At 66.5% G+C, this 57,671-nt stretch carries 40 protein-coding genes, 3 pseudogenes and 1 riboswitch (1 of these 44 running past the window's edge); of the genes and pseudogenes, 19 read left to right on the top strand and 24 right to left on the bottom strand.

Annotated features, from left to right (window positions below):
• Positions 1–424, bottom strand: partial view of a rod shape-determining protein RodA gene (gene rodA / locus F3J10_RS10215; RefSeq protein WP_013699736.1) — the start only. The gene continues 725 nt to the left of window position 1, outside the view; only the first 424 of its 1,149 coding nucleotides appear in the window; it begins with the start codon at positions 422–424; the stop codon falls past the left edge of the window.
• A gap of 11 nt (positions 425–435) precedes the next feature.
• Positions 436–2,271 (bottom strand): annotated as a pseudogene (mrdA, locus tag F3J10_RS10210) (penicillin-binding protein 2); the annotation flags it as partial.
• A 240-nt stretch (positions 2,272–2,511) separates the two neighbouring features.
• Here mrdA and F3J10_RS10205 point away from each other — a divergent pair.
• Positions 2,512–3,378 (top strand): annotated as a pseudogene (locus F3J10_RS10205) (ATP-binding domain-containing protein); the annotation flags it as partial.
• Positions 3,375–3,776 carry an alternative ribosome rescue aminoacyl-tRNA hydrolase ArfB gene (arfB, locus tag F3J10_RS10200; RefSeq protein WP_013697209.1) on the top strand — a complete coding sequence of 134 codons (402 nt, stop codon included), beginning with the start codon at positions 3,375–3,377 and terminating at the stop codon, positions 3,774–3,776. The pseudogene F3J10_RS10205 and the gene arfB, both read left to right, overlap by 4 nt.
• Positions 3,777–3,831: 55 nt before the next feature.
• Here arfB and F3J10_RS10195 read toward each other — a convergent pair whose 3' ends face one another.
• The 6 genes from F3J10_RS10195 to F3J10_RS10170 form a co-directional block, all read right to left on the bottom strand.
• Entirely contained in the window at positions 3,832–5,145 is a 1,314-nt protein-coding gene (locus F3J10_RS10195; RefSeq protein WP_167241995.1) for an EAL domain-containing protein, read from the bottom strand.
• A 407-nt stretch (positions 5,146–5,552) separates the two neighbouring features.
• Positions 5,553–6,488 (bottom strand): DMT family transporter, encoded by a 936-nt coding sequence (locus F3J10_RS10190; RefSeq protein ID WP_025101411.1) that lies wholly within the window; start codon positions 6,486–6,488, stop codon positions 5,553–5,555.
• Between the two features lie 334 nt (positions 6,489–6,822).
• Positions 6,823–7,158 carry a hypothetical protein gene (locus F3J10_RS10185; protein ID WP_025101412.1) on the bottom strand — a complete coding sequence of 112 codons (336 nt, stop codon included), beginning with the start codon at positions 7,156–7,158 and terminating at the stop codon, positions 6,823–6,825.
• A 222-nt stretch (positions 7,159–7,380) separates the two neighbouring features.
• Positions 7,381–7,593 (bottom strand): glycine zipper 2TM domain-containing protein, encoded by a 213-nt coding sequence (locus F3J10_RS10180; RefSeq protein WP_025101413.1) that lies wholly within the window; start codon positions 7,591–7,593, stop codon positions 7,381–7,383.
• A gap of 262 nt (positions 7,594–7,855) precedes the next feature.
• The gene (gene thiC / locus F3J10_RS10175; RefSeq protein WP_166912633.1) at positions 7,856–9,787 is read right to left on the bottom strand and encodes a phosphomethylpyrimidine synthase ThiC; all 1,932 of its coding nucleotides are present in this window, start codon (positions 9,785–9,787) and stop codon (positions 7,856–7,858) included.
• Positions 9,788–9,860: 73 nt separating this feature from the next.
• Positions 9,861–9,977: riboswitch (TPP riboswitch) on the bottom strand.
• A gap of 31 nt (positions 9,978–10,008) precedes the next feature.
• Positions 10,009–10,386: a hypothetical protein gene (locus tag F3J10_RS10170; RefSeq protein WP_167241994.1), complete on the bottom strand. Its 378-nt coding sequence runs from the start codon at positions 10,384–10,386 to the stop codon at positions 10,009–10,011.
• A 129-nt stretch (positions 10,387–10,515) separates the two neighbouring features.
• Between F3J10_RS10170 and F3J10_RS10165 the strand changes: the two genes are divergently transcribed.
• Positions 10,516–11,451 carry an EamA family transporter gene (locus F3J10_RS10165; RefSeq protein ID WP_025101415.1) on the top strand — a complete coding sequence of 312 codons (936 nt, stop codon included), beginning with the start codon at positions 10,516–10,518 and terminating at the stop codon, positions 11,449–11,451.
• 216 nt (positions 11,452–11,667) lie between these two features.
• Here F3J10_RS10165 and F3J10_RS10160 read toward each other — a convergent pair whose 3' ends face one another.
• The 8 genes from F3J10_RS10160 to F3J10_RS10125 all read right to left on the bottom strand — a co-directional run bounded on the left by F3J10_RS10160 (position 11,668) and on the right by F3J10_RS10125 (position 21,438).
• Complete coding sequence (locus F3J10_RS10160; protein ID WP_166912636.1) at positions 11,668–12,873, bottom strand: MFS transporter; 1,206 nt, start codon at positions 12,871–12,873, stop codon at positions 11,668–11,670.
• 220 nt (positions 12,874–13,093) lie between these two features.
• On the bottom strand, positions 13,094–13,918 hold the full coding sequence (locus tag F3J10_RS10155) for a phosphodiesterase (protein ID WP_025101417.1): 825 nt from the start codon (positions 13,916–13,918) through the stop codon (positions 13,094–13,096).
• A gap of 30 nt (positions 13,919–13,948) precedes the next feature.
• The gene (locus F3J10_RS10150; RefSeq protein ID WP_025101418.1) at positions 13,949–14,977 is read right to left on the bottom strand and encodes an ABC transporter ATP-binding protein; all 1,029 of its coding nucleotides are present in this window, start codon (positions 14,975–14,977) and stop codon (positions 13,949–13,951) included.
• A 24-nt stretch (positions 14,978–15,001) separates the two neighbouring features.
• The gene (locus F3J10_RS10145; RefSeq protein WP_167241993.1) at positions 15,002–15,973 is read right to left on the bottom strand and encodes an ABC transporter permease subunit; all 972 of its coding nucleotides are present in this window, start codon (positions 15,971–15,973) and stop codon (positions 15,002–15,004) included.
• Between the two features lie 25 nt (positions 15,974–15,998).
• Positions 15,999–16,820 carry an ABC transporter permease gene (locus tag F3J10_RS10140; RefSeq protein ID WP_167241992.1) on the bottom strand — a complete coding sequence of 274 codons (822 nt, stop codon included), beginning with the start codon at positions 16,818–16,820 and terminating at the stop codon, positions 15,999–16,001.
• 14 nt (positions 16,821–16,834) lie between these two features.
• The gene (locus F3J10_RS10135; protein WP_167241998.1) at positions 16,835–17,848 is read right to left on the bottom strand and encodes an ABC transporter substrate-binding protein; all 1,014 of its coding nucleotides are present in this window, start codon (positions 17,846–17,848) and stop codon (positions 16,835–16,837) included.
• Between the two features lie 223 nt (positions 17,849–18,071).
• Positions 18,072–19,142, bottom strand: coding sequence for a LacI family DNA-binding transcriptional regulator (locus F3J10_RS10130; protein WP_167241991.1), 1,071 nt, complete (start codon positions 19,140–19,142; stop codon positions 18,072–18,074).
• Between the two features lie 664 nt (positions 19,143–19,806).
• The gene (locus F3J10_RS10125) at positions 19,807–21,438 is read right to left on the bottom strand and encodes an AAA family ATPase (RefSeq protein ID WP_167232022.1); all 1,632 of its coding nucleotides are present in this window, start codon (positions 21,436–21,438) and stop codon (positions 19,807–19,809) included.
• 1,114 nt (positions 21,439–22,552) lie between these two features.
• On the opposite strand from F3J10_RS10125, the pseudogene F3J10_RS10115 reads away from it, so the two are divergent.
• From F3J10_RS10115 to F3J10_RS10085, 7 genes and pseudogenes are all read left to right on the top strand, one after another.
• Positions 22,553–31,098, top strand: a pseudogene (locus F3J10_RS10115) (hemagglutinin repeat-containing protein).
• Positions 31,082–31,345: a hypothetical protein gene (locus tag F3J10_RS10110; RefSeq protein WP_167232010.1), complete on the top strand. Its 264-nt coding sequence runs from the start codon at positions 31,082–31,084 to the stop codon at positions 31,343–31,345. The pseudogene F3J10_RS10115 and the gene F3J10_RS10110 overlap by 17 nt, the downstream one beginning before the upstream one ends.
• A 59-nt stretch (positions 31,346–31,404) precedes the next feature.
• A complete protein-coding gene (locus F3J10_RS10105; protein ID WP_167232007.1) occupies positions 31,405–32,127 on the top strand; it encodes a hypothetical protein in 723 nt (240 codons plus the stop codon).
• Positions 32,128–32,814: 687 nt separating this feature from the next.
• Positions 32,815–32,967, top strand: coding sequence for a CDI system lipoprotein BcpO (gene bcpO / locus F3J10_RS10100; RefSeq protein WP_345791198.1), 153 nt, complete (start codon positions 32,815–32,817; stop codon positions 32,965–32,967).
• 25 nt (positions 32,968–32,992) lie between these two features.
• On the top strand, positions 32,993–34,753 hold the full coding sequence (locus F3J10_RS10095; protein ID WP_167232001.1) for a ShlB/FhaC/HecB family hemolysin secretion/activation protein: 1,761 nt from the start codon (positions 32,993–32,995) through the stop codon (positions 34,751–34,753).
• Positions 34,754–34,905: 152 nt separating this feature from the next.
• Complete coding sequence (locus tag F3J10_RS35970) at positions 34,906–35,496, top strand: hypothetical protein (protein ID WP_205200236.1); 591 nt, start codon at positions 34,906–34,908, stop codon at positions 35,494–35,496.
• A gap of 144 nt (positions 35,497–35,640) precedes the next feature.
• Complete coding sequence (locus F3J10_RS10085; protein ID WP_025101424.1) at positions 35,641–36,252, top strand: 3'-5' exonuclease; 612 nt, start codon at positions 35,641–35,643, stop codon at positions 36,250–36,252.
• A 13-nt stretch (positions 36,253–36,265) separates the two neighbouring features.
• Here the strand turns inward: F3J10_RS10085 and F3J10_RS10080 are convergent, their stop codons facing one another.
• On the bottom strand, positions 36,266–37,984 hold the full coding sequence (locus F3J10_RS10080; RefSeq protein WP_167241990.1) for a tannase/feruloyl esterase family alpha/beta hydrolase: 1,719 nt from the start codon (positions 37,982–37,984) through the stop codon (positions 36,266–36,268).
• 225 nt (positions 37,985–38,209) lie between these two features.
• Positions 38,210–39,142, bottom strand: coding sequence for a LysR substrate-binding domain-containing protein (locus F3J10_RS10075; protein ID WP_017919134.1), 933 nt, complete (start codon positions 39,140–39,142; stop codon positions 38,210–38,212).
• 91 nt (positions 39,143–39,233) lie between these two features.
• On the opposite strand from F3J10_RS10075, the gene F3J10_RS10070 reads away from it, so the two are divergent.
• From F3J10_RS10070 to F3J10_RS10055, 4 genes are all read left to right on the top strand, one after another.
• Complete coding sequence (locus F3J10_RS10070; protein ID WP_025101426.1) at positions 39,234–40,130, top strand: EamA family transporter; 897 nt, start codon at positions 39,234–39,236, stop codon at positions 40,128–40,130.
• A gap of 172 nt (positions 40,131–40,302) precedes the next feature.
• Positions 40,303–40,998, top strand: a complete 696-nt coding sequence (locus F3J10_RS10065) for a hypothetical protein (RefSeq protein WP_013697234.1) — start codon at positions 40,303–40,305, stop codon at positions 40,996–40,998.
• 10 nt (positions 40,999–41,008) lie between these two features.
• Entirely contained in the window at positions 41,009–42,247 is a 1,239-nt protein-coding gene (locus F3J10_RS10060; protein ID WP_167241989.1) for an ATP-grasp domain-containing protein, read from the top strand.
• A gap of 13 nt (positions 42,248–42,260) precedes the next feature.
• A complete protein-coding gene (locus F3J10_RS10055; RefSeq protein ID WP_167241988.1) occupies positions 42,261–43,580 on the top strand; it encodes an ATP-grasp domain-containing protein in 1,320 nt (439 codons plus the stop codon).
• Positions 43,581–43,771: 191 nt separating this feature from the next.
• Here the strand turns inward: F3J10_RS10055 and F3J10_RS10050 are convergent, their stop codons facing one another.
• The 3 genes from F3J10_RS10050 to F3J10_RS10040 all read right to left on the bottom strand — a co-directional run bounded on the left by F3J10_RS10050 (position 43,772) and on the right by F3J10_RS10040 (position 48,283).
• Complete coding sequence (locus tag F3J10_RS10050; RefSeq protein WP_167241987.1) at positions 43,772–45,778, bottom strand: S53 family peptidase; 2,007 nt, start codon at positions 45,776–45,778, stop codon at positions 43,772–43,774.
• 717 nt (positions 45,779–46,495) lie between these two features.
• Complete coding sequence (locus F3J10_RS10045) at positions 46,496–47,314, bottom strand: helix-turn-helix transcriptional regulator (protein ID WP_167241986.1); 819 nt, start codon at positions 47,312–47,314, stop codon at positions 46,496–46,498.
• A 3-nt stretch (positions 47,315–47,317) separates the two neighbouring features.
• Complete coding sequence (locus F3J10_RS10040) at positions 47,318–48,283, bottom strand: LysR family transcriptional regulator (RefSeq protein WP_025099660.1); 966 nt, start codon at positions 48,281–48,283, stop codon at positions 47,318–47,320.
• 170 nt (positions 48,284–48,453) lie between these two features.
• Between F3J10_RS10040 and F3J10_RS10035 the strand changes: the two genes are divergently transcribed.
• Positions 48,454–49,086, top strand: coding sequence for an HD domain-containing protein (locus tag F3J10_RS10035; RefSeq protein WP_166915633.1), 633 nt, complete (start codon positions 48,454–48,456; stop codon positions 49,084–49,086).
• 143 nt (positions 49,087–49,229) lie between these two features.
• The gene (locus F3J10_RS10030) at positions 49,230–50,558 is read left to right on the top strand and encodes a tetratricopeptide repeat-containing glycosyltransferase family protein (protein ID WP_167241985.1); all 1,329 of its coding nucleotides are present in this window, start codon (positions 49,230–49,232) and stop codon (positions 50,556–50,558) included.
• A gap of 78 nt (positions 50,559–50,636) precedes the next feature.
• Here the strand turns inward: F3J10_RS10030 and F3J10_RS10025 are convergent, their stop codons facing one another.
• From F3J10_RS10025 to F3J10_RS10015, 3 genes are all read right to left on the bottom strand, one after another.
• Positions 50,637–51,545, bottom strand: coding sequence for a LysR family transcriptional regulator (locus F3J10_RS10025; RefSeq protein ID WP_167241984.1), 909 nt, complete (start codon positions 51,543–51,545; stop codon positions 50,637–50,639).
• A 102-nt stretch (positions 51,546–51,647) separates the two neighbouring features.
• Positions 51,648–53,717 (bottom strand): pyridoxamine 5'-phosphate oxidase family protein, encoded by a 2,070-nt coding sequence (locus F3J10_RS10020; RefSeq protein ID WP_167241983.1) that lies wholly within the window; start codon positions 53,715–53,717, stop codon positions 51,648–51,650.
• Positions 53,718–53,745: 28 nt separating this feature from the next.
• Positions 53,746–54,357 (bottom strand): glutathione S-transferase, encoded by a 612-nt coding sequence (locus F3J10_RS10015; protein ID WP_025099665.1) that lies wholly within the window; start codon positions 54,355–54,357, stop codon positions 53,746–53,748.
• A gap of 487 nt (positions 54,358–54,844) precedes the next feature.
• Here F3J10_RS10015 and tssI point away from each other — a divergent pair, with 487 nt between their 5' ends.
• The 3 genes from tssI to F3J10_RS10000 all read left to right on the top strand — a co-directional run.
• Positions 54,845–56,965 (top strand): type VI secretion system tip protein TssI/VgrG, encoded by a 2,121-nt coding sequence (gene tssI, locus F3J10_RS10010; RefSeq protein WP_167241982.1) that lies wholly within the window; start codon positions 54,845–54,847, stop codon positions 56,963–56,965.
• 40 nt (positions 56,966–57,005) lie between these two features.
• Positions 57,006–57,428, top strand: a complete 423-nt coding sequence (locus F3J10_RS10005) for a DcrB-related protein (RefSeq protein ID WP_013697245.1) — start codon at positions 57,006–57,008, stop codon at positions 57,426–57,428.
• Positions 57,429–57,442: 14 nt separating this feature from the next.
• The coding region (locus F3J10_RS10000; RefSeq protein ID WP_167241981.1) for a hypothetical protein at positions 57,443–57,671 on the top strand (229 nt) is incomplete at its 3' end.

Raw genomic sequence — 57,671 nt, 5'->3', positions numbered from 1 at the left:
AGTCGTACCAGCGGATATTGCCCTCGCGCCGCTGGTAGTACCAGGCCAGCATCAGCGGGGTGGCGATCTTGAGGATCTCCGAGGGCTGGATCACCACGCCGACGTTGAGCCAGCGCTTGGCCCCCTTCTTGGTCATCCCGAACAGCGCCACCGCCACCAGCAGCGCGACGCCGAAGGTATAGAGCGGCACCGCGAAGCGCATCAGCGTCTGCGGCGGGATGTTCGCGATGATCCACATCAGCACGAAGGTCAGCATGATGTTGCGCAGCTGGTCCTCGACCCGGCCCGGCATGTCGATGGTCGCGCTGTAGAGCGTGACGATCCCGACGCAGAGCAGCAGGAACACGATCAGCGCGAGCGGGCGGTCGAAGCCCGCGAACATCTGCTTTGCCTTGTCGAGCCAGGCGCGCTTGTCGAATTGCATGCCTATCTCCGTCATTCGTCGGTGCCGGCCGCGGCGGGCCGGCGGGTGCCGCGCTGCCCGTCGCGCGCGGCCGCCGGGGCGGGCGGCGCGGCCGGGTGGTTGGCGGGGGCGCGATGCGGCTTGCGCGGCAGGCGCCGCATCTGGGCCGCGCTCGCGGCGCTGGCGGGTTCGGGCGAGGCGCCGCCGGCGGCCTCGCCGGTGCTGGAGGCGCCGGGGCTGCCCGCCGCGCCGGAGCCGACGGGGGCCGAGGCGCCCGAGGCGGCCTCCGCGCCGCTGGCCGCGGCGGGCGGCACCGGCTGCGGCAGCGCCGTGAAGCCCGTGGCGATCTCCACCGGCCGCGTGGTGTCGCCCACCACCGGCGCGCTGACCGGCTCGGTCGCCGAGGCGGCGGCGGCCACCGCGGCGGCCTCGTTGGTCGGGTTCTGGCGCTCGACCAGGTAGAAGTCCAGCACCTTGCGCGCGATCGGGCCGGCCGACTGCGCGCCCCAGCCGCCGTTCTCGACGATCAGCGCGAGCGCGATCCGCGGGTGGTCGGCCGGCGCGTAGGCGGTAAACAGCGCGTGGTCGCGCAGGTGCTCGGCCAGCAGGTGGCCGTGGTAGTTGGCGCCCTGCAGCGAGAACACCTGGGCCGTGCCGGTCTTGCCGGCCGCCGTGTAGGCTGCGCCGCGGAAGATCTTGTAGGCGGTGCCGGACGGATTCTCGATCACGTTCTCCAGGCCGCGCTTGACCACGTCGATGTCGGCCTGCTTGAGCGGGATCACCTCGCTTTCCTTGGGCACCGTCAGGTGCCGCTCGCGGGTGATCGGGTTCTCGACTTCCTTGACCAGGTGGGGCTTCATCACCACGCCGTTGTCGGCCAGCGTGGCCATCGCGTGCGCCAGCTGCAGGATCGTGAAGGAGTTGTAGCCCTGGCCGATCCCCAGGCTGATGGTCTCGCCGTCGTACCACTTCTGCAGCGCGGGCTTGCGGAAGGTCTTCTTCTTCCATTCCGGCGAGGGCAGCACGCCGCGCGCCTCGCCCTGGATGTCGATGCCGGTGATCTGGCCGAAGCCGAACGGCTTCATGAAGTTGGCGATGTTGGTGACGCCCAGGTCGCGCGCCAGCATGTAGAAATAGGTGTCGTTCGACACCATGATGGCGCGGTTCATGTCCACCCAGCCCTGGCCCGAGCGCACGTCGTTGCGGAAGGTGTGGCCGCCGAAGGTGAAGTAGCCGGGATCCTGGAAGCCCCAGCCCGGCGTGCGCTTGCCCAGCTCCAGGCCGGCCAGCGCCATGAAGGGCTTGTAGGTCGAGCCGGGCGGGTAGGTGCCGTGCAGCGGGCGGTTCAGCAGCGGCTTGTCGGGCGAGTTGTTGAGCTCGTCCCAGGTCTGCTGGTCGATGCCGTCCACGAAGGAGTTGGGATCGAAGCTCGGCGAGGACACGAAGGCCAGCACGTCGCCGGTGGCCGGCTCGATCGCCACCAGCGCGCCGCGCTTGCCGGCGAAGGCCTGCTCGGCCACCTGCTGCAGGCCGATGTCGAGCGACAGCACCAGGTTGTTGCCGGGCGTGGCCTGGGTGCGCGAGAGCGTGCGCACCGGGCGCCCGCCGGCGGTCACCTCGACCTCCTCGAAGCCGGTGATGCCGTGCAGGTCGGTCTCGTAGCTCTGCTCGACGCCGATCTTGCCGATGTAGTCGGTGCCCTTGTAGTTGTTGGCGTCGCGACGCGGATCGTAATGCTCGGGATCGCTGTCGTTCTCGTCGCTCATCGCGTCGATTTTGTCCTGGTCGCGCTTCGAGATCCGGCCGATGTAGCCGATCACGTGCGCGGCGGTGGGCCCCAGCGGGTACTGGCGGAACAGCCGCGCGCGCAGGCCTCCCTGTTCGATTTCGACGAGGCGCCGATCGTCGAGCCGGTCGCGCTGCCCGCGGTATCGATCGACAGCTTCGCGGGCGCGCCGCTCGATGCCTGGATCGAGCCCGAGGAACTGGGCTGGCTCGATGCCTGGCGGATCGACGAGCAGGATGTCGCGGGCGCCGCGATGAATCGGGAGGCGCGAACTTGGGTGCCGGGGACCGGACTCGAACCGGCACCTCCCGTCGGTGCCATCTCCCCCCTGGCCGACTGCGTCGTCTGGCTCGAACGCAACTACCGCTTCGGCCTCGATTCGCCGATCGGCCGGCTGTCGCTGGCGATCCGCCGCGGCGCGGCGCAAGACGCGCTCGATGCCTTGTCGACTGAAGCCGGCGCGGCCGCGCGCTACTACGACGACAGCGGCGACGCCTTGTCCGTGGCCACCATCGAGCGCCTCGCGCACGGTTTCGACGCCTATGGCGAGGCCTTGCGCGCCGCGCTCGCCACGGCCGAGCCCGATCCGCTGCCGCTGTTCGACGCGCTGAACCGCTTCCGCATCCTGTGCGCCACCCGCAGCGGCGCGCGCGGCGCCGACGAGGTCAACCAGCGCGTCGCCGCCCAGGTGCGTCGCGCGGTGCGCGTGCCGCTCGCGGTCGGCGCGCACTGGTTCGCGGGCCGGCCCGTGATGGTCACGCGCAACGACTACGCGCTCGGCCTGTTCAACGGCGATATCGGCATCGCGCTGCCCGATGCGCGCGGCGCGCTGCGGGTCTGGTTCCGCGGCGCCGACGGGCAGGCGCGCGCGGTCTCGCCGGCCGCGCTGCCGCCGCACGATACGGCCTTCGCGCTGACGGTCCACAAGTCGCAGGGTTCGGAGTTCGACGAGGCGGCGCTGGTCCTGCCGGCCGCGTTCGGGCGCGTGCTGTCGCGCGAGCTGGTCTATACCGCGATCACGCGCGCGCGTTCGCGGGTGCAGGTGATCGGGCCGCGCACGGTGCTGGCGCAGGCAATCGCCACGCGCACCCAGCGCGACTCGGGCCTCGCCGCGCGGATCGCCGAGGCCGCCGCGCGGCACGCGAGCGCCGGCGCCGGCAAGACAGTCGATCAGGAGAACGGAACATGATCCGCTACACGCTCGATCCCGCCGAGGTCGAACTCTCGGCGATGCGCGCGCAGGGCGCCGGCGGCCAGAACGTCAACAAGGTGTCGAGCGCGATCCACCTGCGCTTCGACATCCGCGCCTCCTCCCTGCCCGAGCTGTTGAAGGAGCGCCTGCTCGCGCTGTCCGACCAGCGCATCACGCGCGACGGCGTGGTGGTGCTGAAGTCGCAGGAATATCGCACCCAGGAGCAGAACCGCGTGGCCGCGCTGGCGCGGCTCGACGCGCTGATCGCGAGTGTCGCCGTGGTGCGCCGCGCGCGGGTGGCGACGCGGCCGACGCGCGCCTCGAAGGAGCGCCGGCTCGATGCGAAGAACCGGCGCGGGACCGTCAAGGCCGGGCGGGGCAAGGTCGTGGATTGAGGCATCGAGCCGGTTGCGGCTCGAATCGCGAGGAAACGGCGCGCATGAACGCGGCTCAGGCTTCGTCGGCCGCCTCGAATGCGTCGCCGTCGTCGTGCGGGTCCGACACGAACTCCACGCAGAGCACCACCTTCACCTCGCTGCCTTGCGGTGCGCTCGCCGCGAGCGCCGCCGCCCAGGCGTTGCGCCCCTCGGTCAGCGAATGCTGCGGGCCGGCCATGATCACGCGACCCGGCGTCTGCATCGCGCGCTGCCAGACCGGCAGGCGCGACCAGTTGCTGTCGGTGTCGGGAAACAGCGGCGCGAGGCGCGCCGCCTGGGTCGGCGAGACCGCGTCGGGGCGCGCGATCGAGGGGGCCGGCTGGCGGCCCTGCGGGTCGGTCACGAACACGCGCCGGATCTCGGGCAGCTCGAACAGCGGCGCGGCCGCGGCGGCCAGCTCGCCATTCGCGAGCCAGGCCTGCGCGGCCGCCAGCAGCCGCCGCTCGAGCTCGCCGAAACAGGGGCCGTTGCGCAGCGCCCGCGCCTCGCGGCGCGCGGCGTGCCGCGCCCATGCCTCGTCGATATGGCGCGTGCTGCCTGCGCCGGCCCGTGCCAGCGAGGCATCGGGCTGCCCGAACAGGAAACCCTGCACGAAGTCGACGTCGGCATCCATCAGCACCTGCAGCGCGTGGGTGGTTTCTATGCCCTCGGCCAGCACCAGCGCGCCGGCCTGATGCAGCATGGTCACCAGGTGGCGGATGTTGCGGCGCGCGTCGCCGGGCTGCTGCGCGCGCTCGACCAGCGAGCGGTCGAGCTTGACGATGTCGGGATGCGCCTGCCAGACGCGGTCGAAGTTCGAGAAGCCGGTGCCGAAATCGTCGATCGCGATCAGGAAATCGCGATGCTGGATGCGGTCGATGGTGCGCGCCAGCGCGGCTTCGTCGCGCACCGGCTGCTCGATCACCTCGAGCACCACGCGGGTGGGCGGCAGCGAGAAATGCGCGCAGAGCTCGTCGATCGATTCGCGCTGCGCGCTGCCCGAGTCGAGCATCTGCGGCATCACGTTGAGGAACAGCCAGCCGTGGCCAGGGTCCTGCGCGGCGAAATTGGCCGCGTGCAGGCAGCGCGTCATGCGATCGAGCAACGGGGCGTCGCCGCGCGTGTGCGCGAGCGCGAACAGCGCTTCCGGTTCCAGCGAGGCATCGCTCGAAGCCTGCGCGCGCACCAGCGCCTCGTAGCCGACGATGCGCCGGTGCGTGATCGAGAGTACCGGCTGGAATGCCGAGGTCAGGCGCATGCCGCGATAGTTGGCGGTCCAGCCGCCGGCACCGTCGGATACGAGCAGGCTGACGAGATGGTCTAGCGTCAGTTCGGCGGACGGTCGCATTGCGCGTGAGTTCGGTGGGGGCGGGCGTCGTGCGATCCGGGGGGATCGGCGGCGGCACCGCGCGGTCGTGTGTGGCTACCCGAGGCTGCGTGAGGCTGTGTGTGGCAGCGCGCGGCCGGCCGGGTTGGCGCGGAGGCCGCCGCGTCGCGTGCCCACGTACTCTACACCGAATGGACGAGCACGGAAAATGCTCGGCGCTGCGAATCATCGACGCTTCGCACACCTGTTGTTCGGCCGCATGCGGGGCCCTCGGCGCGGAGCTGGCCGGCCGTGCGCGAAAGCCCGGGCGCAAACGATTGAAGTGTCGAAAAAGCCGGAAAGCGCGGGGAAAGCGCGGAAAAAGAAAGGCAGCGTTGCAGTGGCGATGCGCGGCGCGGATGCGGAACGTCGCGGCCGCGCATCGCGGCTCAGGCTGCCGTGTCGCGTGCCGACCCGAAGCCCGGGATGCGCCGGATCGCGCCGGTCGCGAGCGCGGTGCCGAGCAGCACCACCGCGCAGCCGGCGAGCATGATCGGCGCGACTGTTTCGCCGAGGAACAGCGCGCCCCACAGGATGCCGAAGATCGGGATCACGAAGGTCACGGTGATGGTGCGCGACGGCCCGACATGCGCGATCAGGTAGAAGAAGATCAGGTAGGCGACGCCGGTGCACAGGATGCCGAGCGCGATCACCGCGCCCCAGGCCTGCGCCGAGGCCGGCGCGGCCGGCCAGGTGGCCAGCGCGAAGGGCAGCAGCAACAGCGTGGCGCCGCTCATGGTGCCGGTCGCGTTGATCAGCGGGTCGACGCCGGACAGCTTGCGCTTGGTGTAGTTGGCGGCGATCCCGTACAGCAGGGTCGCGCCGAGCGCGGCCGCGGCGGCCAGCGCGGTGGCGCCGGCGCTCGCGCCGCCGGTGCTGCCCTCGGGCGCGAGCACCTGGTTGCCGACCAGCAGCAGCACGCCCGCGAAACCGACCACCAGGCCGAATACGCGCGGCATCGAGAGCCGTTCGCCGAGCCAGAGATAGGCCACCACCGCGGCCCACAGCGGCGCGGTGGCATTGATCACCGAGGTGATGCCGGCCTGCAGCGTCAACTCGGCGAAGGCGAACAGGCAGAACGGCGCGGCCGAGTTGAGCAGGCCGCAGACCAGCAGCGGCCAGGCATGGCGGCGCAGCGTGCGCGCCAGTCCGGCCGCGCCGTTGCGCGCCAGCGCGAGCACCAGCAGGAACAGCGCGCCGAAGCCGACGCGCAGCACCATCAGCGGGGCGACGCCGAAGTCGGCCACGCCGACGCGGATGAACAGGAACGAGGCGCCCCAGAAGGCGGCGAGCAGGATCAGCAGCGAGAGATGGCGGGTGGACATGGCGGGCTCGAATGGGGGCGCGGGATGCCGAGGCATGGTAGCGCCGCGCCGGCCGCCGATGTTACAGGAACGGATGAAATGGCAAAAAGGTGGAGATAGGTCTGAGGAATCGTCGAGGCCGGCTGGCCGGCTGGCCGGGGAAGGCGGTAGGTGGGGCACGTGGGGGCGCGTGGCAAGGCGAAGGGCCTTGAACTCCGAAGGCCGGCTCTCGCAGCCGCACGCACGAGCGGGCGCCCGGCGCGCCACGCTGACGATGGATCGGGCCACGCACGGCGGCGCGGCCGCGATCGCTCAGGCGCGGGCGAGGCGAACCGGCCGCCCGCGCTCGCGAGGCTCAACGATGGCCGTGCCAGCCGCCCCAGCGTCCGCCGTGTCCCCAGTAGCCGCCTCCGCCGAAGCGGAAGCCCAGCGAGACCGACGGCCCCCACCAGCCGCCATAGGCCGGATAGTAGGCCGGCGCCGGGTAGGCCGGGTAATAGGCCGGATAGGCGGGCGCGACATAGGCCGGCGCGGTGTTGTAGGCCGGTGCCGGGTAGGTCGGATCGGTCGCGGCGGGCGCGACCGGCGTGGCGGCGTAATAACCGCCGGCTGGGTAATAGCCGTAAGGGTAATAGCAGCCGGCGAGGGCGACGGTGGCGAGGCCGGCGGCGACGAAAGTGCGGGTTTTCATGGCGGACCTCCGGACGGAGGCGTCCTGTGACGGTGGCGATACGGGGAGCTTAGGCGCGTCGCGCATGAAACGCTGTGTGAAACAGTAACGGCAGATTTCAACACGCGCGAGCCCGCATCGTGTCACGAGGCGAACTGTAGGGGAGTGAGGGCGGCAGGACGAGTCGATCCGCCCGCGAACGCGCGGGCGGGTCGACCAACCGGTTCAAGCCCGGGCGGGCACTTACTTGCCGACCTGGTTACCGATGATGCCGCCGGCGGCCGCGCCGCCCAGCGTCGACAGCGCGCTGCCGCCGATGGCTGCGCCGGCCACGCCGCCGACACCGGCGCCGATCGCCGTATCGCGCTGGCGCGTCGTCATCGAGTCGCAGGCCGACAGGCTCGCGATGGTGGCGACCAGCAGCGCCCCTATCCCAACACGTCGGATCGAGTTCATGGTGTGTCCTCGGAAAGAGTGAAGAGTGAGTCGTGGCGCGCGGCCCGGGAAATCCGATTCGCACGCGACACTATCAATCTAGAGGAGCCGCGAACCGGCTGCTGTAAGGACTTGTTAAGCCTCTTTTCCGGCGTAATCAAATGTATCGCCGCGGGTACGCGGCTTGCATCGGCCGCGCCCCGGAGGCCGCGCATGCTGCGGCGCAGCGCGAGGCCGCGCGCGGGGGAGATCCCGCGCGCGGCAACGGCCGCGCCGGTGCCGCTCACTGGCGGTGGTAGATCTCGGCGCCGGTCTTGACGAACTCGACCGCCTTGACTTCCATGCCCTTCTTCAGCGCCTCGCTTTCCGACACGCCCTGCTTCGCCGCGAAGTCGCGCACGTCCTGCGTGATCTTCATCGAGCAGAAGTGCGGGCCGCACATCGAGCAGAAGTGCGCGACCTTGGCCGAATCCTTGGGCAGGGTCTCGTCGTGGAATTCGCGCGCCTTGTCCGGATCGAGGCCGAGGTTGAACTGGTCCTCCCAGCGGAACTCGAAGCGCGCCTTGGACAGCGCGTTGTCGCGCACCTGCGCGCCCGGATGGCCCTTGGCCAGGTCGGCCGCGTGCGCCGCCAGCTTGTAGGTGATGATGCCTTCCTTGACGTCGTCCTTGTTCGGCAGGCCCAGGTGCTCCTTGGGCGTCACGTAGCAGAGCATCGCGGTGCCGAACCAGCCGATCATCGCCGCGCCGATGCCCGAGGTGATGTGGTCGTAGCCCGGCGCGATGTCGGTGGTCAGCGGCCCGAGCGTGTAGAACGGCGCTTCCTTGCACCAGTCGAGCTGCAGGTCCATGTTCTCCTTGATCAGCTGCATCGGCACGTGGCCCGGGCCTTCGATCATCACCTGCACGTCGTGCTTCCAGGCGATCTGGGTGAGCTCGCCCAGCGTCTTGAGCTCGCCGAGCTGGGCCTCGTCGTTGGCGTCGTAGATCGAGCCGGGGCGCAGGCCGTCGCCGAGCGAGAAGCTCACGTCGTAGGCCTTCATGATTTCGCAGATGTCCTCGAAGTGCTCGTAGAGGAAGCTTTCCTTGTGATGCGCGAGGCACCACTTGGCCATGATCGAGCCGCCGCGCGAGACGATGCCCGTCATGCGGTTGGCGGTCAGCGGCACGTATTGCAGGCGCACGCCGGCGTGGATCGTGAAGTAGTCGACGCCTTGCTCGGCCTGCTCGATCAGCGTGTCGCGGAAGATCTCCCAGGTCAGGTCCTCGGCTTTGCCGTTGACCTTCTCCAGCGCCTGGTAGATCGGCACCGTGCCGATCGGCACCGGGCTGTTGCGGATGATCCACTCGCGCGTCTCGTGGATGTGCTTGCCGGTGGAGAGGTCCATCACCGTGTCGCCGCCCCAGCGGATCGCCCAGGTCATCTTGTCGACTTCCTCGCCGATCGAGGAGGTGACGGCCGAGTTGCCGATGTTGGCGTTGATCTTCACCAGGAAGTTGCGGCCGATGATCATCGGCTCCGATTCCGGGTGGTTGATGTTGGCGGGGATGATGGCGCGGCCGCGCGCGATTTCCTCGCGCACGAACTCGGGCGTGATCTCGCCCAGCGGGTTCTCGCCGAAGGCGGCGGCGCCGAAGGCCTGGCCGCGGTGCTGGCGGCCCATCATGGCGGCCAGCTTGGCGCCGTTCGGGCCGCTCGCCTCGAGGCTGGCGAGGTATTCGGCGCGGCGCTGGTTCTCGCGGATCGCGATGTATTCCATCTCCGGCGTGACGATGCCCTGGCGCGCGTAGTGCATCTGCGTCACGTTCCTGCCGGCCTGCGCGCGGCGCGGCTGGCGGTGCAGGCCGGGGAAGCGCAGCTCGGCGGTGGCCGCGTCGGCGGCGCGCTCGCGGCCGTAGGCGCTGCTCAGGCCGTCCAGCGTCTCGGTGTCGCCGCGCGACTCGATCCAGCCCTGGCGCAGCGCCGGAAGGCCCGAGCGGATGTCGATGCTGGCTTCCGGGTCGGTATAGGGGCCCGAGGTGTCGTAGACGTAGATCGGCGGATTCTTCTCGCCGCCGAAGCCGGTCGGCGTGTCCGCCTGCGTGATCTCGCGCATCGGCACGCGGATGTCGGGCTGCGAGCCCGTCACGTAGACCTTGCGGGAATTCGGCAGCGGGGCGATCGCGGCGGCGTCGACGCGGGCATCGGCGGACAGGAACTTCGGGTTGGCATTCATGCGGTCATCTCCTGATGTGGGGCGCTAAGCAGGAGACGAGAGAGGGCGGCAGGCCGGCCGGAGGTACCACGTGTGGCGAGGCCCGTACGCTTCCCTGCGCTGGCATTATCCAGATCAGGTTCAAAGGGTATTTCTCACCCGCGATGCGCCGCATTCCGAATGGCGCAACGCAGGACCCCCGCGTTAGCAAGGGCGAACGATACACCCGGACGGCCGAGGTTTCAACCGCTCGCTTGGCCGGCGCGCCGCCGAATTCGCCGGGCAGGGCCGGCGGGCCTGGCGCGCGGGGTCTTGCCGGGATTGTTTGAAATGCGGCGGCGGCTGTCGTTTTGCGGCAGATTCGCGTCGGGTCGCGACAAGGGGGAGCGGGGGCTGTCGCGCCGAAACGTCAGCGTCGAGCTTTTCCTGATTGACCCCGATTCGCCTTCCTGGCTGTCATGCATAATGCTTTCAAAGGCGCCGTCGGTCGCGGCGCGCCCATTCTTCTGGGTCAGTTCGACTTCTCCGGTTCCGTTCTCGACGACATGCCGTCCCGCTCGTTTTTCCCCGCCGCATCGGCTTCGCGCCGGTCGCCCTCGCACGTCCGCATTGCCCGCCACGATGGTTTCGCCGCGCTGCCCGCCGCCTGGGTTGCGGCTGCCACTGCCACTGCGGCTGCCACTGCCGCTGCCATGCCGGGCCCTCGATCCGTCCCGTCTTCCCGATCCGCCAACGAGCCGAGCTGAGCCATGACCCTGCTCGACCGTCTGCTCGCCATCGCGGGGCGAGTCCGCATCCGCCTGCCGCAAAGCCGCGGCGGGCGCATCGCGCTGGCGCTGGCCTTCATCTATTTCGTCTGGGGCTCGACCTACCTGGCGCTGCATATCGCGCTCGAGTCGTTTCCGCCGCTGCTGCTCTCGGGCATGCGCAACGGCCTGGCCGGCATCGGCCTGTTCGTGTTCGCGATGCGACGCAAGCCGGTGATGCCCAGCCTGGTCGAGATCCGCAACGCCGGCATCGTCGGCACCATGCTGGTGGCGGCCTCCTCGGGGCTGATCGCGCTCGGCATGCGCACCGTCAGCAGCGGCTCGGCGGCCGTGATGGTGGCTACCGTGCCGCTGTTCGCCACCGTGATCGCCGCCATCGCCGGGCGCCAGGTCGCGCGCGGCGAGTGGGTGGCGGTCGGGCTCGGCATGGTCGGCATCGTGATCCTGAACTCGGGCGGGCCGTCCACGCCGGGCTCCACGCTGGGCAGCATCTCGGTGCTGTGCGGCGGCCTGTTCTGGGCCGGCGGCGTGCATCTGTCGAGCCGCCTCAAGCTGCCCAGCGACCTGTTCCTGTCCACCTCGCTGCAGATCGGCCTGGGCGGCACCATGTCGACCATCGCCGCGATGTTCCTCGGCGAGCGCAGCGTGCAGTGGGCGGTGCTGCCGACCTTCGCGTTCCTGTACCTGATGATCTTCGGCACCATGATCGCGTATGTCGCCTACGGCTACCTGATCCGCAACACCAGCCCGGTGCTGGCCAGCAGCTGCATGTACGTGAACCCGATCGTCGCGGTGGCGCTGGGTGCGCTGCTGCTCGGCGAGCCGGTCACGGCCGCCACCGTGATCGCGACGCTGGCGATCCTCGGCAGCGTGGGCTTGTCCTTCGTCTGCGATCCGGCGCGCAAGGCGGTGAAGTAGGGCGCGCGGCCTCGGCCGGCTCGGGGCGGCCCCAGGCGGCCTGCGATGCACGGATTCCTCAGGATCATGCTCGGGGCCGCGAGATCCGGACAGGCTCGGGCAACCCGGCCCGATTCACGGGCAAGCGCGCCCGCCGCCCGCCGTCGGCTCCCGGCAGCGCCTGCCGATTCGCGGCAGCCGAGCCGGCAGGGCCGGGTTCGCGGCGGCCCGCTCCGCTCAAGCCCGGCGGCGCGCGCCGAAGTGATGGATCGCGCCGGCCAGGCAGGCGAACAACAGCCCCACCACGCTCACACCCAGCCATCCCCCGGCATGCCAGGCCTCGACGCCGGCCGATGAGCCGATCGCGCCGCCGATGAAATAACAGACCATGTAGACCGTGTTGACGCGGCTGCGCGCCTCGGGCTTGAGCGCATAGATGCGCGACTGGTTCGAGATCTGCGCGGCCTGCACGCCCACGTCGAGCACGATCACGCCGATCACCAGCCCCGCCAGGGAACTGGCCGAGACCGCGAAGATCGCGAACGAGATCGCCACCAGCCAGATGCCGAGCGCGATCACCGCGTGCGGCCCGCGCTTGTCGGCCGACTTGCCGGCATAGGGCGCGGCCAGCGCGCCGGCCGCGCCGACCGCGCCGAACAGCCCGGCCGCCTGCGGCCCGTAATGGAAGGGCGCGCCGGCCAGCAGCAGGGTGAGCGCCGGCCAGAAGGCGCTGAACGCGGCGAACATGGCCGCGCCGGTGGCCGCCGCGTAGCGCAGCTCGCGCAGTTCCACCGCCAGGTGCCAGAGCGAGGCCAGCAGTTGCGGATAGCGCAGCGTCGAGGTCGGCGTGCTGCGCGGCAGGCGCAGCATGATCACCACCGCCAGCGCCAGCAGCGCCGCCACCGAGGCGCAGAACACCGCGCGCCAGCCGAGATATTCGGCGATGAAGCCGGCCGCCGTGCGCGCCAGCAGGATCCCCAGCAGCAAGCCGCTCATCACCGTGCCGACCGCCGCGCCGCGTTCGGCCGGCGGCGCGATCTCGGCCGCGAAGGGCACCGCCTGCTGGGCGATGGTGGCCAGCACGCCGATCGCCAGGCTGGCCGCGGCCAGCACCGGCAGCGCCGGCGCGGCGGCCGCCACCAGCAGCGCGACCGACAGCCCGGCGATCTGCAGCAGGATCAGCTTGCGGCGGTCGAAGCGGTCGCCCAGCGGCGCGAGCAGCAGCATGCCGGCCGCGTAGCCGAGCTGGGTGGCCGTCGGCACCACGCCGATCCAGGCCGCGCCGTCGGGGAAGGACAGGCGCAGCGCGCCGAGCAGCGGCTGGTTGTAGTAGATGTTGGCGACCGACACGCCCGCGATGGTCGCGAGCAGGAGCAGCAGGCCGCGCGAGTAGTGACGATGGGCGGCGGACGGCGAGGCGATGGCGGAAGGCGGCGTGGACATGGGCGATCGGGACGAAGCGGGGCGCGCGAAGCCGGGCGCGCCGGAACGGCGGGGCCGGGGCAGCGCGAGGACGGCCGCGCCGGCGAGGCTGCCGATCATACCGGAGCGCCGTGAACTCTGCCGGTGCCGGGCTCGCGTCGCGTCGGCATCCTGGGCCGCCGGGCCGGCTTCCCGCGCCGCGTGCACGGCGAGGCGCGTCCTCGTCCCGCCTTCTGCCGTTTCAGTCGATCAGCGCGCCCGAGGCGTCGTAGAACGGATGCGGGCCGTCGCTGTCGTCGACATACACATGATGGGTGGCCAGGCCCTCGACGGGATCGTAGCGATGCACGGCGAAGGCCGGCGGCTCGATCGCGAAGGCCGAGGGGCCGTCCGGGCGCAGGTCGAAGGCCACCTGGTGCGCGGGCGCCGGCACCGCCAGGGCGACGGTGCCGCCGAAGCGCGCGAACATGGTGCGATGCACGTGCCCGCACAGCACACGCTCGACGTTCGGATGGACGCGCAGCAGCGCATCGAGCCGGCGCGCGGCTTCGGGATCGAGCCGCTGGCGATCCATGTGGGCGATGCCCGAGGCGAACGGCGGATGGTGCAGGGCGACCACGGTCGGGCGCCCGGCGGCGGCCTCCAGCTCGCGTGCGAGCCAGTCGAGGCGCGCCTCGCACAGCGTGCCGGCGCTCTGGCCGGTGATCTGCGAATCCAGCGCGATCACCCGCAGCGGGCCCAGGTCGAGCGCGTACTGCACGAACTCGCCGCCCTGCAGCTCGGCGCGCTCGGCGAACACGCGCCGCAGCGCGCCGCGCTCGTCGTGGTTGCCGATCAGCAGGTAATAGGGGATCTCGAGCGGCGCGAGCAGGCGCTTGAGGTGCTGGTACTCGTCGTCGTGGCCGAAGTCGGTCAGGTCGCCGGTCACCAGCACCGCGTCGGGACGCGGCACCAGCGCGTTCAGGCGCGCGACGGTGCGCGCCAGGCTCGCGGCGGTATCGACGCGGCGATAGGCGAGCGCGCCCGGGCGCTTGATGTGCAGGTCGCTGATCTGGGCGAGCAACATGGGGAAATCCTCGTGGGTACTTGTGCGGGGTCAGGGAAGCGCGATCAGCCCCTCGGGGGCGATCGCCAGGCCGACGGCGGTGCCGCGCGCGAGCGCGATCCGGCCGGGAACGTCGATCACCAGCGCGTCGGGCGCGGCCTGCTCGATCGTCAGGCGCGTGCGTTCGCCGAGGAAGGCGCAGCCGGCCACCGAGCCGCGCAGCGGCGCCGTGCCGGGATCGACCAGCTGGGCGTCCTCGGGGCGGAAGAACAGTTCGGAAGCCTGACGATCGCTCGGCACCGCGCCGCCGGTGGTGACCAGCGCGCCGTCGCGCCAGACGCCCTCGATGCGGTTGAGCGTGCCGATGAACTGCGCCACCGCGCGGCTGGCCGGGCGGTAGTAGATGTCGCGCGGCGTGCCGATCTGCTCGATGCGCCCGGCGCCCATCACCACGATGCGGTCGCCCAGCTCCATCGCCTCGGCCTGGTCGTGCGTGACGTAGACGGTGGTCACGCCGAGTTCGCGCAGCAGGGCATTCATGTCGCGACGCAGGGTGTCGCGCAGCTTGGCGTCGAGCGCCGTCAGCGGCTCGTCGAGCAGCAGCACGCGCGGGCGCACCGCCAGCGCGCGGGCCAGCGCGACGCGCTGGCGCTGGCCGCCCGACAGCTCGGTGACGGGTTTGTCGGCATGCGCGCCGAGCTGCATCATCGCCAGCAGCTCGTCGACGCGCTCGCGCAGCGCGGCCGCCGCGGTGCGGCGGATCTTCAGGCCGTAGCCGACATTGCCGCGCACCGTCAGGTTCGGGAACAGCGCGTAGCTCTGGAACACCATGCCGACCTGGCGCCGCTCGATCGGCAGGGCCGTCACGTCCTCGTCGCCGAAGTGGATGGCGCCGCCCGCGTCGGGCCGGTCGAGCCCGGCGATCATGCGCAAGGTGGTGGTCTTGCCGCAGCCGGAAGGGCCCAGCAGCACCAGGGTTTCGCCGGCGCCGATCGTCAGGTCCAGCGGTTCGAGCACGCGCGTGTCGCGGAAGGTCTTGGCGCAGCGCGTCAGCGTGACGGGGATGGAATCGAGCTTCATCGTCGGGCAGGGGGCGGTGAGAGGTCAGGCGGAAGGCTTGCGCGACTTGCGCGCGGCGCCGGCGTCGACGCGCGTGCCGGTCGCGTCGACGCCGAGCCATTGCATCGCCACCAGCAGCGGCAGCGTCATCAGCAGGAACAGGATCGTGTAGGCGCTGCCGATCTCGATGCGCATCGAGGCATAGGTATCGGCCAGGCCCACCGGCAGCGTCTTGGTGTCGGGCGTGTGCAGCATCCAGGTCAGGTTGAATTCGCCGATCGACAGCGTCAGCACCGCGAGCGCGCCGGCCACGATGCCGGGACGCAGGTTGGGCAGCACGATGGTGAAAAAGCGCGTGGCGAACGAGGCGCCGAGGCTGGCGGCGCCTTCCTCCAGCGTGCGCAGGTCGGCGCGCGCGGCTACCGCCGCCACCGCGCGGACCATGAAGGGCAGCGTGAACACCACGTGGCCGACCACGATGAACCACAGGCTGGTGCGAAACGACGAGAAGCCGCCATAGACGATCAGCAGGGCCAGCGCCGAGGCCAGGCCCGGCAGCGCGATCGGCAGCACCAGCGCCTCCTCGGCGAGGCGTGCCAGGCGATGGCGGCTGCGCGCCAGCGTATAGGCGGCCGGCACGCCGGTGACCAGCGTGAGCGCGAGCGTGGCGGCGGCCACCTCGAGCGACAGCCAGACCGAACCCTGGTACTGGGCCCAGACTTCGCCGAGCCAGCGCAGCGTGAGGCCGCTCGACGGGCCGCGGAAATAGTTGACGGTCAGCCCGGCCAGCACCGACATGCCGATCGGGATGATCAGGAAGGCGCACAGGCCGAGCGTGACGGCCCATTGCGCGGCGGCCGCGAGGCTGCGCCCGCTCGGCAGGGCGCGCAGCGGGCCGCGTCGTGGGCTGTGAGGCGGGCTGTAAAGCGGGCCTCGAAGCGCGCCGCTTGCGCGGCTTCGATCGGGCGGCGCGGCCTGCTCGGCATCGAGGCCGGCCGGGGGCGGGAGCGTGGTCATGGTCGGGGCGGGGTCCTCGATGAAGTCAGGCGGCCGCCGCGGCCTGCCCGGTCAGGCTGCGCGCGAGCGCGAGCACCGCCCAGGTGACGATGCCGAGCACGATCGACAGGCCGGCGGCGGTGGCGATGTTCGCGTTCAGCGTGAACTCGGTGTAGATCGTCATCGGCAGCACGTCGAGCTCGGTGGCCAGCGTGAAGGCGGTGCCGAAGGCGCCCATCGAGGTGGCGAAGCAGATCGCGCCCGAGGCGATCAGGCCCGGCGCCAGCGCGGGCAGCACGATGTCGGCGAACACGCGCCAGGCCGAGGCGCCGAGCGAGCGCGCGGCTTCCTCCAGCGAGGGGTCGAGCTTCGAGGCCGAGGCGATCACGGTGACGATCACGCGCGGAATCGAGAAATACAGGTAGCCGACGAACAGGCCCGCCACCGAATAGGCGAACACCCATTTGTCGCCGGTCAGCTTCGCCGACAGCATGCCGACCAGCCCCTGCCGGCCCGCCAGCATGATCACCATGAAGCCGACCACCACGCCGGGGAACGCGAGCGGGAAGGTCAGCAGGGCCACCAGCGCGCGCTTGCCCGCGAACTCGCGGCGCGCCAGCAGCAGCCCGGCCAGGGTGGAGAGCGCCAGCGTGGCGAGCGTGACCGCCGCCGACAGCGCGACCGTCGAGGCCAGGCTCTTCATGTAGCGGGCATTGGCGAGGAGCGCGAGGTAGGTCGACACGAAGCCGCCCTCGGCCGAGACGCGCACCAGCACCACCATCGGCAGCAGCCAGAACGCGGTGAACACCGCCAGCGCCGGCGCGAGCAGCGCGAGGCGCCAGCGCAGCGGGAAGCCCAGGTCGCGCATCTCGCCGCCGCTCCTCATTGCATGGTCTGCAGGTACTGCTGGCCGAAGGCCTGCTGGCCCGCCGCCATCTTGCCGAAGTCGACCGGCCTGGCGCGCGCGTAGTCGCTGGCCGGCAGGAACCTGGCGGCCAGCTCGGGGCTGATCGCCTGCGCTCGCACCGGGCGCAGGTAGGCATTGGCCCACAGCTTCTGACCTTCGTCGGACAGCACGAAGTCGAGCACCTTCCGGCCGTTGGCCGCGTGCGGCGCGTTCTTCACAAGGCTCATCACATAGGGCACCGAGATGGTGCCCTCGGCCGGGATCACGAAGGCGACGTTGGCGTGGTCCTTGTACTCGGCGCGATAGGCGTCGAAGTCGTAGTCGATCAGGATCGGGATCTCGCCCGACAGTACGCGCGCATAGGCGGTCTGCTTCGGCACGATCGGCTGGTTCGCCTTGAGCTTGCGGAACCAGTCGAGCGCGGGCTTGAAGTTGTCGAGCGAGCCGCCCAGCGCCTGGTTGACGGCGACCGCGCCGGCGTAACCCACGAAGGCGCTGGCCGGGTCGAGGTAGCCGATCATGCCCTTGTACTCGGGCTTGAGCAGGTCCGCCCAGGAGCGCGGCACCGGCTTGCCGTCGAGCGCGTCCTTGTTGACGAAGAAGCCCAGCGTGCCCGAATGGATCGCGAACCAGTTGCCTTGCGGGTCCTTCATGTTGGCGGGGATCTCGTTCCAGTGCGCGGGCTTGTACGGCGTGACCAAGCCCTTGTCCGTGGCCTGGAAGGCCGAGGACACGCCGAGATACACCACGTCGGCCACCGGGCTCTTCTGCTCGGCGATCAACTGCGCGATCGCCTGGCCCGAGTTCTTGTTGTCGAACGGCACGCGGATGCCGGTCTTCTGCTTGATCGCGGCGATCTGCGAGGCCCAGTCGGCCCATTCGGGCGGGCAGTTGTAGCAGATCGCGGTCTCGTCGGCGTGCGCGGCGAGCGGCGCGAACGCGGCCAGCGCGAGCACGCAGGCCGCCGGCAGGGCCGCGGCGTGGCGCAGCGCGCCGGCAAGCGCGTGCGGGAAGGGGAAGCGGAAAGTCACGTGAGGTCTCCTGGCGAGGACGGATGGAGCATGGACAGGGGCGAACGAGCAAGGGGCGGACGGTACCTGCCGTCCACTCGAGGAATGCGGGGTGCGCGGCGACGCGTGCGCCGGGTCAATCGATACGGATGACGAAACGAATCGGCCGGCCGGCGGGAATGGGTTGAACATCGCGCCGTCCTCAGTCGTGGGTGTCGAGGCCATGCGCGCCGTCCGGGCCGTGACCGCTGCCGCAGCCGGCATCGAGCGCATCGCCGATCGCGGTCACCGAGCCGCCGTCGCGCACCGTGTGTTGCAGTACCAGCGCGGGCGCGGCATGGGTCTCGCCGGCGCGGCGTTCGGCCAGGCGGCGCCAGGCCGAGCGGCCGATCTCGCGATTCGGCGTGGCGACGCTGGCCAGCGGCGGCGCCAGCAGTTCGCCGATCGCCAGGCCGTCGAAACCGAGCACCGAGATGTCGTCGGGCACGCGGAACTTCGCGCGACGCAGCCCGCGCATCACCACCATCGCCAGCAGGTCGTTGCTGCAGAAGATCGCGGTGGGGCGCGTGGCCTTCGAGGTGAGGTGCGCGAGCACCGCGTTGGGCAGCTCGGGCGCGTTGAAGTCGACCTCCAGCGCCGGCAGCGGCTCGAGACCGTGATCGGCGAGCGCCTGCGCGTAGCCGAGATGGCGCTGCCGGGCGCGATCCGAGGCGGCCAGCGAGCCGGCCAGCATCAGCACGCGACGATGGCCGCGCGCGATCAGGTGGCTCACGCCGTCGTAGGCGGCCTGGCGATTGTCGACTGCCACCGAGGGGCGATGCGGCGTGTCGTTGTGCATCAGCACGTAGAGCAGGCCGTCGCGATCGAGCGCGTCGAGCAGGGGATGCGCGTGCGCGTCGGCGACCGTCAGGATCAGGCCTTCGACGCGCTGCGCGCGCAGCGTCTCGATCGCATGCTGCTCGCGTGCCGTGTCATACTCCGTGGTCATCACGATAAGCTTGAAGCCGGCTTGCGATGCCAGCTCGTCGAGGCCTTGCAGGCATTCGGTGAACACCGGGTTGGCGAAGGTGGGCAGGATCACGCCGATCAACTGGGTGCGATCGCTGCGCAACTGTCGGCCCAGCGGATTGGGCCGGAACTGCAGTGTCTCGATCGCGGCGCGAATCGTCGCGAGCGTATCCGGGCTCACCGTGTGCGGGGCGTTGATCGCACGCGAGACCGTGGCGATCGAAAAGCCGGACAAGGCTGCAACATCCTTGATGGTCGACGTCATGGGCGCTCGCGATGTAAACGTTTACGTCGACGATTATCGGCAGTGCGTGTGACGCTTCGATGACGCGCGCCGGATGAGGTGGGACAAGGCGCCGGCGGGGATGGTCAGGGTGGTTTTCCCGACGATGGCGAAACCCTCGCCGCCAATCCGCAGACGAGCCTGTTTACCGGACTGAAGTCGTGCCGGACCAGTGGTAGAATGCGGTCCGCCCTTTAGCCGGGGTGATGAAATTGGTAAACATAGCGGACTTAAATGATTTGAGTGCCCGGTCGGAAACGTCCGGTGCAGAACCCTTCAAATTCGGTGAAACCCCTGGCGCGCAGCGCGACGAGGCAACGCCGAGCCAAGCCCGGACATCGCGCGAGCGATGCGCGGGAAGGTGTAGAGACTAGACGGGGGGCGCCTAAGGCCTTGCATGCGGCGAACGCGTGCAGGCGACGGCGAAGGCATAGTCCAGCGCACGAACGGCCAGGCACGCGCCCGGCCGGCTTCGAAAGAAGCAGTGTGACGAAAATCCGCCGCCTTCATTGGCTTGCCGGTTCGAGTCCGGTCCCCGGCACCACGATTGTTTTCGGGGGATTTGAATATCTACAAAAATAGAATATTTTTTGTGGAACTTTCTGTATTCAAGTTTCTTGATGAGATATATTTGTCCTTTCTTTGACTAAAACAAATTGCTTTGACGGTCATTATTTTTTGTTGATTCCAAATTCAAAGCGGTTGGTTTGTATTTTTCTCTCTGGATTTTCTGGCCCGAAGTTGGTGGTTCGTTTTTCGTCTGGGAAATTTCTATATCTTTAGTAGTCGCATCGCATTCGATTGGTAAAAAATTGGCGAATCTATCCAATATTGCGTTGCGCTCATCCTGATAGGCATCATTCCACGTTGCGAAAAATGCTTCGCGAACAACATCGACAGGCATAAATCCTAATTTTTCGGCAATTTGTGTAAAAAGTAAATGAGCATCTCGGTTTGCTATGCGTACGTCTTGTACTAAGCGAAGTATATTTTCCGCATCGGCGAACGGTTGATTAAGTCTGACAACTAATCGCCCGTGTTCTGAAATTGCTTCTATACAACGATCAAAGACATATGCTTCCGGGTTGGCGCCGGGAAGTCGATAAATGTGTTCATCAGAATTTTCATTCTGTCTTGAATCACCATCAAGAATGCAAACTGATGGAAATCGTTTTGCAGGGCTTTGATTGTGATATCGATTAATGCTCACTGCTGCACCGTCGCCAGCCATAGGGTGCACTTCTGTCGCATCTACGGCAATACCTTTGCGATTTCGAAGCATTGCGCGAATCCAGGCTGCAGAAAAATCATCTTCGCAGAATATTGCAAGACGAGCGTCAATTTGGCCAGTGATTGCTCGAAGAGAACCAACATCCAATTTTCCTTGGAAAACACGTCCGTTGATTGAGGCCCAGATTGCCTCGGCGGGCAATGGGAGAAGTGCGTCGTTCGAGTGGGTTGTGAAAATTGCCTGGATACTTTTCCGTTCTGCTGCTTCAATCAAATATTCTACGAGCCGTATTGTTGCAACAGGATGAAGTCCGTTTTCGATTTCCTCGATAAGTACGAGGCTATTTTGTTCCATTGCTTCGATTTGCATAACCATGCGAATGATGCTCGATTCACCCGCTCCAAAATGAAACTCTGAATATCCTACCCCACCGTCAGTTTGCCCGGTGAGTAGTGATACTCGTCCGGCTTGATCAACTCGGATGTGCGAGTAGTGAGATATGTTTTTTCCCAGAATTTTTTCGACGGCATCGGCGACGGGCCTTTGAATAGCGTCTACGAGCTCGGCGCTGGGGGAAAATGAACCTGAAGCGCAGCGTTGCATTTCACGTCGTTCGCTAGCCGGCACTGTGCGTGCGACACCAAGCGTGACAGTTGGCCGCTCAACAGCGTCTCGCGACCACTTGCTACTATGAAACGCCGCCGTTCGCCTGAACGTATCATTTCGGTTAACGTCTCGATCTATCAGTTCATACTCCATTCTCCAGTTCGCCATGCTGTCGTCGAACCGGCCGCTTTTTGTAAAGAACTGGCGTGGTTTGATGGCTGCGTACGCAGTGGCAGCGGCTCCTAGGATTGTCGTCTTGCCGCCTCCGTTGGGGCCAATGAGTGCTGTGACAGGAAATTCAAAGTTGATCGTCTGGTCTCGTAATCCTCGGACATGGACCAAGTTGATCTTCAAGAGATACTTGCCATAATTTTTGCGAGCAGCCTTCTCTCGTAGCGCATTGATCGTACTTTGTCGGATTTGGCTCTTGTATGTTGTCATGTCTGTTCCCCGGTAGAAGGTGAAGCATAGCGAAATTTGATGCCACAGTGTCATTCGCGTATCACTCCACGACGACAAACACGAAAGCCACTTTGGCGCTGGCCATTCGTTGGAGACAGCAGTCGTTGGACATATGTCTCAAAACATCATGGTGATAGCCAGATGTCAATATTGACCGCGCCTTGGGACGTATGCGCGACGGACCGATGGCGCTACATCAGCGCGAATCAGCGGCATTCAGTCAGCAAGGAAGGTTGGCGACGAATTGCGTTTATAGCGCTATCCGGCGCTACGGTCGTGTCATTGTTCAACATCCGGGCCGATGAGTCTGCACTCTGTCCGTCAGATCCTGGATGCTTCAGGATGTCGTCGGGGTGCAGTGATTATCAGAAACGCTTCCCGACGCCACCCGCCTGTACGGGAGTGTCATCGATATCAAAAAGGACGTGTAGGACTTTGATAGCAAGACGTGTCCGCTAGCAGATGGTTTTTCAATCTCGAGCGGTAGCACTACATCGGAGCTCCAAGACTATTGCTAGGTCCCGCATGAGGACACCGGCGTCCTCGAGCGGGACAACTCGTCTTGTGACACTCTGTCTCACATGGATGCATCGTGCGTTGTGTCTGAATGGGCCGTCTTGCATGCGATCAGATGTTCGTCGATCGAGGCTGGCTTGACGTGACAACCCGCAAGCGGGGATTCGCTCGCCACGCTTCAAGATGATCGAACCCAGCAGCTGACACATTTGAATTTTTTTGCTTTGATGTGGCCCATAGCTATGCTCTCAGCCGCTGCAAAGCGGTCCTGCATGCGTGGGATAGCGACGTAATCAATCAGTAGAAAAATATATTTTTGAAATTTCCCTATCCATTCCTGGATTGATATTTGGCCGCAGTGCGACATTATTGATCATCGTGAAGTGCGAATTATTTTTGAGACGGTGTTATGTTTCGCCTTCGGGTTGACGGAGTGAAGTAGGAAATATTCTTCAAATTCTGAAATTGGCACTCTTTAATTTGAATTTATCGAGGCGAAGGATTTTTCTTGGTGTGAGTGTGGCCGTCAGTTGATCTGTATCGCGCCAGGGCGCGATTTACGAGTAGACCAAAGCACATGAACAAAAATAACTACCGATTGGTGTTCAATCGCGTGCGCGGCATGCTGATCGCCGTAGAGGAAACCGCAAATGCGTCGGGGCGCGGTGACAGGTGGGAGCCTGTTGCCGTGGCTCGCGTATCGCACAGGCTTCCACGATTTGTGCTGCGTCGTGCGGCATTCGTGGTACTGATTGCCGTGGGCGCGACGCCCTTGACGGGCAACGCCCAGGTGATGGGCAGCGGCGCACATGCGCCATCGGTCATCCAGACGCCGAATGGTCTGCCGCAGGTCAATATCAACAAGCCCGGTGGCGGCGGCGTTTCACTGAACAGCTATTCCCGGTTCGACGTCCAGAAGCCCGGCGTGATCGTGAACAACTCGCCGGTAATGACGAGCACGCAGCAGGCGGGGTATATCAACGGAAATCCAAATTTCGGCGCGAATGACGCGGCCCGGGTCATTGTCAATCAAGTCAATAGCAATAACCCGTCGCAATTACGAGGGTTTGTTGAGATTGCCGGCCAGCGAGCAGAGATGATCATTTCGAATCCGTCCGGTCTTGTGGTCGATGGCGGCGGATTTATCAACACATCGCGCGCAATCCTGACAACGGGCACGCCGAATCTGAATGCGGACGGATCGCTGGCTGGATTCAATGTCGCGGGTGGTCTCATTACCGTGCAGGGCGCTGGCCTCAATGCGGCGAACGTCGATCAGGTCGATCTCATTTCCCGGACCATGCAGGCCAATGCAGCCATCCACGCATCGAACCTGAATGTCGTGACCGGTGCCAATCATGTCGATCACGAGACGCTCCGGGCAACGCGCATCCAAGGCGAGGGCGCGGCGCCTGCCGTCGCGATCGATGTCGGCCAACTGGGCGGGATGTACAGCAATCGCATTTTCCTGGTCGGGACCGAGGGCGGCGTCGGTGTCCGCAACGCCGGGACCATCGCGGCCGATGCCATGGGTTTGACGCTGAGCATGAACGGACGCCTGATGCAGACCGGCAAGCTCAGCTCGCTCGGCAATATCGCCGTATCGGCGGCGGCCGGCATCGATAACAGCGGGACGATCTATGCCGGGCAATCGGTGTCGCTCGAGACCGGCGCCGATGTGATGAATGCCGGTACGCTCGCGGCGCAGCACGGCGTCGACCTGAGGGCTGGCACGCTGAATTCGACGGGGACGCTTGGCGCGGGCGTGAACGGCGATGGTGCCGCCACGGAAGCTGGCGATCTGCGGATCACGACGGCCGGCCAGTTGAATGCCACCGGCCGGAACATCGCGGGCGGCAACGTCTCGGCTACGGGCACGGGCGTGAATCTCGCGAGCGGCACGACGGCTGCGAATGGCGATCTGTCGCTGAGCGCCGCGACCGGCGATGTGAATCTCGCGAACGCGATCACGAGCGCCCGGGGCGCGGTCACGGCGAAGGCGGCGGGCGCGATCGTGAACGATCACGGCAAGCTGAGGAGTGGCGGTGCTACCAAGCTGAGCGGCGGTACCGTGTCGAACCAGGGCGGTAGCGTATCGTCGCAAGGTTTGCTGTCGGTGGCGGCAGTCGACCAGATCGCCAACCAAACGGGCACGCTCGTTTCCGCGGGCAAGATGGCGCTGCATGGTGGCAAGCTCGCCAACAACCGAGGCACGATCCAGAGCGCAGGCCATGCCACGGTCGAAGGGGCCGCGATCGACAACACGGCTGGCCGCATCACCTCCCTCAACGCCGACGGGTTGCAGCTCAGCGCGACGGGCCTGCTCACCAACGCGGCCGGTGCTACCGCAAGCGGCGCGCAAGGCGGCGTGATCGGCGGCAATGGCGACGTGACGATTCAGGGCGGCTGGATCGACAACCGCGCCACGATCACGTCGAACACGAATCTCCACGTTTCCGGCCAGTCGCTCGACAATGACGGCGGAACGCTGCAGGCCGCGAAAATGGTGAGTGTTGACGCCAGCGAACATCTTTCAAACAGCGGCGGCGCGATCGTGGGCCAGGCGGCAAGCTTGGGCGGCAAGTCGCTGGATAACAGCGCCGGGAGGATCGAAGCGGACCGACTTGCGTTGCGGGCCGACGAGTTGGTGAATCACGGCGGAACGATCACGCAGAACGGCACGGACGCGATGACCGTCGAGGTGTCCGGCACGTTCGACAATTCGAACGGTGGGACGCTGCAGACCAACAGCATTGATCTCACACTCGCTCCCACATCGCTTGTCAACGACGAGGGCACGATCACGCACGGCGGCACCGGCACGCTGACGATCGAACCGAGCAAGGGCACGAATGCCTTGAACAACGTGTCGGTCACCATCGTGACCAAGGGCCACGCGCGCGTCGACGCCAGCAGTTGGAATAATGCGGCCGGTGTGTTCGCCGCGCAGCGCGGCGTTACAGAGAACATCACGGGCGACGTGAACAACGTCCAGGGCCTGATCCGTGCGGGAGCCTCCTTGTCGCTCGTCAATGGCGGCGCGCTGCAGAATCAAGCGGGCCACATCCAGGCCGGCCAGCGGGCGACGGGCGACGCGAGCACGCTGACGGTAAAGTCGGCGTCGATCGACAATGCCGATGGTGCCATCACCCATCTGGGCAGGGGCAAGATGGACGTGCGGGGCGACGAGCAGATCAGCAATAGCCACGCCGGCGGCGTGTCCGGCATGGGAATGATCACCGGCAACGGCGACGTGACGATCCTGGCCAGCTCGATTCTCAATACGCAAGGCGGTCAACTGAGCGGCGCGAACCTCCGTGTGCAGGGAACCAGCCTGGACAACTCAGGAGGACAGATCGGTAGCGTCCTGGCTACGAGTGGCGATGTGGACGTGACGATCAACGGCGTTGTCACGAACATCGGTGGGCAGATCGGCTCGAATCGGGATCTGACCTTGAGCGCCGCGACGCTGCGAGGCGGCGGCGCGTACAGCGCCGCTCGCGATGCGTCCTTGAACATGCAGGGCGATTTCTCGACCACGCCGGATGCCCAGTTCAACGCGGGCCACGATTTCTCCTTTACTTCGCCCGGCACCTTCAGCAACGGTGCAAGCGTCCAGGCAGTCAACGACCTGAGCGTCAACGCGAGCAACATCGTCAATAGCGGAACGATGATGGCAGGTGGCCTGTTGCATACGCAATCGGGGGATCTCGACAATACCGGCTCGATCGTCGGCGGCAGCACCTCGATCAAGGCAACCGGCACCGTATCGAATCTCGGGCCGACAGCCCTGATCGGTGCTTCGGACAGTCAAGGGACGCTCGAGATTCTCGCGCGTGATATCGAAAACCGCGATGACAGCACGGCCACCGATGCGATGGCGACCACGGCGATCCTCGGCATGGGCAAGCTGGTGCTGGCGGGTGGCAAGGATACCGCCGGCCATTACACGAACGCGGCCTTGGTCAACAACGCATCGGCCTTGATCCAGTCCGGCGACGACATGCAACTGCACGCCGATAAATTGACGAACAAGCGTCGCGTGATGAGTAACTCGACGGGATCGATCGATCCGGCGACGCTGGTGCAGTTCGGCGTCCCTATCGAAGGGCGGACCGGGCGGATCAATGTGAAGGATCCGAACAGCATCGGCGGTGTCTACCCCCAGCCGCCTCGCGAGGGGCATTGGAACAGTGACTATCATTTCACAACCTATTACGCGGACAGCGCGACCGCGACGACGGTGACGAGGCTCAGCCCGGCCGCGCAAATCGTATCGGGCGGCGGTATCGACGCGTCGTCGATGGGGACGCTGCAGAACTACTGGAGCGACATCGCGGCCGTCGGCAATTTCCAGATGCCGCAACACTATGACTCGGACGGCTGGGCTGCTTTGGGGCAGCAGGCGCCTAGCGTCACCGTGTTTTACTCGGGCCAGTATCACTACAACAACTACAACAACGAGGAGCATGACTGGCAGTTGCCATTCGGCAACGCCCCATTCGTAACCAGGCGTCCGGGAGGGTATGCGCAAGCGGCGCCGGCCTCGGTCAAGGAATATTCGCTGCCGGATTACGGATCGACCCTCGGCGTGAACGGTGCGATATCGGGAACGGGCGTCAGTATCAACAACACCGCCGCCAACGCCTCGCTGCCGCCGTTGGGCCTGCTTCCTGGCCAGGCCGTTCAAGGCTTGACGTTTAGCGAGGTGAGCGGCCAGGGCGCCAGCGTGAACGGCGGGCCGATGTTGGCCGTCGATCCGGTGGTGGCCGGCGCCACGGCGCAAAACGTGCTGAACAACCTGGCGATTCCTCGGGGCGGTTTGTACAGGCCCAATCCATCGCCGAGCGCGAGTTATGTGATCGAGACCAATCCGGCATTCACGAACCAGAAGAACTTCATTTCCAGCGACGACTTCTTCAGCCAGATCGGCGTGGATCTCACGCATATTCCGAAGCGGCTGGGCGACGGTTTCTATGAGCAGCAACTCGTGCGCAACGAAGTCACGGCACTGACCGGCAAGGCGGTGATTGGGCCATATACCGACTTGCAGACAATGTATCAATCGCTGATGGCTGCGGGGGCCGGCATGGCGAAGTCGCTCGATCTGCCGGTCGGGGCAAGCCTGTCGGCCGATCAGGTGTCCAGGTTGACCAGCAACGTGATCATGATGGAAACGCGCGTGGTGGACGGGCAGTCGGTGCTGGTGCCCGTCGTATACCTCGCTCAGGCGCGTCGGCAGAACGTCAACGGGCCGCTGATTGCCGCTACCGATATCGATCTGAAGGATACCGAAGACTTCACGAACAGCGGCACGCTGAAGGCGGACAACATGCTTTCGATTCAAGGCAGGCAGATCGACGCCGCGTTCGGTGCGTTGCAAAGCGGCGGACTGATGTTGCTGACGACGATCGACAACGTCGATTTGACGTCGGCCAAGGTCAAGGCCGGCAGGCTGAAACTGGATGCGGGCGAGGACCTGATTCTCGATACGGCAACGGACACGGTTGCGAGAGTGAGCCGCGATGGCGCGACGAGCATGACAACGACGCTCGGGCCGACGGCCAGGCTCGAGGTGACGGGTGACGCGTCGATCACGACAGGCGGCAGCTTCCAGCAGCACGCGGGCGCCTTGTCGGTTGGCGGCAATCTCGGGATGAAGGTGGGTGGCGACTGGGATCTCGGTGCTGTGCAAACCGGCGAGCACAAGATCGTGCGGCGTGCGCATGGGGTGTCGAATACCGACGTCAATCAGATGACGAGTAGTTCGGTGAAGGTGGGTGGGCGGTCGAGCATCGGAGTAGTTGGAGACCTTGGCTTGAAGGGCGCGCAAATCGATCTTGGCCAGGGGGGAACCATCGCGGCCAAGGGCCATGTCACACTCGGCGCGGCCAGTGCGACTTCGACGGTGAACAGCAACAGTTCGAGCCGTGACAGTCATGGCAGTTCCGCACAAACACTGCACACATCGGACCAGGCACTCACCGGTACTCTGCTCAGGAGTGGGGCACCCTTACGATCGCGTCGGGCAAGGATATCTCCATCATCGGCAGCACGGTAAGCCTTGATCGAGGCAATGCAAACCTGATGGCGGCCGGGGATGTGAATATCGGTGCGGCGACCGAAACGCATGAACTGAACTCACACGAGAGGCACAGTCACAGCAATATCGTGAGCGGCGCGAAGATAGCCAGCGGCGTCGATCAGTCGGCGACCTATAACCAGGGCAGCACGGTGTCGGCCGACGGCATCAACATCGTCAGTAGCCGCGACATCAATGTAAAAGGCAGCAACGTCGTCGGTACCGACGATGTCGCATTGCAGGCGTCGCGCAACGTCAATATCGAGACCTCACAGGACACAACGCGGTCGTCCAACTATTACCAGAAGAAGGAATCCGGGCTACTCACGAATGGCGGCCTTTCGTTGGCCGTGGGCTCACGCTCCGGGGCAGAACAGGACCAGAACAGTTCGGTAACCAATAACGGCAGCGTGATCGGTTCGTCGCGGGGCAATCTTTCGATCCTGGCCGGCAAGGATGCGGCGATTACCGACAGCACGCTTGTCGCGGGCCAGAATGTCGGTATCAACGCACAGAACGTCACGGTGAACGCCGCCTACGACAGCTACAAGGATGCGCAGTCGCAGCAGTTCAGCCAGTCGGGCTTGAGCGTCGGTTTGGGCGGAGGCCTGCTCGGGCTCGGCCAGTCGATGGCGAGCGCGGTCCGCCAAGGGCAGCAATCGGGAGATTCGCGTCTCGCAGCGGTACAGGCCGTGGCGGCTGCCGAGCAGGCTTATCTGAGCCGTGGTGGTCTCAAGGATGCAGCCGGCGCTCTGTCGGACGGCAATGTGAGCGAAGCCGCGAAGGGCGTGAAGGTTCAATTCAGCATCGGATCGAGCCATAGCAGCAATAACGCAACGACATCGATCACCCAAGCCAAGGGTTCGTCGATCATCGGCAACGGCCATGTTTCCATCACGGCTCGGGGGATCCTGGACGCCAATGGAAACGCTCGAGTCGGCACGGGAAATATTGCGCTAACCGGAACCTCCGTGCTCGGCAGGGACGTCGCGCTCGATGCCAATAACGAGATCACGCTGCAAAGCGCGCAGAGCACGGAGCAGGACAGTAGTTCGAACAGTTCTACCGGCTGGAATGCGGGCGTCGCGATCGGGGTGGGTAAGAACACGGCGATCAGTGTTTTCGCGAATGGCTCGAACGCGCATGGCCAGGGCGACGGGAATGGTGTCGCGCACACCAATACGACAGTGGCGGCGGGCAATAGGCTGACGATGAAATCCGGCGGCGACACTACGCTTTCCGGGGCGCAGGTCTCGGGCGACAAGGTGAAGGTGGATGTTGGCGGCAACCTCACGATGACGAGCCTTCAAGATACGTCGAACTACGGCAACAACCAGCACAGCGCCGGCGGGAGTGGTGGCTTCGCATTTGGCCCTCGCGGTGTCGGCAGTATCGATGCATCGATCGGGCACACGAGCATCGATGCGAATTACGCATCGGTGAATCAGCAAACCGGCATCGTGGCGGGCAAACAGGGATTCGATGTCAAGGTGGCAGGCCACACACAGCTCGATGGTTCGCAGATAGCGAGTGCCGCCCCTGCGGGCAGCAACATGCTGACGACCAACACGTTGGGATTCAGTGATATCCAGAACGAGATGTCGTATTCCGGGACGTCGGAAGGTATTTCCTTGTCCGGTGGGCCGAGCTTCGCACAGACGGGAGATAGCGCTAGCGGCGTCACGCACGCTGCTGTCAGTCCGGCAAAGATCGTCGTGAAGTCGGATGAACAGAACGGCACCGACAGCACGGCAGGTTTGTCGCGCGATACGGCCAATGCGAATGAGACGGTGCAGAACACGTTCAACTTGCGAGAGGTTCAGAACAATCTTGCTTTTGCCCAAGCGTTCGGCAAGGTTGCGACGTTCGCGCTCGCGGAGGCTGCCATCGAATTGGCCGACAGCAGCCCGGAAATGCAAGCGCTGTTCGGCGAGGGCGGCACGGGGCGCGATGCCATGCATGCCGCGGTGGCGGCGATCGGCGCGGCGCTGTCGGGAGGGAATATCGGCGGAGCCGTTGCAGGTTCGCTGGCGGGTGATGTGTTGCAGTCACTGGCGCAGCCGATCATCGATCAGACGGTGAGTCAGTTGCCGCCGAGTGCGCAAGCGGCTGCGCGGAACGCGTTGAATGAGATCGTGGTGACGGCTGGGGGTGCGGCGGGCGGGGCGTTGGCTGGAGGGGGAGCGTCGGGGGCGTTGGCTGGTGCGGGTTCGGCGATTGGCAACGAGATTTACAACAGGCAGTTGCATCCGGATGAGCGGCAGTGGGCGCAGGATAAGTCAATGGATTTTGCGAAGTTCTATGAAGAAAAGACTGGCAGGGCATTGACTGCGGAGGAGTCGCAGAATCTGTTGCTGGCGAACGGCTATCGTTTGGTGGACGCTGCGGCGAGCAAGGGCCTGGGTGGAGATCCAGTGGCAGTGGCGTATATCAGCGGCAACGCGGGAGGGCTGTTCCAGAAGGGCCAGTATTACAGCGAGCCATTTAAATATGGAAACCAGGATGGATCGCTGACGGCAGAGCAAAAGGCGTTGCCTGGGCATGAGGCGCATCCGCAGGCAGGGATGGTGGCAGGTGCGGTGGTTGGGCTGACAGTGCTTGGTGCTGTTGCGCCGACCGTAGCGACGGCGTGGGCGCTGGGCGCAGGATATGACTATGCCGGTGATTTGATTAGCCGAGCGATGGGGTTGTCGAAGGATGGTCCGAACGTTGGGAAGTCGCTGGTAGTGGGTGGGGTGGCGGGTGCGACGGCGCCGTTCTTCTTGCCACTGGGTACGCTGGGTGGTGGCACGGCAGGGAAGATTGTGGTGGGGGGATATGACAGCGCGCTTGCAGGGACTACGGCGTTTGGGGCGACGGCTATTACGAATCCGGGTAGCAGCCCGGATTTATCGGCGGGTATTGGTACGATAAGTGCATTACTTGGCTCGGGAGGAAAAGTGATCCTGCCGGTACCTATTGGAAGTGCTTTAAATATATGGATGCGAATACTTCCCGGTCCTGCGCAAGGAATTATTGAGAAAAGTGGGAGAGAAAAATAATATGCGATTTTTATCTAAAAAATACAAAGATCTATATCGTAAATTTTTTGTTGGTTGTTTGTGTTTGGCGGGTATTCCTTTGATGATATTGGTGATTTCAATTAAAAAAGGGGCTGGCTGGGCCGGACTTGTTCCTGGTATTCCGGTTTATGTGACACTTGCGGGTGCTGCTATTTATCAGTTCATTAAGGAGTTCCGTGCGTTGAGGCAGGAGGAGGGCGATCCTCCTCCTGATGGCGAGCATTAAGCTATCGGTCTGACATCAACTGGGTTCGGCTTGGTAGATAAGTCTCTGATGGAAATTAGGTGAAAAAAGCACACAGGCGAAGCGGCAGGCGGCGGAGCACGAAGGGGAAATTTACGCGGAACCAGATCGAGGATCAGATGCGGATCATGGGCGGGGTGATCGGCGGCGATCGCGAATCTGGAGCGCCAGAAACCTTGGTGGGGACTATGCCGACCGATTCGGAAGCGAAATGGCAGTATGCGGGAACGACCGACGATGGCAAACCGATTCTGACGCAGATCACGGTGAAGCCGAATACTGAGTTGCAGAATTACATTCGTGCGAATTCTTCGTGGGCGCAGAATGAAGTGCCGAACATCATGTATGACGGCACTGGTAAGAAGGACTTCGGTTTTGAGGTAACGGGGCCGTTCACGAAGCTCGATCAGTCGGATGTGAATTACGTGAGAAATACGACAGCGGATACGGCGGGGATGGTTTCGACAAATGCGATGCGAGTGAGCGCGGCAGCGGGGGCTGCTACAGCAGTACCTGGACCTCACTCACCCGCAGCAGCTGGATTGTTGCTTAGTGCTGCTGTTGTGGGTTTGGGTGCGAGCGGCGTCCAGCAATTGTTGAATCCAAAGCCTTGGAGTTTTGGATTGGATAGTTTTATTGATATGACGGAATTTTACGGATCGGATAGATATTCATTAGTCGGGCCGATTTTTGTTGAAATGGGTGAAATTGTAAAGAATTCAATATGGGTTAATCAGGTAAGAAATTTATCGCAAAATAAATGAGGTGGGCGTGATGGAATTTATTAAAGATGGAAATTTTTAGTCTCGGATTCGTGCTCTGTTGATTGTTGTTGGGGTTGGTATTGGTGCGATTGGTTTTTTGTGGTATCGATCTATACTATTGATGTCGGTGGGGCTGGGAATCGCGGCTGTCGGTGGGTATGCCAGTAAGGCCCATCAATTAGGTATTAAGCCGTTCGACAACAGTTATGAGAAAGCGCGTGAAAGCTATAGAAAGAGAGGCGGCGAGCAAGACTAGTCGAGGCAAAAAGCGAGCCGATCTATCAGTAAGTCGGAACCAGTCCTGTCGAGGCCTGCACGGAACGCTCGAAATGGCAGTGGCAGCGCGAGCAGCGACGAGAGGGGTAGACGGGTCGACAGCAGCGTCGCCGTATGCGTCGCTCTTCAGTAAAGGCGGAGCGTTGGGCTCGGCTCCGTATGGCAATAGAGGCAAGAAAAGTCCCGACTAACTTGATGCCGATCAATCCCTTCGATCACGCAGTATGACGTATACGGCCTCCTGAAACCAACCTAGGCACCACCATCACAAGGACTAACCGCCAGAATCTAACAATGGTTTAAATCATGGCCAGAGCACGTCGCACCGAACTCGATAGATCGATGAGGAAATCAACCAGCTCATTCATCCTGCTGTTTGCCACATCCGCATTTCTCGCTGCATGCGAAACCGTGCCGCCGGACGCACCACCACGCCCACCACGGAAGCCCGAAATGGAACCCGTGCTGCCATCCTGGTCGAGCGTGATGTGGGTCATGGGGTACTGGAAATGGAGCGGCTCGGAATGGGTTTGGATTCCGGGCCATCTGGCACCGAAGCCATAAGCAAAAAATCGACATCACCATAGGCATGATTATTCGCACGTCCATCATGACGCTGGCGGCAGCATGGCTTTTGCCGTTCGCTGCTTTTGCGCAGCACCCCCCCACGCCTGCTGATCGTGCCGCCGCGGCGCGTGCGAATGCCGAGCAGGATCGTCAGGCCCGGCAGCAACAGGAAGCACAGCAGCGCGAGGCGGTCGTGCAAGCCTCTTCGGTTCGTTCCGAGATTCCGCTCGTTGGACTCTATCCAAGCTTGCCGACAGAAACCCCCTGTTTCCGCATCGACCAGTTTTCGCTCGACGTACCCAATTCCCTTCCTCCCGCTCTGAGGGCCCAAGGCGCCTCCGCCTTGCCGATGGATCGCTTCGCCTTCGCTCGCGAATGGCTGAGCCACTACGTTGGCGAGTGCGTTGGCAAGCAAGGCGTCGACCTCCTGATCAAAGGCCTCTCCCAATCGATCCTGGCGCGCGGTTACGTCACCACCCGCGTATTGGTTCCCGAGCAAGACCTCACCACCGGCACGCTCCAACTCTCGCTGATCCCCGGCGTGATCCGCCACATCCGCTTCGCCGATGTCAAACAGCGTGGCACGTGGAAAACCGCCTTCCCCACCCGCGACGGGGACGTGCTGAATCTTCGAGATATCGAGCAAGGCCTCGAGCAGATGAAGCGGGTGAGCAGCCAGGATGTCTCGATGCGGATCATCCCTGGCAGCGTCCCCGGTGAAAGCGACGTGGTGCTCGACATCAAGCGCAACAAACCATGGACGGTGGTCGCGTCGGTCGACAACGCCGGCACGCGTGCCACCGGCAGGCTGCAGGGCAACCTGTCGATCGGCATCGACAATCCGCTCGGTCTGAACGACATGTTCAACGTCGGCGTCAGCCAGGATCTCGAACTCGGTGACAAGCGCCTCGGCTCGCATGGCTGGAACGGCTTCTATTCGATCCCGTGGGGTTATTGGACCGCCACGCTGTCCACCTATACGAACACCTACTACCAGCAGATCGCGGGCGTGAATCAGACCTTCGTCGCCAGCGGCAATTCGAAGACGGTCGATGTCAAGCTGGCCCGCGTGCTGGCACGCGGCCAGAACGATGTCTTCGGTGGCTATTTCCGCCTTTCTCGCCACTTCGGGCAGAGCTTCATCGAGGATACGGAAATCCCGCAGCAGCACCGTAACAACACGATCATCGAACTCGGGCTGACCGATCGCCATTACGTCGGCCGCGCGCAGTTCGATGGTTCGCTGGCCTCTCGGCAAGGCGTCGGCGGATTCGGCGCGCAGGACGACACACTGTCTGCTGGCGGCGGCCCGACCTACCGCTTCAAGATGGCCGTGCTCGACGCGAACCTGTCGGTGCCGTTCGCGATCGGTCCGCAGGCACTTCGCTACGTCGGCACGTTCCACGGCCAGTACACCGGCAACAGCCTGTACTACCTCGACGACATGACTATCGGCAGCCGCTATACCGTGCGCGGTTTCGACGGCGAAACGATGCTGGCGGCGGCACGCGGGTTCTACTGGCGCAACGAGCTTCAGATGCCGATCGGCCAGACAGGGCAGGCGGTGTACGCGGGGCTGGACTACGGCCGCGTGTGGGGAGCGCAACCGGTCGCCCTGGTCGGCACGCAACTGGCCGGCGCTGTGATCGGCGTGAAAGGCAGTGTCGCCACGCGTCTCGGTGCCTATGCCTACGACCTCTTCGCGGGCACGCCGGTCTACAGACCTTCGGGCTTCCCCACGGCGCGCGTCACGGTCGGCTTCCAGGTGGTCGCGCAACTCTAGTTTCGCCGGGGAGCCGATTTCCCTGGCATGGCGGTTTCGCGCGGCCGTTTTCGTTGCCACGCGCCGTTTGTCAAGAATCACACGGGACGATGGAAGCCAGATCGATCCGAAGAGGTGATGTTGTTCATTAGGTCTATTTAACAATTATGAGGATGAAGATGAAAAAGCGTTTCGTTTTGACAGGTCTGATCAGCGTGGCAGTCTTGTTGTCGGCATGTGGCGGTGACGACGATGACAGCCCGGCTCCCGGCGGCAACACGGCGGGTTCGACCTCGCAAGGCTCGCAGGAAAGCGCGAAGGAGACAGCGTTCTCTTGCCCGTCCAGCTACAAGAAACTGACGCTCTCGAACAGCAGCATCTCGAACGCGAACATGAACCTGGTGACCGACGACGGCATCGCGACGCTGACGATCAAGACGCCGGCAAACGGTATCTCCGGCGACTTCGCCGTTTGCCTGGGCAAACCCGATCCGGTGCCAGCCGGCGTGGCGGCGGATTACGTCTACGAGGTAAAATCCGCCGGCGATCTGCATTCGATGGCCTCGTCGACGCTGACGCTGAACTTCAAGACGGACGTCAAGCCGGCGCAGAATCCGCCCGTGATCGAATATGCGAGCCTGTCAGACACCACCGTGACCTATCAGCCGCTGGAGCAAGGCGCATCGATTTCGAACCCGCCGAACTACAGCGTGGCCGCCAACGCACAGGCTTCCGGCCTGTACGTGGTGCGCCTGGCGAAGTAAGTCGGCAAATTGCCGTTTGAGCTCGTTCTCATCGGCACTTGGGGCGCGGCGTCGAAAGCCGTCGCGCCCCGCAAGCTCAAGCGTCGAAGCCAGCACGGGCCTGGGAGTTCGCCCGATTCAACCCCGCCGCACAAGCAAAGAGATATGCAAACCGTTGCCGTTCTGGACTTCGAAACCACCGGACTTTCCCCCGCCCAGGGCGACCGCGCCACCGAAATCGCCATCGTGCTGTTGCGCGATGGCGAAATCGTCGACCGCTATCAGAGCCTGATGAACGCCGGCCGCCGGATCCCGTCGGACGTGGTCGCGTTGACCGGCATCACGAACGACATGATCGCGTCGGCGCCGCCGGTGGCGACCGTGATGCGGGAGGCGGCGGCGTTTGTCGGAAACCATCCGGTGGTGGCCCACAACGCCGGTTTCGACCGGCGTTTCTGGCAATCGGAGCTGGGGCTGCTCGGCGTGCCGTCGGCACACGAATTCGCCTGCACGCTGCTGGTCGCGCGACGCATCTATCCGCAGGCGCCAAGCCATCGACTGTCGAGCCTGGTCGAGATGCTGAGCCTGCCGAAGACGGGCCGTGCCCACCGGGCGATGGTCGACGCCGAGATGGCGAGCCATCTGTGGTGCCGCCTGCAAAGCGACATGGCGCGAACCTACGGCCTGAGCCGCATCGATCACGCACTCATGTCGCGACTGCAGAAGACCAGCAAGGCGAAGGTCGCGATGTTCCTGGGTTCGATGGTCGGCGCCTAGGAGGCGGCCCCCGTCACGACATCGCACAGACAAAGCTGCTTGCCCGATTCACATTCCCCTTGCCCACATAGCGCGGAAACGCCGGATATCGGCACAGCGGGCGCGTGCGTCCATTGGTGGCCGGCACGATATCGGTGGCCAGCAGCGTTTCCGGCGACACATCGTGCGACACCCATCGATCGAGCGCGCCGAGCAGATCGACCGACGGAATGAACACGCCGTTGCCGTGCTGGAAACCCGGCGCCATGTAGAGGCGCATGAAGCCATCCACACGCTCCTGCCCGTAACGCGCAACTAGCCCGTCGTAGTACGCGATCGTCTGGTTCGGGCTGATCACTTCATCGGCCAACCCCTGCATGGTGATCAGCTTGCCGCCGCGCGCGATGAAGCGCGACAGGTCCGGATTCATCGCGCCGATCGTCTTCGACAGCGAGACCAGCCGCTGCTGGTAGCGGCCCGGGTGCTTCACGTCGAAGTCGAGCCCGTTGAAGCCGGTATCGCGCGTGACGAAGTAGCGGATATAGGCATCGCCCTGCGCAAACAGGTAGCCGTTTTCATGGAACTGCGGCTGCGCGAGCGGCAAGGGCGAATTGGCGAGCCCGAGCCCGCTCGTGAAGCGCGTGCCCTGGAACACGTTGTAGCCGCGATAACCGTCGACGTTCCAGGCGAGCGGGTAGGGCAGATGCAGCCCGTCGCGCAGCAATTCGAGCGTGGCGAGCTGCGTCGGCGTCAGGCAGGCGCCGGCGGGGTTGCCGCCGCGCGCCATGGTGCCGGGACTGGCGACGATCGCCGGCGTCTGCGCCGGCACATCCTCCGCCGATGCACGCTGATCCGGACAACGCAAGGAATCGATGATCTCCGGCTCCTTCGCGCGGCAAGCCTCGACATCGCTGACGATCCCGTCGGCGACGCCGTCCAGCGCGTCGCAAACCTGCAAGGTCCGCTCGTACACGCGTTCGAGCAAATGCCTCGACACGAAGCCGCCCGGCCTGCGGTACTCGGCCCGTCCCACCGCCACGCCGATCAGGCGCACGCCGGTGAAGTTCAGCGCGGGCGCATTGGCGATCACGCCGTCGTAGTCGTCGGGGTAGCGCTGGATCACCGTGTAGGCTTCGCGGCCGCCCGTCGAGCCGCCCGCGAAATACATCTTGTCGGGCGCGCGTTCGTAGCCGCGCGTGATCAGCGCGAGCGCCACGTCGTGGACCTTCTTCAGATGCGCGTAGCCGTAGTTCATGACGGCCTCGTCGAGCATGCCGAAGCTGCCTTCCCCCGGGTTGCCGATATGGCCGGAATCGTCGCCGAAGGTGGCGTAACCCTGGGCGAGCGGCGCGATATCGGGCGAGAACGGCGTCGGGCCGGTGCCGGTCACGACCACGCCGTTGTAGCCGCCGCCGCCGAATTGCAGGGCGCGGCGGTTCCAGCGATCCGGCAGGTTCATCTCGAAGCGGATGTCGGGCGTGCCGGCCGTCTTCGCGCGGATCACGCCGGTCAGCCGGCAATAATCGCCATCCTGGTTGCCGATCGTGGTCGCGCCGATGGTCGAGGCGGTCTGCACCATCGCGCCGTCGGTCGGCAGGCCGATTTCAGCCGGGGGAATCTGCACGCCGGCCAGGTCCAGGCAGTGGCGCGGCTGCCGGGGCGCGTGTTGCGCGGCCGCCGGGAAGCTGGCGGCGAGCATGGCCGAGGCGAGGGAGAAGACGATGAGGATCCTATGTGCCGAATGCTGTTTCATTGCCGCTGAAGGGGCTGGACCGGGAAGCGAGCCCGGCCGGGCGGCACGAGGCGCGGCGCCGGGCGGGCGTGGGCGAATTGTCGGGATGACAGGATCGTGATGAATTGTTCCCGGAGTATTTCATGACAAAACGCGAGGCGCGATCGGTGTTGCCCATAGTTCGCGCGAAGCCGGCGGGAGCCTGGACGGCTCGCTCCGCGGCCGCGTGCAGGGCACGCGTCGCGCTCAGATTGCCACCCGCAGCGACCCGACCCGACGCCCGCCATCCCCGGCCGCCTCGCCGGGCGCGCCGAGCTGCAAGGCATGAAACAGGAAGCGCTGCAGCGTGGCCGCCGCCGACCCCGGATCGCCGGCGTCCGCATGACTGAACAAGCCGAAATCCGCCATCGGCGGCGCCGGCAACCCGGCCGCGCGCGGATCGAGCACACGCATCGAGTCGCGGCGCACGTTCCAGTCCAGCAGCACCGCCACGCCCAGCCCTGCCTCCACGGCCGACTGGATCGCCGACAGGCTGGTGCTGGTGCAGATCACGCGCCACGCAATGCCCGCATCGCGCAGCGTCGCGAACAGCTTCTCCTGCCACGGGCAGGTGCCGCCGAAGGCCACGATCGGCAGCGGTTCGCCGCGCGTGAACGCCTCGCGCGTGCGCGCGGCGGCCCAGTGCAGCGGATGCTGCCAGGTGACGAGCGGCTCGGCGCGGATCAGGCTGGGATCGCCGATCGCGAAATCGAGCGAGGTATTGGCCAGGCGCTGCGACAGCACCGGGCTCGCGTCGACCACGATCTCCAGCGCGACGTTGGGGAACGCGGCCGCGAACTGCGAGAGCGCGTGCGGCAGGTGGCCCACCGCGATGTCCTCCAGGATGCCGAGCCGCACCGTGCCCGAGATCTCGCCCGCGTTGAGCGCCGCGCGCGCGGCCAGGCCGATGCCGAGCAGCTCGTGCGCATAGGGCAGCAGCACGCTGCCGGCCGCGGTCGGCTTCACGCCGCGCGGCGAGCGTTCCAGCAGGCGCTGGCCGACCTCGTCCTCGAGCCGCCGCAAGGCCATGCTGACGGCGGCCTGGGTGCGCCGCAGCGCGGTGGCCGCGCCGCTCACGCTGCCGGTTTCGACCACCGTCACGAAGGTGCGCAGCAGGGTGCTGTCGAGATCTCGGATCATCAATTTTCCTGATGCGGCCATAAGAATAAGCAGCTTATACCACGCGCCCGAGCCCGGTTAGACTCGTTCGGTCACCTACCTGGAAGCCACCATGAGCGATGAATTGAGCGCCGCCCGGGCGGACGGCGGCCCGCCTGCCGAATCGCGCGCTCCTGCGTCGTTCGCGGCTGCTATCGCACCGTTGCTGGCGGTCGCCTCGATGTGCAGCGTGCAGTTGGGCGCCGCGCTGTCGCGGCCGGCGACGATCGAATACGGCACCGTCAGCACCACCTGGCTGCGGCTCTGCTTCGCCGCGCTGGTGCTCGCGGTGGTGGTGCGCCCGCCGCTGCACAGCTATTCGCGCCAGCGCTGGATCGCCGCGATCGCGCTGGGCAGCGCGATGGCCGGCATGACGCTGTGCTTCTTCGAGGCGGCGCGGCGCGTGCCGCTCGGGCTCGCGGTCGCGATCAACTTCCTCGGGCCGCTGGCGATCGCCACCTTCCGCGTGCGCAAGCCGGCCCTGCTGCTATGGCCGGTGCTGGCGCTGGCCGGCGTGCTGCTGCTGGCGCGCCAGGACGGCATGTGGGTCGCCACGCCCGCCGCGCTGGTATTCCCGGTCGGCTCGGCGCTCGGCTGGGCCGCCTACATCCTGCTGATGAAGCGCGTGGGCACGCTGTTCGACGGCCTGCAGGGGCTCGCCACCTCGCTGATCGTGGCCGCGCTGGTGACCACGCCGTTCGGCATCGCGCAAAGCGGCGGCCACCTGCCCGCCGGGCAGTTGCTCGACGCGGCCTACCTGGCGATGCTGGTGCCGCTGTTTCCCTACGTGCTGGAGCTGATCGCGCTGCGCAGCATGAGCGCCTCGTCGTTCGGCATCCTGATGAGCGCCGAGCCGGCGATCGCCGCGGCGATCGGTTTCGTGGTGCTCTCGCAGCCCCTGAGCGCGTTGCAGATCGCCGGCACCTTCTGCGTGGTGGCCGCCAGTATCGGCGCGGTCGTACAGAAGTAACCGGCCCCGCCGGTCATCATAAAAGCCGACGCAGGATGGCGCGCCGAGCGGCGCCGCCCTCCGCAGCCGCGCTGTCTTTCCTCCCATGTCATCGAGTAGCCGAAAGCCGGATCGCGGGCAGCCGCCCGCGCCGGACAACCGTCCCCTATGACCTGGAACCTGGAGAGAAAAGATGGCAAACCACGATCGCGCCCGCTTCGAGCAAGTCGCCGAGCAGTCCATCAACCGGCTGTTCGCGGCATCGCCGGCAACGGCCGCGTTCCATCGCGGCGAGGGCATCGACCGCGAGTTCTATCGGCGGCACCTGGTCGAAACCGTGCTGCGCATTCGCCTCAACAACGAAGTCGATGCCTTCGCGCTCTACAAGATCGGCTTCAAGGACAATCACCTCGCGCAGATCCTCGCGCAATACCTGGCCGAGGAATACGGCCATGAAGGCCTGTTCCTGCGCGACATCGAGAAGTTCGGCCTGACCGACAAGCAGGTCGACGCGATCCAGCCCTTCCACAGCACCGACAAGCTGATCGGCTACCTGTACCTGAGCATCGGCCGCGACGGCCCGCTGCCGACCATGGTGTGGAACTGGTTCGTCGAATGGTATTCGGATCGCTACAACAAGATCATCACCGAGGCGGCGGCGCAGGCCTTCGGCCAGGAGCTGGTGAAGGGCTCGCTCGGCCATATCCAGTACGACGAATCGCACGATCACGACGACCTGATGTGGGGCGCCGTGCAGCGCGCGATCGACGGCTGGGGCGGCATCGACAAGGCCGAAGCCTATCTGCGCCACTTCGTCGGCCTGATCGGCGAGTACTTCGACGAACTGCGCGAGGCGACCCAGGCGCAGCCGGAAGCGGTTGCCGCTTGAGGGGCGCGCCATGACCGCCATCATCGTGCTGGAACCGGCGTCGTCGGGCGCGGCGCTGGTCGCCGCCGCGGCGCGGCTCGGGCTTGCCGCCCACGTGTTCTCCGCCGATCGCGACGAGCGCATCGTGCCGCCCGAGCTGCGCGCGGCCGCCGCCTCGTTTACCGCCGTGGATACGAGTTCGCCGGCGGCGGTCGCGGCCGCCGCGCGCGCGCTCGGCGCCGAGGCGATCGTCCCGGGCTTCGAATACGTGGTCGGCGTGGCCGCGCAGGCGGCCGAGCGGCTCGGCCTGCCGCATCTGCCGCCCGACGCGGCGGCGTTCACGCGCGACAAGCATCGCAGCCGGCAGCGGCTGGCCGAGGCCGGGCTGGCGGTGCCGCGCTTCGCGCGGATCGCGTCACCGGCCGAGCTGGAGGCCGCCGCCGAGCGGGTCGGGTTCCCGGCCGTGCTCAAGCCCGTCGACGGCTGCGGCAGCCAGCTGGTGACGCGCGTCGATTCGCTGCCGGCGCTGCGCGAGGCCGTCGAGCGCGCCACCCGCGAGGGCGTGGTCGACATGGGTCGCGAGCTCGGCCAGGCGCTGCTGCTCGAGCAATATCTCGACGGCCCCGAATACAGCCTGGAGGGTTACGTCGGCCGGCACGGCCCGCGCGTGCTCGCGGTGACCGAGAAGCTGCTCGGGCCCGAGCCGTACTTCGTCGAGATGGGGCACGTGGTCGACGCGCCGCTCGCGCCCGAGACGCGGGCGACGCTGGTCGCCTATGTCGAGGCCGCGGCGGCGCGCATCGGGCTCACGCTCGGCGTGTTCCATGCCGAGGCGCGCATCACGCGCGACGGCCCGGTGCTGATCGAGATCGCCGCGCGGCTCGGCGGCGATCGCATCTATCGGCTGGTCGAGCTCAGCAAGTCGATCTCGCTGCCCGAGGTGATGATCCGCGGCCATCTCGGCGAGGCCGATCCGGCGCCCGCCTACGAGGGCCGGCTCGCCACCCAGGTGAGCGGCGTGCGTTTCCTCGCGCCGGACGCGGCGGGGCGTTTCGCCGGCGTGCACGGCATCGAGCCGGTGCGCGCGCTGCCGGGTTTCGAGGAGATCGAGATCTACCCGCGCCTCGGCGAGCTGGTGCCGCGCCTGACCGATTTTCGTGGCCGCGTGGGGCATGTGCTGTTCACCGCGCCGGATCGGGCGACGCTCGATCGGCGCGTGGCCGAGGCGCTGCGCGCGCTCGAATTCGGCCCCGCGCTGACCGATCTCTGAAGGAGACACGCCAATGAGCTTGCATCCGCAACCTTCTCCCGGGCGCAGTCGCATCGTCGTGCTCAATCGCTGGTCCGACGATTTCGCCGCCTATCACCGCTACATCGACCACGACGCGCACGAGGTGGCCTATGTCTGCACGCCCGACGGCGCCGCCGCGCTCGCCGCCTCGCGTATCGCGCATCTCGAGCGGCTGCCCGACTTCCTCGACGAGGCGGCCCTGCACGAGGCCGTGCGAGCCTGCGGCGCGGCGCTGGGCGGCATCGACAGGCTGGTCGCGCTGTCGGAGTTCGACCTGATCGCGGCGGGCCGGCTGCGCGAGGCCTTCGAGATCCCCGGCGATCGGCCGGCGGCGGTGGCCCGCTTTCGCGACAAGGCCGTGATGAAGCAGGTGGTGGCCGCGGCGGGCCTGCGCGTGCCGCGCTTCGTCGCGCTGGACGAGGTCGACGCGCCCGATGCGCCGGCGCTCGCCGCGCTGCGTTTTCCGCTGGTCCTGAAGCCGCGCGCCGGCGCGGCCAGCGCGGGCGTGCGGCGTGTCGATACGCCCGCGCAGCTCGCGGCGCTGTGGCCGACGCTGGCGCGTGCCGACCACGAGTGCGAGGAGTACATCGAGGGGCCGATCTATCACGTCGACGGGCTGGTCGCCGACGGCGAATTCGTGATCGCGCGTGCCTCGCGCTACGTCAACACCTGCCTCGATTTCGCCAACGGCAAGCCGCTCGGCTCGGTGATGCTCGACCCCGGCCCGGCCAACGACGCGCTGCTCGCGTTCGCGCGGGACAGCCTGCGCGCGCTCGGGCTCGACGACGGCGCCTTCCACCTGGAGGTGATCCGCGGCGGCGACGGCCTGACCTTCCTGGAGATCGGCGCGCGCGTCGGCGGCGGGGAGATTCCGTTCCTGTTCCGGGATCTCTATGGCGTCGACCTCTACGACCTGTGGGTCGCCCAGCAATCGGGTGACGCGGCGCGCTTCGCCGCGCGCGCGCAGGCGGCGCGGGCCGCGTCCGCCTCGCCGCTGCGCGGCGGCTTCCTGATGCTGCCCGAGCCGGTCGGCAGCCGCTTCGTCGAGGCCGAGGTGCCGCCGGGCATCGCGGCGCTGTATCGTGCCGTGCTGCCCAAGCGCCATCACGGCTTCGACGGCAAGGGCGGCTACGATACGATCCTCGCGCGCTTCCGCTATCGCGGGGCTTCGGAGGACGAGATCGGCTCGGCGATCGACGCCACGCTGCGCGAGTTCCGCTACACGCTCGCGGATCTCACGGCGCCGAGCCGCCCCGGCTGGCCGCGCGGGCAGGGATTGGCCCAGCCGCAATCGGCATCGGCAGCGGCCTGAACCCGGTACCCGATACCTGGTAACCGAACCTGGTAACCGGCAACGGGCCCGGCACGCGAGCTTGTTGCTTCGCGTGCCTGGCCCGTCCTGCTTGGCGCGCGGCATTCCCCTCGAATCACCGGGAATCGCCGCGCTTTTCTCCCGACGACATCGATGCCCCCGATTCAGGTTGTCGATGCCGTCGCGCGACATCACTTGTAGCTGGCGCTCAGCTTGGCGAAGTCCAGGCTGCCATGACCGGTCGCGTAATCCCAGCCCGCGCCGGCCTTGTAGCCATGCCCGTCATAACCGTTGTTGCCGGAAGTGACGTCGTGCACCAGCGTCGGGCTGGCGGGCAGGTTCTGGTAGAAGCCGGGATTGGGGAAGCCGATGCTGTTGTCGTGCGCCGACTCGACCCGCGCGAAGCCGCCCACGAAGATCGGCGAGGCGAGGCTGGTGCCGCCCACCGGCCCATAACCGGTCTTGCCCTTGTGGACCAGGATCGCGCCGGTCGCGCTGGCCGCATCGAAGGACACATCCGGCAGCGCGCGCTTGGTGACCGACTTGCCCAGCGTGGCGGTTTGCCAGGCAGGCACGGGTTCGTACTGGCTGACGCCGCCGCCGGTCGCCCACAGCCGAACGGCATCGTCGAGCGCGCCGCTGCTGGTGGCGTCGGCAAAGCGCAGGCCTTCGTTCCAGGCCGTTTCGCCGGCCCAGGTGGTGGTGTTGGTGGTGGATAGCGTGGTGCCGCCGACCGCGACCACATACGGCGAGCTGGCGGGGGTCGACACGCTGTACTTGCCCAGGTCGACGGTCGATGTCAGGCGCGGCGAGCCGAACAAGGCATCGAACCAGTAGTTCGAGTCGCTGCCGACCACGCCGGGCTGGCCATAGGGGGAACGCGACCACTGATAGACGCCCGCGTCGCCCGAGGACACCGAGAAGATCTGCCCCTGCGCCACCGCCTGCTTGAAGGTGCTGTCGAGCGCGGCCAGCGCGCCGCTGCCGCCCGCCGCGGTCTCGTCCGCGCCCAGCGAGACGTTGATGATCTTGGCCTCGTTGTCGCTCACCGCCTTGTCGTAGGCGGCGGCGATGTCCGCATCGGAAGCCACGTAGCTGACGCCCGAGCCGTCGTCGATGGTGTTGAGCGCGGAGTAGAAGATCAGCTGCTTGACCCCGCCCGAGGTGCCGATGATGCTCTGGCTGTCGAGATTCCACTCGCCCAGCGAATTGTCGTCGATCGGATTGAGGGTGCCCGATCCGCCGGCCACCACCTTGGTGTCGACGGTGGCCAGCCCGGCGTTCCTGGTGAAGATGTTGAGATCGGTGATGGCCTGCGAGACATCGCCCCAGGTGATGATGCCCACCGTGGTCTTGGTCGCCGCCGGCAGGCTGCCGGCGTTGTAGATCTTCGCGAAATCGGTCGGCTGGTGGGCCACCTGCGAGGCCGCGGCGGCCTGCGGCGCGGCCGCGTTGGCCGAGGCCACCTGGTTGCGCGCCGGGTTCGCCGGCGGCAGGGCGATCTGCGGGCGCGGCGTCACCACGTTCTGCAGGCCGAGCACGCTGTCCACGGTCGCGCCCAGCTGCGCCGGAACCAGCGCGGGCGTGTCGTTCGCATACACCGGCTTGCCCAGGTAGCTGAAGCGCTTGAGGCTGGCATGGAAGGCGTTCTGCACGTCGCTCGCGTTGCCGCTGGCCGTGACCAGCTTGTTGTTCGCCGACACCTCGACATGACTGAAACCGCTCGCCTTCAGATGCGCGACCACCGCCTGCACCTGTTCGTCGGTGGGCGCGAAGCGGGCCTTGAACTGGGCCGGCGTGAGGTATTTCTGGTAGTTGGCGCTGCCCGGCTGCTCGATCTCCTTGAGCAGCGCGTCGAGCTCGGCCTCGTTGCGATTCTTCAGTGCCACCGCGATATGCAGCGGCTGGCTCAGTTCCAGCGGCGTGACCTGCGTGTTGGGCAGGGCCGGCTTGCCGGCGCTGTTGAGCGCGTAGCGGGTGGCGGCGGTACGCGCTTGCGTGGTGCTGGCGATGCTGGCCGTGGCGGTGCCGGCGCTCGCGCCGGCCGGCAGCAGGAAGGCCTGGGTGCGGGTGGCGACCCAGTTGCCGGGATCGGCCGCGTGCGCGGCAGGCTGCGCGAGCACGGCGGCCGCGATGGGGAGCAGCGAAAAGGCAAAACGCTTCAGGGCACGGCGCTGGACGGACTGATGGTTTGACATGTTCGACTCCGAACGGAAAGGCAGGAGATGAAATCGGCGATACCCGTCGAGGCTCGACGGGCGGCGCTCGCTTGCTGCGAGCACGGCGAAGCGGACGCGAATCACGGCGACATGTTTCCCTCCCGGCAAAACAAGACCGGTCGGGCGATCGGTGATCCACCGATGCGACCTTGCGGCCCCCTCGTATGCCGCCGCGCCGGGGGTGATCGGAGCGGCGACGCCAATGCGGCTGCGCTACCCGGATCGGGCAGGCCGCCTGTCATGCATGCGCTGATGCTGATATTCCGGAGTGCGAATCTCATCCCCGATGCGGGCGCATCGGATGAAATACCTGGAAAGCGTTGGTGAGAATTTGAAAGATTGCTGAAGTGATGGGGAAGATAGTTGGGAAAATCGAATGGGTCAAATGTCCGGGAGACATTTTTTAGTGTTTTTTCTCGGATGCTTATATGTCCGGCGGCGAGCATTCTAGTTGCCGCGGCCTCGCTAAACACCGAAGAAAATCGGCCGTCTGGCGAGATTCCGCGAAACCGGGCAGGGATCTTTCAAGGAATTCCGATTCCGGAAAAGAAATGTATTTCGTTTGATGATCGGCCGTTGATGGTCGATTTTGATTATTTGTTCGTGGTGAAAATGGCTGGCGAAATCCGGTTTTGTTTTACGAGGGATGAAAGGATTTTGTCAATTGCGCAAGTGCGATGCGATTGGCGCGATTGTTCACGATCGATGCGTGTCGTCGCGGACCTGCGCCGCGCGCGGCAGGTAATGCCCCGGCGTTTTCCCCAGCACCTTCTTGAACATGGTGATGAAGGCGTTCACCGATTCGTAGCCGAGCTCCGCCGCCACGCGCTGCACCGACAGCCCCGTCGAAAGCCTCTGGATCGCCACCACGATGTGCAGCTGGCGCCGCCAGCGGCCGAAGCTCAAGCCGGTCTCGGCCATCACGAGCCGCGCCAGGCTGCGCTCGCTGAGCGCCACTTGCGCCGCCCATTGCGCGACCGTGGCGCGATTCGACGGGTCCTTGAGCAAGGCGGCCGCGATCCGGCGCAGTTGCCGTTTCGGCGACATCGGCAGGTGCAGCTGCTCCAGCGGCATGCCGCCCAGTTGTTCGAGCAGGACGGCGGCCAGGCGGCCGGTCGCGCTGTCTTCCTCGTAGTCGTGGGGGCGCTCGGCGAGATGGGCGATCAGTTCGCGGATCAGCGGCGGGATCGCGAAGGTGCAGCAGTGTTGCGGCATGCGCGCCGCGCCCGGCTCGACGAACAGCACGGTGATTTCGCCATTGGCCGCCACCCGGTTGCTGTGCGCGACGCCGCCGGGAATCCAGACGCCGCAATGATGCGGCACCACCCACACGCCGCTTTCGACCAGGCAGGTGACGAAGCCGCGCCGCGCGATCACCAGCTGGCCTCGCCGGTGCCGGTGAACCGGCAACTCGACCGCGTTGTCGCGCGCATCCAGGTGCAGGGCCACGGCGCGGGCCGAATGGTGATCCGGGTCGAAGGCGGCCGGGGCGTGGGCGGGGTTCGGGTCGCGCAAGGCTCACCCTTGCGCCGGCGCATCCGCATTGCCGGTGCCCTCGGCCAGCGCCTGGGCATCGCGCGCCAGCATCGCCGGCAGGCGATCGGCCAGGAACGCGATCCAGGCGCCGAGCTGCGGGCTGAGCTGGGCGCGCGCCGGGTGGGCCAGCTCGACGAGCATCGACGGCATCGTGTAGGCGGGAAGCAGGCGCCGCAGCGTGCCCTTGCGCAGGCCGCCCAGGGCGATCGGCGCGGGCAGGATGCCGACGCCCATGCCTTGCTCGACGGCCACCGCCATCGAGGCGGCCACGTTGACCACGAAGGGATGCTGTTCGAAGCGCACCTGCTCGATGCCGGCAGGTCCGCTGAATTGCCAGTCGCTGAAGGGCATGCCGGGCGAGCGCAGGTGCAGGCAGGTATGCGCCTGCAGATCGGCGGGCGTTCGCGGCACGCCGTGGGCGGCCAGGTAGTCCGGCGAGGCGCAGACGATGCAGGAGATCTCGCCGAGCCGCCGCGAGACGATGCCGTCGCCGGCCGGCATGTCGGAGATGGTGAGGGTGCCGTCGTACATCTCGTTGAGGATGTCGACCGAGCGCTGGGAGAGCGTGAGGTCGATGCTGATCTGCGGATAGGCGCGCATGAATTCGGCGACCAGCGGCATCACGTAGTGCGTGCCGAAGCTGGTCATCGAATGGATGCGCAACTGGCCGCGCGGCACCTGGGGCGGCTGGTCGGTGAGCAGTTCCGCCTCGGCGAATTCGAGGTCGGCGAGAATCTTGCGGCAGTGCCGCAGATAGCGTTCGCCCGCCTCGGTCAGCGCGACGCGGCGGGTGTTCCGGTTCAGCAGCCGGGTGCTCAGGTGCGCCTCCAGGTCCGACACGGCGCGCGAGACCTGGGCCGTCGAACGCTGCAACGCAGCAGCGGCGCCGGAGAAACTGCCCGATTCGGCGACTCGCACAAAGACGCTCATGTTTTGAGTCGTGTTCATCCCTTGCCCACGGCGAATTCATCGAATTTCAGTATCCCATGCGTGTGCCCGGCCGGCGCGAAGCCTGACCGTTTTTAGGGATAAATTGCCTGGATCGTGATATCGAGGCGATCGCCGGCGGCCAGTCGTGCCAAACTGCGGCATCCATCCCATCAGGAATCGTCAGGAGGATGCATTTGACCCCGAACACCCCCGCCCACGCCACCGACGCGCTCGCGCGGCAATTCGAGTTTCTCGCCGAGCTGGACAAGCTCAAGTCCGTGATGCGCCAGTCGCCGCTGATCGATCGCAGCCGCAAGGAAAACTCCGCCGAGCATGGCTGGCACCTGTCGATGTTCGCGCTGACGCTGGCCGAGCATGCCGGCGAGGTCGATGTCCTGCACGTGGTCCGGCTGCTGCTGGTGCACGACATCGTCGAGATCGACGCCGGCGATCATCCGATCCACGCCTCCAGCGCCGAGGCCGCGCAGATCGAGGAAGCCGAGCGCCGCGCTGCCCGGCGCATCTTCGGCCTGTTGCCCAGCCCGCAGGCCGAGGCGATGCTGGGCCTGTGGGAGGAGTTCGAGGCGGCGCAAACGCCCGAGGCGGTGTTCGCCAAGTCGCTCGACCGGCTGCAGCCGCTGCTGCTCAATACCCTGACCGACGGCGGCACCTGGACCGAGAACGGCGTGAGCGAGCAGCAGGTGCTGGAGCGCTACGGCCCGGTGATCGAGCGCGGCTCGCCCGTGCTGTGGGAAGCGGCGCGCCAGCGCGTGCGCGCGCATTTCGCCTCGCGCGAGGCGCGCGCCGGCCAGCCGGGCTGATCCTCGCTCCTTCCCTCCAGATCGCCGCGCGCGGCCGCGATTGCCCGAATTGCGGCCCGGCAGGCGCGCAACTCGCGCGATCGGGCGGGGCGGGCTTGCGCTAGCGTAGCGTCTTCGTCCCACGAGACTGTCGCCACCTCGCCATGACCGCCACGCCGCCCGATCCGCATCCGGCCCAAGCGCATTTCGATCTCGCCCTCTCGCTGGTCGCGCAAGGCCGCCATGCCGAGGCCGAGCATGCCTATCGCCAGGTGCTGGCGATCCTGCCCGGCGCCGCGGTGGCGCACAGCAATCTCGGCAACGTGCTCGAGGTGCTGGAGCGTTTCGCCGAGGCCGAGGCGCACGTGCGTCTCGCCTCGGTGCTCGACCCGAACCTGCCCGAAGCCCATTGCAACCTCGCCAGCCTGACGCGCCACGCGGGGCGCCTCGAGGAGGCCGAGCTCGCCTATCGCCGCGCGCTGGCGCTGCGCCCCGACTATCCCGATGCGCTGTTCGGCCTGGCCACGCTGCTGCTGAGTCTCGGGCGCTTCGAGGAGGGCTGGCCGCTCTATGAATCGCGCTACGCGCACCCGCGCTTCGTGCACCAACGCACCCGCGTCATGCTGCCTTGCCCGCAATGGCAGGGCGAGCCGCTGGCCGGGCGCTCGCTGCTGGTGTGGCAGGAGGATGGCCTGGGCGACATGATCCAGTTCGCGCGCTACCTGCCGATGCTCGAGGCCGCCGGCGCGAGCCGCGTGAGCGTCGCCTGCATGAGGGCCCTGCATCGCCTGCTGGCGGGCGTGGCCGGGGTCGACGCGGTGCTCGATCACGACAGCGCCCAGGCGCGCGCGGCGAGCTTCGATTGCTGGACCAGCCTGCTCAGCGCGCCCGCGCATTTCGGCACCTCGGCCATCACGATCCCCGCGCCGGTCGCCTTGCCGATCGAGCCGGCCGGGCTGGCACGCTGGCGCGCCCGCCTCGATGCGCTCGATACCTTGGCGCCCGGAGCCGGGCGCAAGGTCGGGCTGGCATGGAAGGGCAATCCGCAACATCACAACGACGCGCATCGCTCGCTGCCGTCGCTGGCCGCGCTGGCGCCGCTCTGGTCGGTGCCCGGGATCGGCTTCGTCAGCCTGCAGAAGGGCGCAGGCGAGGACGAGATCGCGCCCGCGGCGGCCAGCCAGCCGCTGCTGGCGCTCGGCGCCGAGGCGGAGGACCTGGCCGACAGCGCGGCCATCCTCGCCCAGCTCGACCTGCTGATCTGCGTGGATACCTCGGTCGCCCATCTCGCCGCGACGCTGGGCGTGCCCTGCTGGGTCTTGCTGCCGGGGCGCGACGTCGATTGGCGCTGGATGCACGGGCGCGAGGACTCGCCCTGGTATCCGGCGCGCCTGCGCCTGTTCCGGCAAGGGGATGGGGAGGGATGGGAGCGGGTGGTGGAGCGCGTGAGACAGGCGCTAGGGGAGTGGGCTTCGAGACAGCCTTCGAGCTGATCGGCTCGGGCCATGCCTGGCGCGAATCCCGCATGCGCATGCCTGACACGGCGCAACGCGGTGGGGCATGCGCCTACCTCAGCCCACGCCCCACCTGCCCGACTTGGCCCGCAACGTCTCCACCGCGAGATCCACGAAGGCGCGCACCTTCTGGTTCACATGCCGGCCTTCGCGATGGATCACGTGCACCGGCAGCGGCTCGATCTCGTAATCGGCCAGCACGATCCGCAGGCGGCCCGCCGCGACTTCCTCGGTGATCTGGTAGGAGATGCCGCGCATGATGCCCAGGCCCGCCACCGCCGCGTCGATCGCCGAGTCGTTGGTGGTGGTGGACAGGCGCGGCTGGATCGACACCAGGGTCTGGCGCTCGCCCTCGCGAAAGCGCCACTCGGCCGTGGGCGCCGCGCTCACGCTCTGGATCGTGACGTGCGAGGCCAGCTCGTCGGGATGCCGGGGCGTGCCATGCGCCTTCAGATAGGCGGGCGAGGCGCACAACACGCGCCGCACCTTGCCGACCGGGATCGCCTGCAGCGAGGAATCGGGCAGCTCGCCGATGCGGATCCCCACGTCCACACCCTCGTCGACCAGGTTGACGATGCGGTCGAGAAACCAGCATTGCACGTTGACGGCCGGATAACGCCGCAGGTACTCGTGCGTGATCGGCAGCAGATGGATCTTGCCGAACATCACCGGCGCGGTGACGGTCAACTGGCCGCGCGGCGTGGTGTTCTCGCTGGCGGCGCCCAGCTCGGCCGCGGCGATGTCGGCGAGGATGCGCCGGCTGTCCTCGAAGAAGCGCGCGCCGGCGTCGGTCACGCGCACCACGCGCGTGGTGCGCGTGAGCAGCCGCACGCCGAGATGCTCCTCGAGTTCGGTCACCACGCGGCTGATCACCGAGGGCGAGACGCGCAGCTTGCGCGCGGCCGAGGCGAAACCCTCGGTCTCGACGACGGTGACGAAGACGGTCATTGCCTGATGCTTGTCCATGGGCGGGCGTGAAGATGTAGGGCGGGTGAGCGGGCGCGATGGCCGTAAAGATAGCAGCATCGGGCGCCGTCGCCGGGACGATCCGAACCGGCGGCGCTCGGCTCAAAGATCGAGCAGCAGACGCGAGCCGCCGCCCGATGCCGGGCTGGCCGGCACCGCGCAGCAGATCAGCGCCTCGCCCTCGGCCACCTCGAACTCCGGCGTGTTCGGATAGGCCACCGCGCCCTCGACCACACGTGCGCGGCAGGACCCGCAACTGCCGCTGCGACAGCCGTATTCGGGCGAGAGCCCGCGCGCCTCGGCCAGCTCCAGCAGCGAGCCGCCGTCCGGCTGCCAGCGCGCTTCCTTGCCCGACTTCACGAAGGCCACGGGCGTCGGCTCGGTGGCGGGCTCGCGCGCCGGGGCGGCCGCGGCGGCATCGCGTCGTCGCTGCAGCCCCGAGGGGCCGAAGGCCTCGGCATGGATCCGCGCGTCGGCCACGTTGAGGTCGCGCAGCGCGTCGTACATCGACTGCATGAAGCCGCCGGGGCCGCACAGATAGAAGTCGTAGTCGTCGAAGGGCAGGGTGCGCCGCAGCAACGCGATATCGAGGCGGCCGCCGAAGTCGTAGTCCTCGCGCGCTTGCGCGCCTACCGTATCGCTGAGCGCGCGCACCACCGTCACCGCGCCTTTCGAGGCGGCGGCCAGTTGCGCGATCTCCGCGGAGAAGGCCCGCTCGCCGAGCGAGCGCGCCGAATGGAAGAACCAGGTCGGCCGCACGCGGCGCTTGCGCAGCCCCTCGTACACGATGTGCCGCAGCATCGCCAGCATCGGCGTGACGCCCACGCCCGCTGCCAGCAGCACGGCCGGCCGCGTCTGCGCCGCGTCGATCGTGAAGGCGCCGGCCGGCGCGCGCGTCTCGAGCGTGCTGCCCGGGCGCAGCGTGTCGTGCAGGTAGGCGGACACCAGCCCGTCGCGCTTGACGCTGATCCGGTAGACGCCGTCGGAAGGCGCGGTGGACAGCGTGTAGGTGCGAATCAGCGCACGCTCCTGGCCCGGCGGCGTGACGCGGATCGGCAGGTGCTGGCCGGCCGCGTGCGGCAGCAGGCCGGCGCCGTCGGCCGGCTGCAGGTGGAAGGAGCGGATCGCCGGCGTCTCGTCGACGATGCGCGTGACCTCGAAGGGCCGCCAGGCATTGGCCAGCGCGGCGGCCTTCAGGCGGCTGGCGGCCTCGTCCCAGCTACCCGTCATCAGCGAGTTCGGCGACCAGCCGTCGGCGCGAAAGCGCCAGCGCAGCGGCATCGCCTGCCGGCGATGGATCACGCGGCGCGGCTTGAAATGCCACAGCCGCTCGGCGCCCTGGAAGGCGGCGATCTCCTCCGATTCCAGCTCGACGCTGGCCTCGCCCGTCATCTGCAGCATGTCGCCCGTTTCGAAATCGACGAATACCAGGCCGGCGCGCGGATTGACGAGGAAGTTGCCGAGCGTGGCGAAGAACAGGTTGCCGGCGAAGTCGGGCACGGTCAGCCGGCCGTCCTCGTCGATCCTGACGAAGCCGGCATTGCCGCCGCGATGCGAGACGTCGACCTGGCGCGCCTCGCCCTCGCCGACATAGGAGGCGACGAAGAAGGTATCGGCCGCCGCGATGATGGCGCGGGCACGCGCGTCGAGATGGTCGAACTCGAGCGGGGCGATGTCGGTGTATTGCGAGGGCTCGCGCACGAAACCGAAATCGCGCAACTGGATGTACTGCGGGCAGTTGCCGAAGCTCTGCCGCACCTGCACGTCGAAGCCGCCGGCCGTGTGCGCGCGCAGCGTGCCGTTCATGCGGTTGCGGCGGCGCGTATGCAGTTCGATGCCGAGCAGGCCGATCCCCGCGCCTTCGTACAGGCCCGGCGCTGCCGGATCGGCGGGATCGACGCCGGCCTCGACATGCAGCCGCCCCGGCTCGGGCGACTGCATGAAGCCGGGATGGCCGCTCAGGAAGCTCGCCCAGGCATCGCCGCGTTCATCGACGGCACCGAACGCGATGAAGGGCAACTGCGCGTAGAACTCGCGATGCTGGTCCGGCATGTAGTCGCGCACCACGCGCTGGCCCACCTCGTGCATCTTCCCGGCCACGCCGGTCTTGCGCTGGATTGCCAGCTCGCCCTCGTGCCAGGGCGATGCGGTTTCGGTGTGCGTGAGCTTCATGCCAGGACTCCCCGGGGTGGCGCGTGGTTCAGGCGGCGAGGCCGACCGGCGTCTTGCGGAACTCGACGAAGCCGGGCAGCGCCTCGATGCGGCTCAGCCAGGCATTGATGTGCGGGTAGAACGACAGGTCGACGTTGCCCTCGGGGGCCCGCGAGATGTAGCCGTACAGCGCGACATCGGCGATCGTCGCGGTCTCGCCGACGATGAAGGCATGGCCGGCCAGTTCCTCGTCGATCAGCTTGAGGATCCGGTGGGCGCGCGCGATCACCTCGTCGGCATGGTAGCTCGCGCCGAACACCGTGATCAGGCGCGCCGCGGCCGGGCCGTAGGCGATTTCGCCGGCGGCCACCGACAACCAGCGCTGCACCGCCGCTTCCTCGACCGGCGCCTCGGGCAGCCAGCCCGGCTTGCCGGCGCGGCGCGCGAGATAGACCAGGATCGCGTTCGAATCGGCGATCACCGTCTCGCCGTCGACCAGCACCGGCACCTGGCCGAAGCGGTTCAGCTTCAGGAACTCGGGCGACTTGTGGGCGGCGGCGGCCAGGTCGACCTCGATCGCGTCGTACTCGATGCCGAGCAGCGACAGCAGCAGGCGCACGCGGTGCGAATGGCCGGACAGCGGGTGGTGATAGAGCTTCATGCTGGAATCCTCTGGGTCTGGGCGACCGGACCATCCGATCGCATGAAGCCAGTCTAGGGACGCGGCGCCGGGCGGGGAATCGGCCGCGGCGCGAATGGATTCTTCTCGAAACGCGAACAGTGGCGCGCAATGCCGAGGGTGCGGAATCGTCGGATGAATAGCCGCGAGAAGCGGTGGAAGCGCGCCGCGGGCAGCCTTGCGCAACGCGTCATCGAGGTGTCACGCAGTGGACATGCCGACGACATGTCGACGACATCTCGACGATGTGCGAGCCGGAATTCGGCAAGTCTTTCCAGTGCGCGACGCGGCTTCCAGGTAGGGATTTCCGTTGCCCGGCGCGATACGTTCGAACCCTGAAAACAAGGCTATTTTGATGCGCTTCAATAGTGCTCCTGAGCTTTCTTGTCGGCGGAATTTCCCCTAAAGTATCGACGCCTCGGCGCGGCCCCGGCTGCCTTGGCGGAACCCGAGACGGAAAGGAACCACGATGAGTTTTGCTCCGAACGGCGGCGGCCTGCTCAGTGCGATCGGCGGCAGCCCCTTACCCAGTCCGCTCGGCGGACTCGCCGGTTCGCTGGCCTCCGGCGTTGCCGGCCAGCTCGGCCCGCTGGCCGGGGTGGCCAGCCATCTCGACACCGTGCAGCGCGCCATGCAGCTCGCGCAGACCGGCTTCTCGCTGCTGAACCGGCCGCCCTCGGCGATCGCCGAGTCGATCAACGGCCAGGTGGCAGGCAGCAGCGCCACGCTGACCCAGGCCAACCGCTACGTCACGCTCGACACGCCGCTGGGCCAGGACGTGCTGCTGGTGAGCGTGGCGATCGTCGACGAGCAGGTGAACCGGCTGCCGGAGATCCATCTCGACCTGCTCTCGCATCGCAACGACCTCAAGCCGGCCGACCTGATCGGCCAGCAGGTCAAGCTGCGCCTCGACCAGCAGCCCACCCAGGTATCGCTCGAGCGCGTGACGGCCTCCAGCGGCGATAACTATCGCTACTTCGACGGCTACGTGTCCTCGTTCGACCGCGTCGGCAACCCGGGCAGCGTCACGCAATACCAGATGTCGGTGGTGCCGTGGTTCTGGTTCCTGACGCGCTCGACCGATTGCCGGATCTTCCAGAACCAGAGCGCGCGCGACATCCTCTCGACCATCTTCGGCGAGCACGGCTTCTCCGATTTCGCCTTCGACATCCGCAATGCGCAGAAGCCGCTCGACTACGTGGTGATGTACCAGGAGTCCTATTTCAACTTCTGCGCGCGGCTGATGGAGCAGGAGGGGCTGATCTGGACGCATCGCTACCAGAAGGACAAGCACATCCTCGCGATCGGCGACACCAACGGCGTGTTCCGCCCGATCGACGGGCTGGCGAGCGTGCCCTACGCGGACAGCGCCTCCAGCGAATACAACGGCATCGACCAGCTGCACGAGGGCGGGCGCTTCGGGGTGGGCAAGGTGACCTACCGCGACTTCAACCACCAGACGCCGTCCTCGCCGCTGATGATGGTTCAGGCCGAATCGCTGACGCTCACGCATGCGCGGCTCGATACCACCGAGCGTTTCGAGCACCAGTCGCTCTACGACCACAGCGACGACGGCAACCGCTATGCGCGCTACGCGATCGAGGCCGAGGAGGCGCAGGCGCATCGCTACACAGGGCAGGGTTACGCCTGGCGCATGACGGCGGCCGGCAGCGTGAGCGTGACCGGGCATCCTGTTGCGGCCGACAACCAGGAGTACGTGGTGCTGCAGGTGCGCCACGAGGCGGTCAACGACTACACCCAGCACGCGGCCAAGCTGCCCTATCGCAACAGCTTCGCGCTGCTGCCGCAGAAGGTCGCCTATCGCGCGCAGCGGATGACCACCAAGCCGCTGATCCAGGGCACCCAGTCGGCCATCGTGGTGGGCCCCAAGGGCGAGGAGATCCACACCAACGGCAGTTGCGTGAAGCTGCATTTCCTGTGGGACCGGCGCGGCAAGTGCGACGGCTCCGACTCGATGTGGATCCGCGTCTCGCAGCCCTGGGCCGGCGCCGGCTGGGGCGCTGCCGCGATCCCGCGGATCGGCCAGGAGGTGATCGTCGCCTTCAACCAGGGCGACCCCGACAACCCGGTGATCGTCGGGCGCATGTTCAACGGCGAGCAGGGCAACCCGTACCACGGCGCGGCCGGCCAGACCATGGGCATCAAGAGCCAGACGCACAAGGGCGCCGGCTCCAACGAACTGCTGATGAGCGACGTGGCCGGCGCGCAGATGCTCTACCTGCACGCGCAGAAGGACATGAACACGGTGGTGGAGGACGCGCAGACCACCTCGGTGCTCAAGGGCGATCGCACCATCCACGTCGCCAAGGGCAACGACGCGACCACCGTCCATGTCGGCGACCAGAAGACCGTGGTGGCGCAGGGCAAGACCGATTACCAGGCGCCCAACGGCACGCACACCATCGAGGCCAAGGAACTGTGGATCAAGATCGGCGGCGATGCCGGCACGAAGATCCACATGACCGGCGACGTGATCGAGATCTACAAGGGCCGGTCGGTGATCCACATCGACGCCGACAACATCAAGGTGCAGGCCGCGCGCACCGACATCAATCCCGACAACAGCTGAGCGAGCCGGCGCGCATCGCTCACCCACCAGGAAGCCGAGCATGTACCAGATGCACGAGGGCAGCTTCGCGATGCCCGAGGCGTGGCAGGACAAGACCATGAACGTATTCGTGTCGGCCGCCACCGGCACCGAGGGCGTGAGTTTTGTGATCACTCGCGAGCCCCTGCCGTGGGGCATGAAGTTCGCCGAATACACCGCGGGCGAGATCCGCAAGCTGGCGCGGCAGGTCAGCGACTACGCGGCGGTCTCCAGCGAGGAAACCAGCGTGTCGGGTCGCGAGGCCTTCGCGCACGAATACACCTGGACCAACAACCGCGCGCCGATCCAGCAGCGCCTGACGATGGTCGAATACGGCCGCGTGGTGCTGATGCTGACCTTCACGGCGCCGGGCGCGATCAGCGACACGCAGCGCGAGCAACTGCAGGCGCTGATCGCCAGCCTGCAGTTGCGCGAGCCGGCCTGAGCGGGGCAGCGGCCATGTCCGATTCCACCACGCCCACCTACCAGGAGCCGAGCGGCAGCGCCGAGCAGCGCGTCGCCAAGCTGCAGACGCTTGAGGATGGCGACAAGACCAAGCAGCAGCAGATGGGCTGGGTGGACGGCGCCAACTACGGGATGGCGGGTGCCGACATCGGCTATGCCGCCTACGCGGGCGGCTCGGCCGCGCTGGCGGGCGGCGCCGGCGGCGCGGCCGCGCTCGGTGCCG

The sequence above is a fragment of the Burkholderia sp. Cy-637 genome (assembly GCF_011753175.1).
Classification (GTDB): domain Bacteria; phylum Pseudomonadota; class Gammaproteobacteria; order Burkholderiales; family Burkholderiaceae; genus Burkholderia; species Burkholderia gladioli.
Note: the sequence above shows the minus strand (reverse complement) of the source record. Positions and strands in the feature narration are given on the sequence as shown.

Bases quoted from the DNA above. Each gene is read 5' to 3' on its own strand.
- thiC (WP_166912633.1), bottom strand. From the start codon at position 9,787: ATGAATGCCAACCCGAAGTTCCTGTCCGCCGATGCCCGCGTCGACGCC.
- F3J10_RS10055 (WP_167241988.1), top strand. From the start codon at position 42,261: ATGAGCTTGCATCCGCAACCTTCTCCCGGGCGCAGTCGCATCGTCGTG.
- F3J10_RS10060 (WP_167241989.1), top strand. From the start codon at position 41,009: ATGACCGCCATCATCGTGCTGGAACCGGCGTCGTCGGGCGCGGCGCTG.
- F3J10_RS10185 (WP_025101412.1), bottom strand. From the start codon at position 7,158: ATGAAAACCCGCACTTTCGTCGCCGCCGGCCTCGCCACCGTCGCCCTC.
- F3J10_RS10005 (WP_013697245.1), top strand. From the start codon at position 57,006: ATGTACCAGATGCACGAGGGCAGCTTCGCGATGCCCGAGGCGTGGCAG.
- F3J10_RS10025 (WP_167241984.1), bottom strand. From the start codon at position 51,545: ATGGACAAGCATCAGGCAATGACCGTCTTCGTCACCGTCGTCGAGACC.
- F3J10_RS10070 (WP_025101426.1), top strand. From the start codon at position 39,234: ATGAGCGATGAATTGAGCGCCGCCCGGGCGGACGGCGGCCCGCCTGCC.
- F3J10_RS10015 (WP_025099665.1), bottom strand. From the start codon at position 54,357: ATGAAGCTCTATCACCACCCGCTGTCCGGCCATTCGCACCGCGTGCGC.
- F3J10_RS10040 (WP_025099660.1), bottom strand. From the start codon at position 48,283: ATGAACACGACTCAAAACATGAGCGTCTTTGTGCGAGTCGCCGAATCG.
- F3J10_RS10140 (WP_167241992.1), bottom strand. From the start codon at position 16,820: ATGCGCGACCTGGGCTTCCCGCTGCGCTGGCGCCTCGCGCTGCTCGCG.
- F3J10_RS10150 (WP_025101418.1), bottom strand. From the start codon at position 14,977: ATGAAGCTCGATTCCATCCCCGTCACGCTGACGCGCTGCGCCAAGACC.
- F3J10_RS10020 (WP_167241983.1), bottom strand. From the start codon at position 53,717: ATGAAGCTCACGCACACCGAAACCGCATCGCCCTGGCACGAGGGCGAG.
- F3J10_RS10030 (WP_167241985.1), top strand. From the start codon at position 49,230: ATGACCGCCACGCCGCCCGATCCGCATCCGGCCCAAGCGCATTTCGAT.
- F3J10_RS10035 (WP_166915633.1), top strand. From the start codon at position 48,454: ATGCATTTGACCCCGAACACCCCCGCCCACGCCACCGACGCGCTCGCG.
- F3J10_RS10130 (WP_167241991.1), bottom strand. From the start codon at position 19,142: ATGACGTCGACCATCAAGGATGTTGCAGCCTTGTCCGGCTTTTCGATC.
- F3J10_RS10095 (WP_167232001.1), top strand. From the start codon at position 32,993: ATGATTATTCGCACGTCCATCATGACGCTGGCGGCAGCATGGCTTTTG.
- tssI (WP_167241982.1), top strand. From the start codon at position 54,845: ATGAGTTTTGCTCCGAACGGCGGCGGCCTGCTCAGTGCGATCGGCGGC.
- F3J10_RS35970 (WP_205200236.1), top strand. From the start codon at position 34,906: ATGAAGATGAAAAAGCGTTTCGTTTTGACAGGTCTGATCAGCGTGGCA.
- F3J10_RS10050 (WP_167241987.1), bottom strand. From the start codon at position 45,778: ATGTCAAACCATCAGTCCGTCCAGCGCCGTGCCCTGAAGCGTTTTGCC.
- F3J10_RS10085 (WP_025101424.1), top strand. From the start codon at position 35,641: ATGCAAACCGTTGCCGTTCTGGACTTCGAAACCACCGGACTTTCCCCC.
- F3J10_RS10080 (WP_167241990.1), bottom strand. From the start codon at position 37,984: ATGAAACAGCATTCGGCACATAGGATCCTCATCGTCTTCTCCCTCGCC.
- F3J10_RS10155 (WP_025101417.1), bottom strand. From the start codon at position 13,918: ATGTTGCTCGCCCAGATCAGCGACCTGCACATCAAGCGCCCGGGCGCG.
- F3J10_RS10075 (WP_017919134.1), bottom strand. From the start codon at position 39,142: ATGATCCGAGATCTCGACAGCACCCTGCTGCGCACCTTCGTGACGGTG.
- F3J10_RS10180 (WP_025101413.1), bottom strand. From the start codon at position 7,593: ATGAACTCGATCCGACGTGTTGGGATAGGGGCGCTGCTGGTCGCCACC.
- F3J10_RS10065 (WP_013697234.1), top strand. From the start codon at position 40,303: ATGGCAAACCACGATCGCGCCCGCTTCGAGCAAGTCGCCGAGCAGTCC.
- F3J10_RS10165 (WP_025101415.1), top strand. From the start codon at position 10,516: ATGACCCTGCTCGACCGTCTGCTCGCCATCGCGGGGCGAGTCCGCATC.
- F3J10_RS10125 (WP_167232022.1), bottom strand. From the start codon at position 21,438: ATGACAACATACAAGAGCCAAATCCGACAAAGTACGATCAATGCGCTA.
- F3J10_RS10160 (WP_166912636.1), bottom strand. From the start codon at position 12,873: ATGTCCACGCCGCCTTCCGCCATCGCCTCGCCGTCCGCCGCCCATCGT.
- F3J10_RS10145 (WP_167241993.1), bottom strand. From the start codon at position 15,973: ATGACCACGCTCCCGCCCCCGGCCGGCCTCGATGCCGAGCAGGCCGCG.
- F3J10_RS10195 (WP_167241995.1), bottom strand. From the start codon at position 5,145: ATGCGACCGTCCGCCGAACTGACGCTAGACCATCTCGTCAGCCTGCTC.
- arfB (WP_013697209.1), top strand. From the start codon at position 3,375: ATGATCCGCTACACGCTCGATCCCGCCGAGGTCGAACTCTCGGCGATG.
- F3J10_RS10190 (WP_025101411.1), bottom strand. From the start codon at position 6,488: ATGTCCACCCGCCATCTCTCGCTGCTGATCCTGCTCGCCGCCTTCTGG.